60 protein-coding genes (2 of these 60 running past the window's edge) are annotated in these 54776 nt (G+C 75.3%); 39 read left to right on the top strand and 21 right to left on the bottom strand.

Going from position 1 to position 54776, the window contains the following annotated elements:
* Positions 1 to 2234, bottom strand: the 5' end (the start) of a protein-coding gene (gltB, locus tag ACFPBZ_RS12285; protein WP_378036358.1) for a glutamate synthase large subunit. The gene continues 2386 nt to the left of window position 1, outside the view; the window shows 2234 of its 4620 coding nt (coding positions 1-2234); its start codon is at positions 2232 to 2234; its stop codon lies off the left edge, out of view.
* Positions 2235 to 2958: 724 nt separating this feature from the next.
* Between gltB and ACFPBZ_RS12280 the strand changes: the two genes are divergently transcribed.
* From ACFPBZ_RS12280 to ACFPBZ_RS12265, 4 genes are all read left to right on the top strand, one after another.
* On the top strand, positions 2959 to 3342 hold the full coding sequence (locus tag ACFPBZ_RS12280) for a DUF3072 domain-containing protein (RefSeq protein WP_378036330.1): 384 nt from the start codon (positions 2959 to 2961) through the stop codon (positions 3340 to 3342).
* Positions 3339 to 4145: a pyrimidine reductase family protein gene (locus ACFPBZ_RS12275; RefSeq protein WP_378036329.1), complete on the top strand. Its 807-nt coding sequence runs from the start codon at positions 3339 to 3341 to the stop codon at positions 4143 to 4145. Before ACFPBZ_RS12280 ends, ACFPBZ_RS12275 begins: the two co-directional genes overlap by 4 nt.
* 182 nt (positions 4146 to 4327) lie before the next feature.
* Complete coding sequence (locus tag ACFPBZ_RS12270) at positions 4328 to 5038, top strand: helix-turn-helix transcriptional regulator (protein ID WP_378036328.1); 711 nt, start codon at positions 4328 to 4330, stop codon at positions 5036 to 5038.
* Positions 5039 to 5144: 106 nt separating this feature from the next.
* Complete coding sequence (locus ACFPBZ_RS12265) at positions 5145 to 5498, top strand: hypothetical protein (protein ID WP_378036327.1); 354 nt, start codon at positions 5145 to 5147, stop codon at positions 5496 to 5498.
* Between the two features lie 18 nt (positions 5499 to 5516).
* Here the strand turns inward: ACFPBZ_RS12265 and ACFPBZ_RS12260 are convergent, their stop codons facing one another.
* Entirely contained in the window at positions 5517 to 5915 is a 399-nt protein-coding gene (locus tag ACFPBZ_RS12260) for a helix-turn-helix domain-containing protein (RefSeq protein ID WP_378036326.1), read from the bottom strand.
* Between the two features lie 458 nt (positions 5916 to 6373).
* Between ACFPBZ_RS12260 and ACFPBZ_RS12255 the strand changes: the two genes are divergently transcribed.
* Positions 6374 to 6691 (top strand): hypothetical protein, encoded by a 318-nt coding sequence (locus ACFPBZ_RS12255; protein WP_378036325.1) that lies wholly within the window; start codon positions 6374 to 6376, stop codon positions 6689 to 6691.
* 12 nt (positions 6692 to 6703) lie between these two features.
* Here the strand turns inward: ACFPBZ_RS12255 and ACFPBZ_RS12250 are convergent, their stop codons facing one another.
* Positions 6704 to 7210, bottom strand: a complete 507-nt coding sequence (locus ACFPBZ_RS12250; RefSeq protein ID WP_378036324.1) for a helix-turn-helix domain-containing protein — start codon at positions 7208 to 7210, stop codon at positions 6704 to 6706.
* Between the two features lie 289 nt (positions 7211 to 7499).
* On the opposite strand from ACFPBZ_RS12250, the gene ACFPBZ_RS12245 reads away from it, so the two are divergent.
* Complete coding sequence (locus tag ACFPBZ_RS12245; protein ID WP_378036357.1) at positions 7500 to 9590, top strand: DUF6777 domain-containing protein; 2091 nt, start codon at positions 7500 to 7502, stop codon at positions 9588 to 9590.
* A gap of 54 nt (positions 9591 to 9644) precedes the next feature.
* Here ACFPBZ_RS12245 and ACFPBZ_RS12240 read toward each other — a convergent pair whose 3' ends face one another.
* Entirely contained in the window at positions 9645 to 10595 is a 951-nt protein-coding gene (locus ACFPBZ_RS12240) for an HTTM domain-containing protein (RefSeq protein WP_378036323.1), read from the bottom strand.
* Positions 10592 to 11185 carry a hypothetical protein gene (locus ACFPBZ_RS12235; protein ID WP_378036322.1) on the bottom strand — a complete coding sequence of 198 codons (594 nt, stop codon included), beginning with the start codon at positions 11183 to 11185 and terminating at the stop codon, positions 10592 to 10594. The genes ACFPBZ_RS12240 and ACFPBZ_RS12235 overlap by 4 nt, the downstream gene beginning before the upstream one ends.
* 305 nt (positions 11186 to 11490) lie before the next feature.
* On the opposite strand from ACFPBZ_RS12235, the gene ACFPBZ_RS12230 reads away from it, so the two are divergent.
* From ACFPBZ_RS12230 to ACFPBZ_RS12180, 11 genes are all read left to right on the top strand, one after another.
* The gene (locus ACFPBZ_RS12230) at positions 11491 to 11976 is read left to right on the top strand and encodes an Asp23/Gls24 family envelope stress response protein (protein ID WP_378036321.1); all 486 of its coding nucleotides are present in this window, start codon (positions 11491 to 11493) and stop codon (positions 11974 to 11976) included.
* The gene (locus ACFPBZ_RS12225) at positions 11973 to 12329 is read left to right on the top strand and encodes a hypothetical protein (protein ID WP_378036320.1); all 357 of its coding nucleotides are present in this window, start codon (positions 11973 to 11975) and stop codon (positions 12327 to 12329) included. Before ACFPBZ_RS12230 ends, ACFPBZ_RS12225 begins: the two co-directional genes overlap by 4 nt.
* A complete protein-coding gene (locus tag ACFPBZ_RS12220) occupies positions 12326 to 12634 on the top strand; it encodes a hypothetical protein (RefSeq protein WP_378036319.1) in 309 nt (102 codons plus the stop codon). The genes ACFPBZ_RS12225 and ACFPBZ_RS12220 overlap by 4 nt, the downstream gene beginning before the upstream one ends.
* A gap of 25 nt (positions 12635 to 12659) precedes the next feature.
* Positions 12660 to 12839, top strand: coding sequence for a hypothetical protein (locus ACFPBZ_RS12215; protein ID WP_286052920.1), 180 nt, complete (start codon positions 12660 to 12662; stop codon positions 12837 to 12839).
* Positions 12836 to 13264, top strand: a complete 429-nt coding sequence (locus ACFPBZ_RS12210) for an Asp23/Gls24 family envelope stress response protein (RefSeq protein ID WP_378036318.1) — start codon at positions 12836 to 12838, stop codon at positions 13262 to 13264. Before ACFPBZ_RS12215 ends, ACFPBZ_RS12210 begins: the two co-directional genes overlap by 4 nt.
* 7 nt (positions 13265 to 13271) lie before the next feature.
* Positions 13272 to 13805 (top strand): DUF6286 domain-containing protein, encoded by a 534-nt coding sequence (locus ACFPBZ_RS12205; protein WP_378036317.1) that lies wholly within the window; start codon positions 13272 to 13274, stop codon positions 13803 to 13805.
* Positions 13802 to 14404: an Asp23/Gls24 family envelope stress response protein gene (locus ACFPBZ_RS12200; protein ID WP_378036316.1), complete on the top strand. Its 603-nt coding sequence runs from the start codon at positions 13802 to 13804 to the stop codon at positions 14402 to 14404. The genes ACFPBZ_RS12205 and ACFPBZ_RS12200 overlap by 4 nt, the downstream gene beginning before the upstream one ends.
* Before the next feature lie 23 nt (positions 14405 to 14427).
* Entirely contained in the window at positions 14428 to 15492 is a 1065-nt protein-coding gene (locus ACFPBZ_RS12195) for an ATP-dependent DNA ligase (RefSeq protein WP_378036315.1), read from the top strand.
* 107 nt (positions 15493 to 15599) lie between these two features.
* Positions 15600 to 17174: an alpha/beta hydrolase gene (locus tag ACFPBZ_RS12190; protein WP_378036314.1), complete on the top strand. Its 1575-nt coding sequence runs from the start codon at positions 15600 to 15602 to the stop codon at positions 17172 to 17174.
* 67 nt (positions 17175 to 17241) lie between these two features.
* Complete coding sequence (locus tag ACFPBZ_RS12185; RefSeq protein ID WP_378036313.1) at positions 17242 to 18237, top strand: SDR family NAD(P)-dependent oxidoreductase; 996 nt, start codon at positions 17242 to 17244, stop codon at positions 18235 to 18237.
* A 117-nt stretch (positions 18238 to 18354) separates the two neighbouring features.
* Positions 18355 to 18915 (top strand): hypothetical protein, encoded by a 561-nt coding sequence (locus tag ACFPBZ_RS12180; RefSeq protein WP_378036312.1) that lies wholly within the window; start codon positions 18355 to 18357, stop codon positions 18913 to 18915.
* 10 nt (positions 18916 to 18925) lie between these two features.
* Here the strand turns inward: ACFPBZ_RS12180 and ACFPBZ_RS12175 are convergent, their stop codons facing one another.
* Positions 18926 to 19861, bottom strand: a complete 936-nt coding sequence (locus ACFPBZ_RS12175) for a quinone oxidoreductase family protein (protein WP_378036311.1) — start codon at positions 19859 to 19861, stop codon at positions 18926 to 18928.
* 162 nt (positions 19862 to 20023) lie between these two features.
* Here ACFPBZ_RS12175 and ACFPBZ_RS12170 point away from each other — a divergent pair, with 162 nt between their 5' ends.
* On the top strand, positions 20024 to 20221 hold the full coding sequence (locus tag ACFPBZ_RS12170) for a hypothetical protein (RefSeq protein WP_378036310.1): 198 nt from the start codon (positions 20024 to 20026) through the stop codon (positions 20219 to 20221).
* A 44-nt stretch (positions 20222 to 20265) separates the two neighbouring features.
* Positions 20266 to 20985, top strand: a complete 720-nt coding sequence (locus ACFPBZ_RS12165; RefSeq protein WP_378036309.1) for a TetR family transcriptional regulator — start codon at positions 20266 to 20268, stop codon at positions 20983 to 20985.
* Here the strand turns inward: ACFPBZ_RS12165 and ACFPBZ_RS12160 are convergent.
* Positions 20961 to 21845, bottom strand: a complete 885-nt coding sequence (locus tag ACFPBZ_RS12160; RefSeq protein ID WP_378036308.1) for a DUF2127 domain-containing protein — start codon at positions 21843 to 21845, stop codon at positions 20961 to 20963. The genes ACFPBZ_RS12165 and ACFPBZ_RS12160 overlap by 25 nt on opposite strands.
* A 122-nt stretch (positions 21846 to 21967) precedes the next feature.
* On the opposite strand from ACFPBZ_RS12160, the gene ACFPBZ_RS12155 reads away from it, so the two are divergent.
* Entirely contained in the window at positions 21968 to 23323 is a 1356-nt protein-coding gene (locus tag ACFPBZ_RS12155; protein ID WP_378036307.1) for a PQQ-dependent sugar dehydrogenase, read from the top strand.
* On the opposite strand, the gene ACFPBZ_RS12150 is transcribed toward ACFPBZ_RS12155, so the two are convergent.
* The gene (locus tag ACFPBZ_RS12150) at positions 23299 to 24414 is read right to left on the bottom strand and encodes a glycerate kinase (RefSeq protein WP_378036306.1); all 1116 of its coding nucleotides are present in this window, start codon (positions 24412 to 24414) and stop codon (positions 23299 to 23301) included. The genes ACFPBZ_RS12155 and ACFPBZ_RS12150 overlap by 25 nt on opposite strands.
* Positions 24415 to 24692: 278 nt before the next feature.
* Positions 24693 to 27080, bottom strand: coding sequence for a CDP-alcohol phosphatidyltransferase family protein (locus ACFPBZ_RS12145; RefSeq protein ID WP_378036305.1), 2388 nt, complete (start codon positions 27078 to 27080; stop codon positions 24693 to 24695).
* Between the two features lie 48 nt (positions 27081 to 27128).
* On the opposite strand from ACFPBZ_RS12145, the gene ACFPBZ_RS12140 reads away from it, so the two are divergent.
* Entirely contained in the window at positions 27129 to 28097 is a 969-nt protein-coding gene (locus ACFPBZ_RS12140) for a zinc-dependent alcohol dehydrogenase (RefSeq protein ID WP_378036356.1), read from the top strand.
* A 2-nt stretch (positions 28098 to 28099) separates the two neighbouring features.
* Complete coding sequence (locus ACFPBZ_RS12135) at positions 28100 to 28501, top strand: 6-pyruvoyl trahydropterin synthase family protein (RefSeq protein ID WP_378036355.1); 402 nt, start codon at positions 28100 to 28102, stop codon at positions 28499 to 28501.
* Here the strand turns inward: ACFPBZ_RS12135 and ACFPBZ_RS12130 are convergent.
* Together ACFPBZ_RS12130 and ACFPBZ_RS12125 are read right to left on the bottom strand one after the other, a co-directional pair.
* Positions 28494 to 29180 (bottom strand): Asp23/Gls24 family envelope stress response protein, encoded by a 687-nt coding sequence (locus ACFPBZ_RS12130; RefSeq protein WP_378036304.1) that lies wholly within the window; start codon positions 29178 to 29180, stop codon positions 28494 to 28496. The two genes, ACFPBZ_RS12135 and ACFPBZ_RS12130, sit on opposite strands and share 8 nt — an antisense overlap.
* The gene (locus ACFPBZ_RS12125) at positions 29177 to 29821 is read right to left on the bottom strand and encodes an RNA polymerase sigma factor (protein ID WP_378036303.1); all 645 of its coding nucleotides are present in this window, start codon (positions 29819 to 29821) and stop codon (positions 29177 to 29179) included. Before ACFPBZ_RS12125 ends, ACFPBZ_RS12130 begins: the two co-directional genes overlap by 4 nt.
* Positions 29822 to 30072: 251 nt before the next feature.
* Between ACFPBZ_RS12125 and ACFPBZ_RS12120 the strand changes: the two genes are divergently transcribed.
* Complete coding sequence (locus tag ACFPBZ_RS12120) at positions 30073 to 30333, top strand: hypothetical protein (protein WP_378036302.1); 261 nt, start codon at positions 30073 to 30075, stop codon at positions 30331 to 30333.
* 46 nt (positions 30334 to 30379) lie between these two features.
* Here ACFPBZ_RS12120 and ACFPBZ_RS12115 read toward each other — a convergent pair whose 3' ends face one another.
* Both ACFPBZ_RS12115 and ACFPBZ_RS12110 read right to left on the bottom strand, forming a co-directional pair.
* Entirely contained in the window at positions 30380 to 30538 is a 159-nt protein-coding gene (locus ACFPBZ_RS12115; protein ID WP_378036301.1) for a DUF6131 family protein, read from the bottom strand.
* Between the two features lie 201 nt (positions 30539 to 30739).
* A complete protein-coding gene (locus ACFPBZ_RS12110) occupies positions 30740 to 31651 on the bottom strand; it encodes a LysR family transcriptional regulator (protein WP_378036300.1) in 912 nt (303 codons plus the stop codon).
* A 71-nt stretch (positions 31652 to 31722) separates the two neighbouring features.
* On the opposite strand from ACFPBZ_RS12110, the gene ACFPBZ_RS12105 reads away from it, so the two are divergent.
* The 6 genes from ACFPBZ_RS12105 to nhaA all read left to right on the top strand — a co-directional run bounded on the left by ACFPBZ_RS12105 (position 31723) and on the right by nhaA (position 38440).
* Positions 31723 to 32811 carry an alcohol dehydrogenase catalytic domain-containing protein gene (locus tag ACFPBZ_RS12105; RefSeq protein ID WP_378036299.1) on the top strand — a complete coding sequence of 363 codons (1089 nt, stop codon included), beginning with the start codon at positions 31723 to 31725 and terminating at the stop codon, positions 32809 to 32811.
* Between the two features lie 327 nt (positions 32812 to 33138).
* Positions 33139 to 34206 carry a glycosyltransferase family 4 protein gene (locus tag ACFPBZ_RS12100; RefSeq protein WP_465251514.1) on the top strand — a complete coding sequence of 356 codons (1068 nt, stop codon included), beginning with the start codon at positions 33139 to 33141 and terminating at the stop codon, positions 34204 to 34206.
* A 17-nt stretch (positions 34207 to 34223) separates the two neighbouring features.
* The gene (locus ACFPBZ_RS12095) at positions 34224 to 34958 is read left to right on the top strand and encodes a class I SAM-dependent methyltransferase (RefSeq protein ID WP_378036297.1); all 735 of its coding nucleotides are present in this window, start codon (positions 34224 to 34226) and stop codon (positions 34956 to 34958) included.
* Complete coding sequence (locus tag ACFPBZ_RS12090; RefSeq protein WP_378036296.1) at positions 34955 to 35890, top strand: lysylphosphatidylglycerol synthase domain-containing protein; 936 nt, start codon at positions 34955 to 34957, stop codon at positions 35888 to 35890. Before ACFPBZ_RS12095 ends, ACFPBZ_RS12090 begins: the two co-directional genes overlap by 4 nt.
* 6 nt (positions 35891 to 35896) lie before the next feature.
* Entirely contained in the window at positions 35897 to 36481 is a 585-nt protein-coding gene (locus ACFPBZ_RS12085; RefSeq protein WP_378036295.1) for a histidine phosphatase family protein, read from the top strand.
* Positions 36482 to 36565: 84 nt separating this feature from the next.
* Complete coding sequence (nhaA, locus tag ACFPBZ_RS12080) at positions 36566 to 38440, top strand: Na+/H+ antiporter NhaA (RefSeq protein WP_378036294.1); 1875 nt, start codon at positions 36566 to 36568, stop codon at positions 38438 to 38440.
* Positions 38441 to 38464: 24 nt separating this feature from the next.
* On the opposite strand, the gene ACFPBZ_RS12075 is transcribed toward nhaA, so the two are convergent.
* On the bottom strand, positions 38465 to 39439 hold the full coding sequence (locus ACFPBZ_RS12075) for a PDR/VanB family oxidoreductase (protein ID WP_378036293.1): 975 nt from the start codon (positions 39437 to 39439) through the stop codon (positions 38465 to 38467).
* Complete coding sequence (locus ACFPBZ_RS12070; protein WP_378036292.1) at positions 39436 to 40638, bottom strand: aromatic ring-hydroxylating dioxygenase subunit alpha; 1203 nt, start codon at positions 40636 to 40638, stop codon at positions 39436 to 39438. Before ACFPBZ_RS12070 ends, ACFPBZ_RS12075 begins: the two co-directional genes overlap by 4 nt.
* Before the next feature lie 122 nt (positions 40639 to 40760).
* Between ACFPBZ_RS12070 and ACFPBZ_RS12065 the strand changes: the two genes are divergently transcribed.
* The 3 genes from ACFPBZ_RS12065 (at position 40761) to ACFPBZ_RS12055 (ending at position 44192) form a co-directional block, all read left to right on the top strand.
* Positions 40761 to 41939: a cytochrome P450 gene (locus ACFPBZ_RS12065; protein WP_378036291.1), complete on the top strand. Its 1179-nt coding sequence runs from the start codon at positions 40761 to 40763 to the stop codon at positions 41937 to 41939.
* Between the two features lie 97 nt (positions 41940 to 42036).
* On the top strand, positions 42037 to 42867 hold the full coding sequence (locus ACFPBZ_RS12060) for an IclR family transcriptional regulator (RefSeq protein WP_378036290.1): 831 nt from the start codon (positions 42037 to 42039) through the stop codon (positions 42865 to 42867).
* 11 nt (positions 42868 to 42878) lie between these two features.
* Entirely contained in the window at positions 42879 to 44192 is a 1314-nt protein-coding gene (locus ACFPBZ_RS12055; protein WP_378036289.1) for an MFS transporter, read from the top strand.
* A 121-nt stretch (positions 44193 to 44313) separates the two neighbouring features.
* On the opposite strand, the gene serA is transcribed toward ACFPBZ_RS12055, so the two are convergent.
* On the bottom strand, positions 44314 to 45519 hold the full coding sequence (gene serA, locus ACFPBZ_RS12050) for a phosphoglycerate dehydrogenase (protein ID WP_465251513.1): 1206 nt from the start codon (positions 45517 to 45519) through the stop codon (positions 44314 to 44316).
* Between the two features lie 164 nt (positions 45520 to 45683).
* Between serA and ACFPBZ_RS12045 the strand changes: the two genes are divergently transcribed.
* The 3 genes from ACFPBZ_RS12045 (at position 45684) to ACFPBZ_RS12035 (ending at position 47742) form a co-directional block, all read left to right on the top strand.
* Positions 45684 to 46481 (top strand): PfkB family carbohydrate kinase, encoded by a 798-nt coding sequence (locus ACFPBZ_RS12045; RefSeq protein WP_378036287.1) that lies wholly within the window; start codon positions 45684 to 45686, stop codon positions 46479 to 46481.
* A gap of 167 nt (positions 46482 to 46648) precedes the next feature.
* Positions 46649 to 47578: an NAD(P)H-binding protein gene (locus ACFPBZ_RS12040; protein ID WP_378036286.1), complete on the top strand. Its 930-nt coding sequence runs from the start codon at positions 46649 to 46651 to the stop codon at positions 47576 to 47578.
* Positions 47575 to 47742 (top strand): RGCVC family protein, encoded by a 168-nt coding sequence (locus ACFPBZ_RS12035; protein WP_378036285.1) that lies wholly within the window; start codon positions 47575 to 47577, stop codon positions 47740 to 47742. The genes ACFPBZ_RS12040 and ACFPBZ_RS12035 overlap by 4 nt, the downstream gene beginning before the upstream one ends.
* 16 nt (positions 47743 to 47758) lie before the next feature.
* On the opposite strand, the gene ACFPBZ_RS12030 is transcribed toward ACFPBZ_RS12035, so the two are convergent.
* Positions 47759 to 47953, bottom strand: coding sequence for a hypothetical protein (locus tag ACFPBZ_RS12030; protein WP_378036284.1), 195 nt, complete (start codon positions 47951 to 47953; stop codon positions 47759 to 47761).
* Positions 47954 to 48293: 340 nt separating this feature from the next.
* On the opposite strand from ACFPBZ_RS12030, the gene ACFPBZ_RS12025 reads away from it, so the two are divergent.
* Entirely contained in the window at positions 48294 to 48608 is a 315-nt protein-coding gene (locus tag ACFPBZ_RS12025) for a DMT family transporter (RefSeq protein ID WP_378036283.1), read from the top strand.
* Positions 48609 to 48615: 7 nt separating this feature from the next.
* Here ACFPBZ_RS12025 and ACFPBZ_RS12020 read toward each other — a convergent pair whose 3' ends face one another.
* Positions 48616 to 49215 (bottom strand): dihydrofolate reductase family protein, encoded by a 600-nt coding sequence (locus ACFPBZ_RS12020; protein ID WP_378036282.1) that lies wholly within the window; start codon positions 49213 to 49215, stop codon positions 48616 to 48618.
* Positions 49216 to 49317: 102 nt separating this feature from the next.
* Here ACFPBZ_RS12020 and ACFPBZ_RS12015 point away from each other — a divergent pair, with 102 nt between their 5' ends.
* Positions 49318 to 51069, top strand: coding sequence for an ABC transporter ATP-binding protein (locus ACFPBZ_RS12015; protein WP_378036281.1), 1752 nt, complete (start codon positions 49318 to 49320; stop codon positions 51067 to 51069).
* A gap of 4 nt (positions 51070 to 51073) precedes the next feature.
* Here the strand turns inward: ACFPBZ_RS12015 and ligD are convergent, their stop codons facing one another.
* A complete protein-coding gene (gene ligD / locus ACFPBZ_RS12010) occupies positions 51074 to 52132 on the bottom strand; it encodes a non-homologous end-joining DNA ligase (RefSeq protein ID WP_378036280.1) in 1059 nt (352 codons plus the stop codon).
* Between the two features lie 27 nt (positions 52133 to 52159).
* Here ligD and ACFPBZ_RS12005 point away from each other — a divergent pair, with 27 nt between their 5' ends.
* Positions 52160 to 52459, top strand: a complete 300-nt coding sequence (locus tag ACFPBZ_RS12005; RefSeq protein ID WP_378036279.1) for a hypothetical protein — start codon at positions 52160 to 52162, stop codon at positions 52457 to 52459.
* Between the two features lie 22 nt (positions 52460 to 52481).
* On the top strand, positions 52482 to 52901 hold the full coding sequence (gene msrB / locus ACFPBZ_RS12000; RefSeq protein WP_378036278.1) for a peptide-methionine (R)-S-oxide reductase MsrB: 420 nt from the start codon (positions 52482 to 52484) through the stop codon (positions 52899 to 52901).
* A 4-nt stretch (positions 52902 to 52905) separates the two neighbouring features.
* Here the strand turns inward: msrB and ACFPBZ_RS11995 are convergent, their stop codons facing one another.
* A complete protein-coding gene (locus ACFPBZ_RS11995) occupies positions 52906 to 54258 on the bottom strand; it encodes a DUF2252 domain-containing protein (protein ID WP_378036277.1) in 1353 nt (450 codons plus the stop codon).
* Between the two features lie 65 nt (positions 54259 to 54323).
* Positions 54324 to 54776 carry the 3' portion of a hydrogen peroxide-dependent heme synthase gene (hemQ, locus tag ACFPBZ_RS11990; protein ID WP_378036276.1) on the bottom strand. 237 nt of this gene lie beyond the right edge of the window, so only the last 453 of its 690 coding nucleotides appear in the window; its start codon lies off the right edge, out of view; the stop codon is at positions 54324 to 54326.

Raw genomic sequence — 54776 nt, 5'->3', positions numbered from 1 at the left:
ACCTTGCGCACGCCCTTGGCCAGCGCCTCGACGACGTTGCGGGTGGCGGTGGGCACGCCGACGCCGGTGATGACGCCGCGGTCGATGAGGTCGGCGACGCTGTCGAGCGCCAGGTAGGGGTTGACCGCCGAGGCGCCGTAGCCGAGCAGCAGCGACACGTGGTGGGTCTCGCGCACGTCGCCGGCCTCGACGACGAGGTCGACCTGGGTGCGGGTCTTCTGCCGGACGAGGTGCTGGTGCACCGCCCCGGTGAGCAGCAGCGACGGGATCGGCGCGAACCGGGCGTCGGAGTTGCGGTCGGACAGGACGATCACACGCGCGCCGTCCTCGATCGCAGCCGTGACCTCCTCGCGGATCTCGCCCAGCCGGTCGCGGAGGGCGTCTCCCCCGCCGCCGATCTCGAACAGACCGGAGACCACGTGCGGCGCGAACCCGGGCAGGTTGCCGTCGTCGTTGATCCCGATGATCTGGGCGAGCTCGTCGTCGTCGATGACGGGCAGCGGCAGCACCACGCGGCGGCAGGAGGCCGGGGAGACCTCGAGCAGGTTGGTCTCCGAGCCGAGCTGGACCTGCAGCGAGGTGACGAGCTCCTCGCGGTAGGCGTCCAGCGGCGGGTTGGTGACCTGCGCGAAGAGCTGGATGAAGTAGTCGAACAGCGACCGGCTGCGCGAGGAGAACGCGGCCAGCGGCGCGTCGTTGCCCATCGAGCCGGTGGCCTCGGCGCCGCCGGTGGCCATCGGGCGCAGGAGCAGCGTGAGCTCCTCGCCGGTGTAGCCGAAGGTCTGCTGGCGCCGCACGAGGACGTCGCGGTCGAACGGCACGCGGTGGCGCGCGGGGAGGTCGGCCAGGTCGATCATCCCGGCGTGCAGCCACTCGTCGTACGGGTGCTCGGCGGCCAGCTCGCCCTTGATCTCGTCGTCGTCGACGATGCGCCGCCCGACGGTGTCGACCAGGAACATGCGGCCGGGCTCGAGGCGGCCCTTGCGCACGATCGAGGAGGGCTCGAGGTCGAGCACCCCGACCTCGGAGCCGAGCACGACGAGGCCGTCCTCGGTGACCCAGTAGCGGGCGGGGCGCAGGCCGTTGCGGTCGAGGACGGCACCGATGACCGAGCCGTCGGTGAACGCCGCGAGCGCGGGGCCGTCCCAGGCCTCCATCAGCGTCGAGTGGTAGCGGTAGAAGGCGCGCCGGGCCGGGTCCATCTCGGCGTGGTTCTCCCACGCCTCGGGGATCATCATCAGCACCGAGTGCGGCAGGGTCCGCCCGCCCAGGTGCAGCAGCTCGAGCACCTCGTCGAAGCTCGCGGAGTCGCTCGCGCCGGGCGTGACGACCGGGAAGAGCCGGTCCATGTCGTAGTGCGAGAAGGCCCCGGTCTGGAGCATCGACTCGCGGGCCCGCATCCAGTTGCGGTTGCCGCGCAGCGTGTTGATCTCGCCGTTGTGGGCGAGGTAGCGGTACGGGTGCGCGAGGCTCCAGGCCGGGAACGTGTTCGTCGAGAACCGGCTGTGGACCAGGGCCAGCGAGCTCGTGGTCCGCTCGTCGGTCAGGTCGGGGTAGAACGGCCCGAGCTGCTCCTCGCCGAGCATCCCCTTGTAGACGATCGTGCGGCTGGACAGGCTCGGGAAGTAGGCCTCGCAGCCCGCCTCGCGGGTCTCGTGCTCCACCCGCTTGCGCAGCGCGTAGGCGCGGCGCTCCATCGTCAGCTCGATGCCGGCCTCGTCGTCGCCCGCGTTCGGGGTGTCGACGACGGCGTCGACCTCGTCGGGCAGGGCCAGGAACAGCTGGGCGAAGTGCGGCATGACCTCGCGGGCCGTGGGGCCGATCCCCGCGCCGTCGGGGTCGACCGGCAGCTCGCGCCAGGCGAGGACGTGGACGCCCTCCTCCACCGCGATCCGCTCGACGATCTCCACGGCCTGCGCGCGCCGCGCCTCGTCGGCGGGCAGGAACGCGGTGCCGGCGGCGTAGCGCCCGACCTCGGGCAGCGTGACGCCCTGCTCGGCGAGCACCGGGCGGAACAGGCCGTCGGGCAGCTGGATGAGGATGCCCGCGCCGTCGCCGGTCGCGTGCTCCGCACCCCGCGCCCCGCGGTGCTCGAGGTTGATCAGCGCCGTCAGGCCCTTCGCGACGATGCCGTGGTCGCGGCGGCCCGCGATGTCGGCGACGAAGGACACGCCGCAGGCGTCGTGCTCGTTCGCCGGGTCGTAGAGCCCCTGCGCGCGGGGAAGGCCGGTCATCGCGGGCCCGGAGGGGTTCGCGGTGGCAGGGGTCGCGGTGGCGGCGGTCTCGTCGGCGCCTGGCCCGAGAATGCTGGTCACGGCCTCGTGCCCTCCCGTCGTCGGTGTGGTGGTGGAACCCGGCTCGTGGTCCGGGGGCGGAGGATCGGTGCCCGGGGCGGGCTGGTCGGCGGGCGGGCAGGCATGCTGCACCGCCCGGGCGGGCGAGGGTGGGACGGGCCTGCAGCGCTCGCCGGTCGGGGGAACCCGTTGGTCCCGGCGTGTGGTGGCCCAAGCAACCTGACGTTAACGGCGGTGATCGCGCCGCGCACGCCTCCGAGGGCGCCCGGAATGGTGCTGATCGCCACGTCCCGGCAACCTTCCGGTCCCCGGCCGGCCCTGCGCCACTCTCCCGCGTGACGACGCTGTCACGGTTCGTGGTGCTCGCGGGCCCCGTCCGCCGCCCCGTCCCCCCGCAGCCCGATCTGCGGGAACGGTCGGGTATCGGGAGCCCGGTGTCGGGGTATGCCGCTACCGTCTCGAACGGGTGTTCGATCGGCCGGGTCTGTGTCGACCCGCGGTCCGATCGTCCCCGCCACGGGCACGATCACGACACACGACGGCCGATACCTCGGGAGCCATCATGAGCGAGACCGACACGCGCGACAGTCTGCCGGGCGACACGCCGTCCGGCCAAGACCCTGACCGTCACACGGATGCAACGCAGGCGCCCGACCCCCACCAGGTGAAGGCGCCGGGTGGCGATTCCTCCGCCGAGAAGGACTCCTCGCAGTGGGTCACCGGCGACGAGCCGATGACCGGGCCGCAGGCCAGCTACCTCGAGACGCTGGCCCACCAGGCCGGCGAGGAGCCGCCGACGGAGCTGACGAAGGCCCAGGCGCACGACGAGATCGAGCGCCTGCAGGGCTCCGACGCGAACCCCGCGGGCGACCCCTCGAAGCAGGAGCGGCCCACCACCGAGTGGGTCACCGGCGAGGAGCCGATGACGGGGCCGCAGGCGAGCTACCTCGAGACCCTCGCGCAGAAGGCGGGCGAGGAGCCGCCGAAGGACCTCACCAAGTCCCAGGCCTCCCGCGCGATCGACGACCTGCAGACCCGGGCCCAGTGAGGCACGTCTGGCCGCCCGGCGGACCGCCGGGCGAGCTGGACCGTGCCGCCCTGGCCGGGGTCTACGCGTACCCGGCCGAGCTCCCCCGCCCGTTCGTGCGGGTGAACTTCGTCGCGAGCGCCGACGGGGCCGTCCACGTGGACGGCCTCTCGGCGGGGCTCGACGCCCCGGGCGACCGGCCGGTGTTCGGACTGCTGCGCGAGCTCGCCGACGTGGTCCTCGCCGGGGCGGGGACGGTGCGCGCCGAGGGCTATCGCGGCGCCCGCACCTCCCCCGAGCTCCGGGCCCGCCGCCGCGGACGAGGACAGGCCGAGGTCCCGCCGGTCGCCGTGGTCACCGCCTCGGCCGACCTCGACCCCGACGCGGCCCTGTTCACCGACACCGCGGTGCCCCCGATGGTCCTCACCACCGCCGCGTCGGCCGGGCCGGCGCGCTCGCGGCTCGGCGACCTGGCCGAGGTCGTCGCGGTCGGCGACACGGACGTGACGCCGGCGGCCGTGCTGGCCGCGCTCGCGGAGCGGGGCCTGCACCGGGTGCTGTGCGAGGGCGGACCCGCACTGTTCGGCTCCTTCGCCGCGGCGGGCCTCGTCGACGAGCTGTGCCTGAGCCTCGCACCCCAGCTCGCGGGCGCCGGGCCCGGACGCATCCTCGAGGGGCCCGCGGCCGGGGCGGGCGGGGTCGCCCGGATGCGGCTGGCCTCCGTGCTCGCCCACGACGACGGCCTGCTGCTCCGGTACCGGACGCCGCGCGGGGACGCGGCCGCTCCCCCGCCGGGGGTCGACCCGTTGAGCGGAACGACGTGACGATCACCGGACCGACGGCGGCACGACCGCACGGAGCGTAGCGCTCAACACCGTCCTGCGACCTTGAGACCACCCGACGGGCGGCTTGTTCGCGCTCGATAGTGCAAGGCACAGTTGCGCTCAGCGCCCAGGCCCCCGGTGCTACCGGCCAGTGAGGTGGACCGTCCTACGGGGAGTCAGCGGTGAGTGTCTGTGTGATCTACGACGACCGCCGCCACGCGCGCGAGCGGCTCGCGGGCATGTTCGCCCCCGTGCCCGGGGTGGAGCGGCTGATCGGCGTGACGAGCGCGGACGAGCTGGTCGACCGCCTCGCGGTGCCCGGGCGGTTCGGGGTCGTCGGCACCCAGCGCGCCGTCCGGGCCGGCGTCACCGCCGTCGAACGGCTCCTCGCCCACCGTCCCGGGGCCGCCGTGATCGCCGTGGGCGCGGCCGACGACTGCGGCACCGCGAGCGCGGCGGTCGCCGCGGGCGCCCGGGGGTTCGTGCGGTGGGACGCCGAGCCGGTCGTCGTCCGGAGCCTCGTCCACGCCCTCGCGGTGACGGCCGGCCCGGAGCCGTCGCGGGCCCGGCGGGGTCCCGACGCGTCCGCCGACCCCGACGACGTCTTCGTCCACCCGACGGTGCAGAACCGGTTGGGCATCTCCCGACGCGAACTGCAGGTCCTCGCCGGGATCAGCCAGGGATTGAGCAACGCGGCCATCGGGCGGGAGCTCTACCTCTCCGACAACACGGTCAAGTCCCACGCGCGACGCCTCTTCGGCAAGCTCGGCGTCCACGAGCGCGCCCACGCCGTCGCCCTGGCCTACCGCTGCGGGCTGTTCGCCTCCTCGACCGAGGTGCCGACCCCGTGGACGGGCCACCCGGACCCCTCACCCGTCCGACCCACCCGGTAACACCACGGGCCGCTCCTGCGACTACCAGAAGAGTACGCAGAGTAACGCCCTCGTCACGGTGAGGTCGGCGAACACGAGCGGCACCACCGGGGGACGAGGGACACCGATGCGAGAGATCTCCGGGTCGTACGACGGGGGCGCCGTGGGGGCCGCGCGCCCCGTGGACCACGAGACCGACGACCGGACGCATCCGCCGTGGTGCGAGTTCCATGCGGCCGGGCCCGTCGGCGGCGTCGAGCACTACTCACGCCTCCTGCACTGGCGTCCCACCTACATGTCCGACGTCGTCGTGACCGGGTGGCTGCGCCGGATCCGGTACGCGGACGGCAGCGAGGAGACCCCCACCGTGGTCCTGGAGGTCGACAACGCCGAGCACCCGGGCGAGATCGCCCTGAGCGGAGAGGACCTGGGGTCTCTCGCCGAGCACCTGCTGACCCTGCGCGGCACCCTGCGCGGGTGACGACGACGGCGGGGGCCGTCAGCTCTCCGACGCGCTGTCGGTGGTCGTGCGCCCGCCGTCGGGAGGGTCCACGGCCCGCTGCCGGCCCTCGTTGGCGATCCGGAACTGCTTCGCCAGCTCGACCAGGGCCCGCCACTGGTCGTCGGTGAGGTGGTGGAAGTCCTCGGGCACCGACCGCGCCCGGTACGCCGGGCGGCTGAGCTCGGCGAGGACGGCATTGAAATCCAGGTCCAGCGCCGCACACAACGGGCGGATCGTGTCGTAGCGCGAGTGGGAGACCCGACTCTTGAGCACGTTGTGGACGGTGCCCTCGGAGACCGGGTCGCCCAGGTCGGCGGTGAGCCGCGCGAGCTGCTTGATGTTCAGGCCGCGTCGGAGCATCGCCTCGCGGACGATCTCGCCCAGACTCCGCTCCATGGCCCCCGACCGTACTGTGCGCGACCGAGTGGAGGTCCACCCAGTGTCACGACGGATCTCCTTGCGATCCGCCGAAACCACCCGATAGGTCATCGTCCTGGTCCGAGAACGACTCTCCGTCGGCAACGATACTGTCGCGCCTCCCGCGGGCACATGACCCGCGGCCGCCCGGAGACCACCACGTCGCGCCCTCTCCACCCGCGCAGCGGCCGCCCGACCGTGCTCCGTCTGGCCCGACCCGGGGCCGTCCGTTAGGCTCAACTTCGAGTTGCACTATTGCGCTCCTGCTCGACCCTCCGGGCTGCACCCCTCGTGGGCCTCCGCGCCGACGTCGTGGCCCGACCGTCCGCCGGGACCACGGCGGTCAGCGGGCCGGCCGAGACAGGAGACCCCGTGAGTTCCAGGATCGACCCGTCGTGAGGCCGCCCGCGGCCCTCCGCGGTGCTCGGCCGAAGGCCGTGACGGTCCCGGACCGGAACCGTCCGGGCACGCCGTCCTCGTCGTGCGACTCCCGCGCGTGCCCGCACTGCTCGGCGTCGGCGCGGGCCCTGGTCGAGGAACTGCGCTCGGTGCTCGCCGTGTCCTACGTCCCTCTCGCGGGCCTCGTCGCGGTGCTGGACACGACGTCCCGGGCCTGGGTCCTGAGCCTCGACACGGACAGTCCGGCCGGTGACCACTGCTGGGCCCTGCTCGAGGTCCTCGAGGTCCTGGCGTACGGCGTCGACGCCGCGGGAGCATCGAGGACCGTGCCGGCGCCGCGGGTGGCCCCGGACTGAGCCACTGCGCCGTCAGGTTCCCGGCGAATCCGGGCGTCCCCGCTCCGACCCCGACGGCGAGTCGCTCTTGGGCCACTCCAGGCGCAGTCCGCTCAGGGCGTCGGACGGGCCGGGATCGCCCGCGTCCTCCGTCCGCGCGTCGGCGACGGCCGCCCGGACCAGGGTCAGGATCGCGTCGCGCATCCGCCCCGACAAGCGCTCGGTCAGGGCGGGGAGCAGATGCGCCAGGTCCGTGCCGCGAGTACGGACGTCCAGGCCCACACTGCGTGCGGCGGCGAGGACGACCGTCGTGATGTCGACCTCGAGCACCTCGGAGATGACCGAGAGCGACGACGGGTCGGGGAACTTGCGCTGCACCACCCCGGAACCCAACTGCTGCCACCGAGCACGAGTCAGGGCGCGGCCGGACGCCCGCTCTAGGTCGCTGTAGGTCCAGCCGCGTTCCTTCATGGCGGCGCGGATGAGAGCGTCGAGCGGCCGTGCGGAATGGTTCTCCACGGGTGGTTCGTCCTCGGACACTGCGCTTCTCACCCACCTCGCCCGGAGTGGCACCGGCCCGTCCCGCCCGGAGATGCCCGGCGCGCATTATGCATCCGGAGTCCCCGCCGACCCGACGTCGTCGGCAACCCTCGTCCACTCACGTTTGCCACAAGTGATGCCTCGGCTTGACGGACAGAGGTGCAAGCCGCACTGTCGAGATTGTCAAGCGCCGAGATTCTCTTCCTGACGACGCGCTGACATCGATCGGCGATGAGGGAACCCCAACGTGATGTATCGACCGATTCTCGCCACGCTTGCCGTGACCGGGATGATCCTGGGCGGCGTCGTCGGCGTCGCCTCGGCGACCGAGACCCCCGCCTCGAGCCTCGCCCCACCCGGCGAGGTCCGGGCCGAACCGGCGGCCGCTCCCGGACTCGACCCCTTCGCTCCCCCGGCGCGAGGCGGCCCCGGAGCCGTCCTCGCCACCCGGTCCAGCGGCGTCGTCCCCGGCAACACCCCCGGCCTCTTCGGCGGCACGACGGAGAACGTCTGCGACAGCGGCTCGATGGTCGCCTTCCTCACGCAGAACCCCGACCGCGGCCAGGCGTTCGCCGCGGCCGAGGGCATCGCTCCCACGGCGGTCGGCGACTACATCGCCGGACTCACCCCCGTCACCCTGCGCTCCGACACCGCCGTGACGAACAACGGGTTCGCCGACGGCTCCGCGGTGCCGTTCCAGGCCGTGCTCCAGGCCGGCAGCGCCGTCCTGGTCGATCAGTTCGGTGTGCCCCGGGCCCGGTGCGCCTGCGGCAACCCCCTCGCCGGCCCCTCGGACACCGGGGAGCCGGGCACCTTCACGGGCGACACGTGGGAGGGCCTCTCCTCCGACGCGGTCAGTGAGATCAGCCCGTCCTCGACGCCCATCGACGAGTTCGAGCTCGTCACCCCGGACAACGGGACGGTCGGCCGCCCGACCGCGACCCACGGCGACCACGACACCCCCGGCCGCCCGGGGAGTCCGTCGGGCACCACCGGGTCCACCGGAACGACCGGCGGGACCACCTCGGGCACCACCGGAACGACGAGTGGGACGACCGGGACCACGACGGGCACGACCGGAACGACCTCGGGCACGACGGGGACCACGTCCGGCACCACCGGAACCACCAGCGGGACCACCGGCACGACGTCCGGCACGACGGGTTCCACCGGAACCACCTCGGGCACCACCGGGACGACGGGGACCACGAGCGGCACCACCTCGGGCACCACCGGCACCACGTCCGGCACGACCTCGGGCACGACCGGCACCACGTCCGGCACGACCTCTGGCACCACCGGCACCACGTCCGGCACCACTGGCACGACCTCCGGAACCACTAGTGGGACCACCGGCACCACGGCGGGCACCACCAGCGGCACGACCGGAACCACCTCGGGCACGACCGGGACCACCGGCACCACGGCGGGCACCACCGGAACCACGGCGGGCACCACCGGGACCACGGACGGAACCACGTCCGGCACCACCTCGGGCACGACGGACGGCACCACCGGAACCACCGATGGCACCACCACCGGGACCACCGGGACCACCGGGACCACCGGGACCACCGGCGGGGCCAGCACGGACTGTGTGGTCAGCGTCGGGGTCACCCAGACCGCGACGACGGTGACCGGGACGTCCGCCGACGACACCATCGACTGCACCAACGCCACCTTCGGCAAGACGATCACCAGCGGTGACGGCAACGACACCATCACCGGGACCGTCTACGACGACGTCGTGATCAGCGGCAACGGCAACAACACCATCACCGGTGGACCGGGCAACGACACGATCACCGCGGGAGGCGGCAACAACACGCTGACCGGGAGCGCCGGCTTCGACGTCATCACCGCGGGCACGGGCCAGAACACCATCAGTCTGGGCGACCAGACCCCGAGTGTGGGGACCGACCAGGTCGGCACCCTTCCCCTGGACGGGCCACTGACCGACTCGGCGATCGTGCCCTCCGAGCGGAGGGCGCCGGCGACCCCGCCGGAGGAGACCACGGTCTCCCCGGAGGCACCGACGACGACGCCCGACGTGACGGAGTCCGAGACCCCCGCTCCGCAGGAGACCGAGGCCCCTGCCACGACGGAGTCCGAGGCACCCGCTCCGGAGGACGCCGAGAACCCCGAGTCCGAGGCACCCGCTCCGGAGGACACCGAGACTCCCGCCTCGACGGAGTCAGAGGCGCCCGCTCCCGAGGACGCCGGAGAATCCTCCGGCGACGAGGAGGCCCCGGAGACGACGACCCCGGAGGTCCCGACCACGGACGAGTCGGAGGCTCCGAGCACGGAGGAGTCGACAGGACCGAGCCTGCGCGAACTGCTCGCTCCGGCCGTGATCGTCTGGGAGACCCTCCTGCCGTAGGGCAGTAGCTGGACCAGGGCGGCCCCGTCCTCTCCTCGGAGAGGTCGGGGCCGTTCAGCGCCGTCCACCTCCGGCCGGGGAGCGCGACCGCCTCCGCGTCCTCCGTCCGTGCCACCTCCGACGGGCGGACAGGACGAGGTCCCGGGCCGTCTCCGGGGGCACGAAGGTCAGGTAGGTGGTGAGCATCAGCATGGTGAAGAAGCCGACCATGATCGAGAACCCGATCGACAGGTGCAGCAGCACCCCGCCGCCGAGCACCCAGGGCCGCAGACCCCGGTTCCAGACGAGGACGGCGAGGCCCATCTCGAGCAGCAGGGTGCCGAAGGTCAGCAGCTCGGTGAGGACCACGGAGCCGGTCACGAACTCGGGCGTCGGGAACCGGTGGATGTCGTGGACGCGCAGCGCGTAGGACACCGCCGAGCCGTCCCGCCACAGGTCGCCCTGCAACTTCTCCCACAGGGTCGTGAAGTAGACGACGCTGAGCTGGATCTGCATGAGGCGCAGGGCCCAGGGGGCGGCGAGCGGGAACTCCCAGAACCGGTCGCGCGCCCGTCGCCGGCGGTCGACCGACAGGGCCTCGCCCGCGGGGGCGAAGAGCAGGTAGAAGGCGAGGTTGCGCAGCAGGACGTCGCCGGCGTTGAGGATCTCGGGGTTGCGGCGTTCGAACGACACGACCCCGACGAGGAGCAGGATCGTCGCGAGCCGGGTCCTGAACCCGACCATGACGCCGACGGCCCCGAGCAGGGTCGCCGCCCAGAGGGCGATCAGGACCGGGGCGCGGTCGGAGACCGCCAGGACCGACCAGCTGCCGGTCCCCAGCGGCGGCGCGGTCGCGAGGACGCCCGTCGGCCCATAGAACGCCAGGAGGTCCGGGGCCTGGGACAGCGTCCAGAGCGTCGCGACGGCCCCGAACACGATCCGGACGACGGCGATGGTGGAGGTGGGCTCGGGCCGGAACCAGAACGTGTTCCACCGGTCCCGCACCCGGCCGGCGGCGCCCCTCACCGGGCCACCGGCGCCGTGTAGAGCTCCTGGTCGACGAACGGGAGGGCGTCGGGCTGCCGACCGGGCGGCAGGTTGTCCGACGCCCGCCGCACCAGGGTCACCCGGACCGGGTCCCCGCCCTCGAGCCGGTCCTGGTCGACCACCCACGCGGCGTAGGGCCTCCAGAGCCTGCGGCCCCCGGTGGGATCGGACAGGGACTCCCCGTACTTCTGCCACCGGTAGTTCCGGTACGCCGAGAGCCCCGTGCCGCCCGGTATCGGCCGGACGGCCACCGAGCCGTCGGACCGCTCCAGCCGGGCGAGGACGTAGACGGTCTGCTGCCGCGGGTCCGGGGAGAAGATCGACCAGCCCTGGTCGAGCCCGGTCAGGTTCAGGTACGGCCGGGCCGGGACCATCAGGCCGCTCTTGATCACCGAAGCGGGCATCGTCTGAACGAACACCGCCGCGAGGGTCACCAGGAGGAAGACCGTGACCAGGACGCGGCGCCGACCGCAGCCGGCCGGGGACGCGGCCCCGTCCCGCTCGTCACCACGCCGCCGGTCCGCGGACCCGGACGGGCTCCCGTCCCGGACCGTCGTCTCCTCCGACACCACGTGCACCATCCCCAGCCCAGGTCGGGGTCCGCGTGCGGATCCACGTCGAGACGGGTGCCGGGGTCTCGGGCACCGCCACCGGACGTCGTCCTGGTGGCGCAACATCACAATGCCGGGTTGAGCGTACGGCCTCCAGGCCGGCCGGTCGCCCGGCTCGCGCGGGCCGCGTGGTCCGTTCGGGTGAGAAAGCGTGACGGTCCGGCGCCGGGCGACGTCCCAGGGGTAGTCGGCCGCCCACGGCGGACACCCGTGTCGCGACCGACGAACCTCCACGGCAGATCAGCGCAGAGGAGCGCCCTCACATGACGACCCCTTCCGACTCCGGCACGACCACCCCGGCCGCGCCCCGCACCGGCGGCCCGACCCCCGCCCGGCTCGCGGACGACTCGGGCCAGGGCAAGACGACCATCGCCTCGGGCGTCGTCCAGAAGATCGCCGGCATCGCCGCGCGCGACGTCTCGGGCGTGTACTCGATGGGCGGCGGCGTCTCCCGCGCCTTCGGCGCGATCCGCGAGCGCATCCCCGGCGGCTCCGGCACCTCGCAGTCCGCGGGCGTGCAGGTCGAGGTCGGCGAGAAGCAGGCCGCCATCGACCTGGACATCGTCGTCGAGTACGGCGCCGGGATCGTGGAGCTCGCCCGGGCCGTGCGCCGCAACGTCATCGGCGCGGTCGAGCAGATGACCGGCCTCGAGGTGATCGAGGTCAACATCGCGGTCAACGACATCCACATGCCCGGCGACGAGTCCGACCCCGCCCCCGCGCCCACGTCCACCTCGCGGGTCGAGTGAGCGCGCCCGGCGGGATCCCGGCGTCCGCCCCGGGTCTCCGCGCGACCTCTCCCGGCGGTGCCGAGGCGCCCGGGCGCGGGTCGCTGCCCGAGCGGGTCGCCGGCGCCCTGCTCGCCCACCCCGACGTCGTCCGCCTCTCCGGCGGGACCTTCGGGGCCGTCGCGACCTACCTGCCCGGCCGCCGCCTCCTCGGGGTCGCGCTCGGCGAGGGCGACGAACCGGCCCGCATCAGCGTGGTCCTGCGGCTCGGCGCCCGGGTCCGCCCCACGGCCCAGGCCCTGCGGATGCTCGTCGCGGCCGAGACCGGGGCGCGGCGTGTCGACGTCGTCGTCACCGACGTCGAGGCCCCGTGACCACGCCCTACACGGCCGCGAGCTCGCGACTGTCCGAGTTCCGGGCGTTCGTCCGACGTCACCACCCCGACGTCGGCGGCGACCCGGAGGTCTTCCGTCGCGGGCTCGAGGCGTTCCGGGCGGGACGCTCGCCCCTCGAGGCGACGGCCACGCCCGGCCGCCCGCTGATCGCCGACGACGACCCGCGGCTCGACGCCCCGATCGTCGCGGTCTCCGGCCACGTCCTGCCCCGCACCCTGCGGGCCGGGCGGCGCTGGCTCGACCGCGCGCCCCTCAACCCGGTGCGCACGCGCCGGGTCGTCTAGCCCCACTCCCAGGAGGGTCTCTCCCATGAGCGCCACCACGGCCGGCCTGTTCGTCGGCCTCCTGCTCGGCGTCGCCGCCGCCGCCGGCGGCCTCGTCGGCTTCTTCATCGCCCTCGTGCTCGGCATCCTCGGCCTCGTCGTCGGCCGGGTCCTCGACGGCGAGCTCGACCTCACGCAGTTCACCGGCCGCGGCCGCGACCGATGAGCACCCCCGCCACCGACGCGACCACGCCGGTGCCGGTGGTCGCGTCGGGACAGGCCACGGCTCCCGACGAGGCCGGCGACCGGGGCAGCCTGCACGTCGCCCTGGGTGTGGTCCGCCGGATCGCCGAGCACGCCGCCGACTCCACCGAGGGGACGGTCCGCACCGAGCGCCGCGTCGTCGGGGTCGGGCTCGGCGAGGCGGGCGCCACCGCCAAGGTGTCCGGCTACGGCGACCAGGTCGACCTGCGCCTCGAGGTCCCGCTCGCCTACCCGGCCCCGATCGCCCTCACCGTCGAGGCCGTCCGCGGCAACGTCCGCGAGCGCGTGCAGACCCTCACCGGGTACGCCGTGCGCTCGCTCGACGTCACCGTCTCGGCCCTCACCGTCCCGGCCGGTCCCCCGGCCCCGACCACTCGGGTGGAGTGAACCTCCGGTGCGCTTCCTGTTGCGGCTGGTCTCGCCGCTGCTGGGCCTGCTGATCGCGGCCGTCGGGGCGGTGACCGCCGTCGAGGTGGTCACGGCCTGGCTGGTCCCCACCTCCTCGCCGCTGCTCGTGCCGTGGCCGACCTGGCAGGCTGCCGTGGCCGGGCTGGCGTGGTCCTCGGGCGTCACCCGGGGCGTCGCGATCGGCATCGCGGTGGTCGGCCTGCTCGTGATGCTCGTCGGGCTCGTCGCCCGCCGCCACGACGTGGTCCTCACCGAGCCGGTCCCCGAGGTCACGGTGACCACGTCCCCGCGCTCGGTGGCCCGCGCCGTGGGCCACGAGGTGCGCTCGCACGCCGACGTCGTGTCGGCGTCGGTGGTCGCCTCGCAGAAGAAGATCGTCGTCAAGGCCGGCACCCTCGACCCGCCCGACGAGGTGCGCACCGCGGTCCGGGAGCGGGTCGACGCGGCCCTCACCCGCCTCCCGCTCGCCCGCCGCCCTCGGGTCTCCGTCTCCGTCGCCGCCACCAAGGGGGTCAAGTGAGCCGCCGCTCCCGCGCCGCCGTCGCCCGCTCCGCCGCCGGCGACCGCACGCTCGTCGTCCTGTCCGGGCTCGTCCTGCTCGCCCTGGGCGTGCTCGTCGTCCTCCTCGGCGCCGGCGTGTTCGGCAGCAACCGGGCCGACCGACCGCTCATCGACCCCCTGATCAGCGACTGGGTGTCGGGGCACGCCGACCTCACGCGGTGGATCGCGATCGCCGCCGGCATCGTGCTGCTCGTGATCGGGCTGATCTGGGCCGTCCGGTCGCTGCGTCCCGAACCGCGCCCCGACGTGCTGCTCTCCGACGCCCCCGGGCAGCGCCTCACCGTGGAGCACTCGGCCATCGCCGACGCCATCCGCGGCGACGCCGAGGCGATCGACGGGGTGAGCCGGGCGCGGGTCCGGCTCGTGGGCACCGAGCGGAAGCCGGCCCTGCGGATGTCGCTGTGGCTCGTGGAGGGCACCGACGTCCGCGACGTGTGGGCCGACCTCGACGGCCGGGTGCTCGCCCGGGCCCGGCAGGCGTTCGCGGTCGACGCGTTGCCGACCGCGGTCCGGCTCGAGCTCGACGCGGCCGCCGCCCACTCCCCTCGGGTGCGCTAGCACCGCTCGGGCAGACTGACGCGGTGGACCTGCCCGTGATGCCGCCGGTACTGCCGATGCTGGCGAAGCCGGTCAAGGACGTGCCCGCCGGCCAGTGCTACGAGCCCAAGTGGGACGGCTTCCGGGCCATCGTGTTCCGCGACGGCGACGAGGTGGAGATCGGCAGCCGCAACACCAAGCCGATGACGCGGTACTTCCCGGAGGTCGTGGAGGCGCTCAAGGAGCACCTCCCGCCCCGGTGCGTCCTCGACGGCGAGATCATCGTCGCGAGCGCCGACGGGCACGGCCTCGACTTCGAGGCGCTCCAGCAGCGCATCCACCCCGCGGTCTCGCGGGTGACGATGCTCGCCGAGCAGACGCCCGCGAGCGTGGTGGCGTTCGACCTGCTCGCCCTCGGCGACGACGACCTCACCCGCCGCCCCTTCGCCGAGCGGCGGGCGGCGCTCGAGGGGGCCCTGGCGAACACGGCCCCGATCCACGTCACGCCGATGACCACCGACCACGACGAGGCCCGCGACTGGTTCGTGCGCTTCGAGGGCGCCGGGCTCGACGGGCTGATCGCGAAGAAGCCCGACCTGCTCTACCAGCCCGACAAGCGGGTGATGAGCAAGATCAAGCACGAGCGCACCGCCGACTGCGTGGTCGCCGGCTACCGCGTCCACAAGTCCGGGCCGGACGCCCTCGGGTCGCTGCTGCTGGGGCTCTACGACGCCGGGGGCACGCTCGCCTCGGTCGGCGTGGTCGGGGCGTTCACCATGGCGCGGCGCCGGGAGCTGATGGCCGAGCTGCAGCCGCTGGTGACGACGTTCGACGAGCACCCGTGGAACTGGGCGGCCCACGAGCAGGGCGAGCGGACGCCGCGCAAGAACGAGACGAGCCGCTGGAACGCCGGCAAGGACCTCTCGTTCGTCCCGCTGCGGCCCGAGCGGGTCGTCGAGGTCCGCTACGACTACCTCGAGGGCGAGCGGTTCCGGCACACCACCCAGTTCGTGCGCTGGCGCCCCGACCGCGACCCGTCGTCGTGCACCTACGACCAGCTCGAGCGGCCGGTCAGCTTCGACCTCGCCCAGATCCTCCCTCCGGGCTGACGCGCCCGGGCCTCACCGGGGGGCGACGACCCGGCGGGGCATCATCGGTCCCGACACACGCCGACGATCACGAAGAGGTTCCCGCCATCCGCTCCGCCCTGTGCGTCGTGGTCGTGCTCGTCGCGGCACTGCTCGCGGGATGTGCCGTCGGCCCGAGCCAGCGGCCCCCGGTGGCCACCGTGAACAGCGACGAGCCCGCCGCGGCGCCCCCGTCGTCGGGCGCCGCTCCCCCGCCGCCCCCGGTGCTGCCGCCGCTGGTCCCGAGCAGTCCGAAGGTCGACTTCGTCGACTGCACCGCCGCGCTGCTGTCCCGGCTCGGCGGCGCCGCGGCCCTGGGCGGGCGCGACCTGCGCCTGGGCTGCGCGTCGGTGCCGGTGGGCGGGGCCGGCAGCGGCGGGTCGTCCACGTCGGCCTCCGAGGTCGACGTCACCCGGGTGACCCTGGGCCCCGCCCCCGTGGGGCCCGTCGTGCCGATCGCCGTGCTCGGCGACCCGGGCCGCCGGACGGGCACGCAGGAGGCCCTCCGGCTCGCCGCGCGGGGACCGGCCGAGCTGCTCGAGGGCCGCGCCCTCTACGGCGTCGACGTCCGGGGCGCGACCGGCGCGGCGGTCGACTGCATCACCCCCACCACGCGCGCCGCGATCGACGACGCCGACCCGGCCGCGGCCGACCCCGTCGCGCTCGCCCCGCTCGCCGCGGCCGCGGGCACCGCCGCGCGGACCTGCTCGCAGCTGCTCGAGGACTCCCTCACCGAGTTCGACACCGCCACCGACGCCGACGACCTCGACGAGGTCCGCCGGGCACTCGGGGCCGCCCGGCTGCACGCCGTGGGGCTCGGCGCCGGCGCGGCGACCCTCGCGCGCTGGGCCCAGGCCCACCCCGACCAGCAGGGACGGCTCGTCCTCGACGGCCTGCCCGACCCCACCGCGCCCGACGGCGTGCACGCCGACCAGCGCGCCGACGCGGCCCGCCGGGCGCTCGACGCCTTCGCCACGGCGTGCGCCGGGACCGGCGGCTGCGGGCTGGGGACCGACCCGAAGGGCGCGGTCACCGACCTCGTCGCCTCCCTGCGCCGCTCCCCGCTGCCGGCGAGCCCGGCGGCCACCGGGTTCGTCCCGGGCCGGGAGGTCACGGCCGGCACCGCCGTGTCGGTCCTGGTCGACGGCCTCGCCGACCCCGATTCGTGGCCCGCCCTGGGCGCCGCCCTCGCGGCCGCCCGCCGCGGCGACCCGGCCCCGGTCCTGGCCCGGGCCGACGCCCGGGAGAACGAGGACGGCGGGTTCGACCTGCAGGTGGTCGCCGACTGCAACGACCGCGCCGAGCGCCCGACCGTCGACCAGGTCGCGGCCGCGTCGGCCCGGGCGGCGGGTACCGACCCCGTGTTCGGCGGCTGGTTCGCGCAGCGGTCGCTGGTCTGCTCCTCGTGGCCGGTGCCCACCGAGGCCCCCGCCCCGTTCTCCGGGACGGCGCTGCCCACCCTGCTGCTCGGGACCGACGCCGACCCCGTGGTCCCCCTCGTCGAGTCCCAGCGCGTGGCGGCCGGGATGCAGGGCGCGGTCCTGGTGTCGTGGCTGGGAGCCGGCCACGGCGCCTACCCGGCGACCCCGTGCATCTCCACGGTGGTGGGCGACTTCCTGCTGCGCGAGAACGTGCCGCGGGAGGAGACGGTCTGCCCACCCTGAGGCGGCCGACCCGGGAGGAAGATCGACTCCCATGATCGTCGGGCACCGGCTCCCGTAACCTGGGCGGGTGCCCCTGCCGCGACTCCCGCGACTCGTCGACGCCGCGCTCGACCGCCTCGTCGTCCCCGGCTACTCCAGGCTCGGCTACCTCGCCCGGTCGGCGGGATGGGCCGCGACGCCCCCGGGGGCGCTGGCGGGCCGGACCATCGCGGTGACGGGAGCGAGCTCGGGCCTCGGCACCGCGACCGCGATCGGACTGGCCGGGCTGGGCGCCGCGGTGGAGCTCGTGGTGCGCGACCGCGGGCGCGGCGAGACCGCCCGGGCCGAGATCCTCGTGCGCCACCCCGGGGCGCAGGTGACGGTGGCGCGCTGCGACCTCTCCAGCCTCGCCGACGTGCGGCGCTACGCCCTCGACGCCCGCGACCGGCTGCTCGCGCTGCACGGCCTGGTGCACAACGCCGGGGTGCTGCCCGCCGGGCGCACCGAGACCGACGAGGGCCACGAACTCTGCCTCGCCACCCACGTGCTCGGCCCGTTCCTGCTGACCCGCGAGCTGCTCCCGCTGCTGCGGGCCGGCTCGCCGCCCGACCGGCCCGGCGAGCCGGCCCGCGTGGTGTTCGTGTCCTCCGGCGGCATGTACACCGCCGCGCTGCGCACCGACGACCCCGAGTTCACCGGCGGCCGCTACTCCGGCGGTGCGGCCTACGCCCGCACCAAGCGGATGCAGGTGGTGCTCGCCGAGCTGCTCGCCGACGACCTGGCGGCCGCCGGCGTCGTCGTGCACAGCATGCACCCGGGCTGGGCCGACACCCCCGGGGTCGCCGACTCCCTGCCCGGCTTCCGCCGCCTCACCGCGCCCCTGCTGCGCACCGCCGCCCAGGGCGCCGACACCGCGGTGTGGCTGCAGACCGACCGCGAGCCCGGCCGCTGCAGCGGGGTGTTCTGGCACGACCGCGCACCCCGCCCGACGCACTACCTGCCCGGCGGGGAGGAGCCCGCGGCCGCGCGCGCGGCCCTGTGGACGCTCTGCGTCGACGCGACCGGGAGCGCCCGCCCCGTCTGACACCCACTCGTCCGTGCATCGTTACGCGGCGGTGGTTAACGCCGCCGCGTCGCGCAGCGATTCGCCCGACGAGAGCCCTGCGACGACGCGGGGGCCAGTCGCCTCGGGGGCACACGGATGAGCCAGGACACCGACACCGGCGGGACCGGACAGCAGGACCGGGCGGGCCACGGGCCCGCCACCGGTCCGTACGCCACGGGACCCCGACCCCTGCCGCAGCCCGCCCCGTTCCCCGGCGCCCGGTACCCCACCGGTCCGTACGCCACGGGCCCCTACGGCGGCCCCGTCCCCTCCGGCCGGTTCCCCGCCGGGCAGTTCACCGGCGGCCCCTACCCGGCCGCCCCCCGGCCCGGCATCCCCGCGCAGGGCGGGCCGGGCCATCCGGGCACGGGCTGGGTCCCGCTCGACGACCAGGACGACCCGGAGCCGACCGGCAATCCCGCCGCGGCGGCGTCGGTCGTCCTCGGGGTCCTCGCCCTGCTGGTCAGCCTGCGGCCCCTGGCGTTCGGCACCATGTCGCTGTCGTGGGACACCTACGTGGCGCTCGGCGTCGGGGTCCTGGCCCTGGTCGTCGGGATCGCCGGGGCGCGCGGCCCGGTCCGTCGCGGGGTCGCGGCGGCCGGGATGCTGATCGGGCTCGCGGCGCTGCTCGTGGTCGCGGTCCTGCCGACCTTCTAGCCGGCGCCGGTCAGAAGGTGATGACCAGGCGCCCGCGCACGCCGCCTGCCTCGAGCCGCCGGTGCGCCTCGGCCGCCTGCTCGGCCGGGATCTCCGCCGCGACCCGCGGCGTCACCTCGCCCTTCTCGGCCTGCTCCCGCAGCCGGTCGAGCGCGGCCCGGTTCTCGGCGTAGTCCCGGACCCACACCGGGTGCCACGTGATCCCGCGCCCGCTGCCGCCCTCGGGCCCGCCGTAGCCGCGGACCGTCGCGATGCGACCTCCGTCGGCGAGGGCCCCCACCAGCTCGTCCCCCTGCACCGACCCGTCCGCGATCGCGGCGACGCCCTCACCGACCGCCTCGCGGATCCGGTCGGCGACACCCTCCCCGCGGGCGACGACGACGTCGGCGCCCAGGGAGGAGACGAGCTCGGAGTCGGCCGGGGCCGCGTCGGCCACCACCCGCAGGCCGTCGGCCTTCGCGAGCTGCACCACGTAGCCGCCGAAGGCGCCCGCCGCGCCCGTGACCGCCAGGGTCGCGCCGGCCGGCAGGTCGAGCACGTCGAGCACCAGCCGCGCGGTGAGGCCGTTCATCGGCAGCGTGGCTGCCTCGGCGTCGCTCACGCCCCGCGGGGCCGGGACCACCGAGCCGACGGGCAGCGCGATCCGGGAGGAGTAGCCGCCGTGCGACCCGGTGGGCACGACGATGCCCATGACCCGGTCGCCGACCGCGAGCCCGCTGTCGTCGGTGCCCTCCCCGAGCGCGGCGACCGTGCCCGCGACGTCCATCCCCGGCACGTAGGGCGGCGGGTCCTTGCGCAGCGCCTCCGCCCGGGCCCCGTTGCGGATGAAGGTGTCGGTGGGGCTCACCGCGGCCGCGGCCACCTCGACGAGCACCTGGCCCGGACCCGCCTGCGGATCGGGCAGGTCGACGATCTCGAGGGCCTCGGGCCCTCCGAACTCCGTCACTCCGACTGCGCGCATGCCGGGCCAACGCCCCGCTCGCGAGACGGTGTTCCGACGGGGTCGGCCGTGTGAGTCTCCCGACCGGGCGAATCCCGGCCGACCGATCCGGTGACGCCGCCGGGTCCGGCCCGGCGGCGTCGGACCGGGCTGGCAGCCTCGCGCGCCATGTCGTCGTACCGCGAGTCCGCCACCCCGATCTTCGACGAGGTGGACCGGCGGTGGCGCAAGGTCGACGACACCGACGAGACCGACGCGGGCGACCCGGAGGGCACCCCGTCGATGCTCTCGTTCTCCGGCGCCCACCGCGCCCCCGCCGCCCCGCCGCGGCGGGAGACCGGGCCCCGGCACGCCCTGCGCCGGTGACGGGCCTGGCGACCCGGATCGTCCGGATCCGTACGATGCCCGTCGTGACGCCGCCGCCACCGACGACGCCGGACATCACGATCCCCGTGTCCCGCTGGACCGACGACGCGGTCGGCGACCGGACGCGCCGCACCCGGCGCCGCCTCCTGCTCGCCGCGGCCGCCCAGTTCGACACCCACGGGTACCGGGGCGCCGCGCTCTCGGACATCCTCGAGGCCGCCGGACTGACCAAGGGCGCGCTCTACTTCCACTTCCGCAGCAAACTGGCCCTCGCCGAGGCCCTCCTGGACGAGGTGGAGCGGTCCTGCTCGGCGCTCTTCGCCGAGATCGGCGGTCGCGGCCTCGATCCCCTGTGGCAGCTGCTCGTGGAGACCGACGCCTACGTCGGCCGCTGGATGTACGACCCCCTGGTGCGCGGCATCAGCAGCGCGCTGCAGGAGCCCGAGCTGCGTGAGATGCAGACGAACTGGCTCGCGGCCTGGGAGAGCAACACCGTCACGCTGCTGCGGGAGGCCCACGCCGCCGGTCTGCTCATCGCGCACGTGGACCCCCTCCGGGCGGGGCGTGCGGTAGTGGCCATGGCGTCGGGGCACTTCGGCCTCGCCCAGGGGCCCGACGACCTCTGGGTCCGGATGAGCGAGTCCTGGGAGGGGCTGCTGCCGATCGTGACGACCCCCGACTGGTGCGGGAGGTGGGAGGGCTCGGACTGGCGCACCCGGCCCCGACCGGTGGCCGAGGACTACCGGCGCGCCCGCGAACCCTGATCCGGGGCCGTCCGCTCCAGGACCTCCCAGCCCTGGTCGGCGGCCCGGGCGGCGTGCTCGGCGGCCGCTCCTCCGCGCAGCCCGAAGAGCCGCTTGGCCACCAGCAGGTAGACCACGACGGCCACGTTGACCACGAACGCGACGACCTTGGTGGGCGTCACCCGGCCCGTGAGCTCGTAGATCTCGGGGACCATCAGCAGCGAGGTCGCGACGAGGGTGAGGTACTCCGCCCACCGCCGCCCGCGCCACAGCCCGATCGCCTCGACGCCCTCGAGCAGCGCGTACGCGGCGAGCACCACCCCCACGAGCACGACGACCGTCGACGACGCCGTGAAGGCGGAGGTGACCTCCCGCACGACGCCGTCGTGCAGCCCGTCGCCGAGGCCGACGGTCCGGCGCAGGGACTCGAGCACGGCGAAGAACGGGCCGGCCAGCGCCTGCCGGTCGGCGAGGAAGACGAAGACCGCCACGGCGGCGAGGGCCAGCCCGAGGAAGTGCAGGAGGCGGTCGACCGCGATCAGGCGCAGGACGAACCGGTCCCGCAGGGCCCGTCCCCGCAGCGGCAGGTCGACCTCGGCGCGGGTGGGCAGCCGCGGGCGCGACGGGGCGGCGGGCGCGGGCAGCGGCACCCAGGAGTCGCAGCGCAGGCACCGGTGCCACCGCTCCCCCGGCCCGTCCTCGCGCACGACGACCGCCGGGTCGAAGCCCTCGTCGTCGGAGGTGAGCGACGCCGCGTCGGTGCCGAGCAGCTCGTGCCCGCGCAGCCCGCAGGTGAGGAGCTCGTAGTGCAACCGCGGGCGGAACCTCGCCGGGGGCACGGTGCCGGGCGGTCGGTGCCCCGAGGGCTCCAGGGTCGTCACGGCCGGATCGTAGGCCGGTCGGCGCCGCGCCCGGGACCCTCGGACGTTCCCCCGAGTGGTGGGTACCGCGACGAGGGTCCAGGGTGGTGGACGCGATGAGACGACCCACTGCACTGCACCCGATGGGCCTCCGGGGCCTCCTGGCCGCCCTCGTCCTGGTGGGGGCCACGGCCTGCTCCACCGCCGCCGAGCCGGCTCCCCCGGCCGCCGCCCCCGCGGGCGCCCCGGCCGCCGCGCCGGTCGCGGCCACCACCGCCGGGCTGGTCGAGACCGGCGTGACCGTCCCGGCCGGGATGGGCGCGGCGCCCTTCGACGTGCCGCGCGCGGTCCTCGCGCCGGCGGGCTGGACCGCGACGGTGTGGGCCCGCGTCCCGAAGGCGCGCCTGGAGATCTGGGCGCCCGACGGCTCGATGCTGGTCTCGCTGCCGGGCTCGGGCGAGGTCGCCCGCCTCGTCCCCGGGGCGAACGGCGCACCGCCGCAGCAGACGACGCTGGTGGGTGGGCTGACCCAGCCGCACGGGATGGCCTTCGACGGCACCACGCTCTACGTGGCGGAGAGCGACCAGGTCACCGCGTTCACCTACGCGAACGGGACGGTCTCCGACCAGCGCGTCGTCGTCCCGGGCCTGCCCGACGACAAGAGCCCCGACCTGCGCGGGGCCTACGCGCACGCGCTGAAGAGCGTCGTCGTGGGGCCCGACAGGGCGCTCTACGTCTCCGTGGGGTCGACCGCCAACGTCTCGCCCCAGGACCGCGACGCCACCCCGCAGCGGGCCGCGATCCTGCGCGTCCCGCCGGGCTCGAGCACCCCCGAGGTGTTCGCCCGCGGCGTCCGCAACGGCACCGGGCTCGCCGTCGCCCCCGACGGCCGGGTCTGGACCGCGGTGAACAACCGCGACAACATCCCCTACCCGTTCCACCAGCCCTACGGTGGGGACGGCGACGCGTTCGGGCAGGTCATCCCGGGCTACGTCAACGACCACCCGCCGGAGGAGCTCGCCGCCCTGAGCCCGGGCCGCGACCTCGGCTGGCCGTACTGCAACCCCCAGCCCGACGAGCAGCCGGGCGTCCCCGGCAGCCCGCTGCGCCAGGGCGACCTCCCGTTCGTCCGCGACGCCGAGACCAACCCCGACGGCTCGAGGCTCGACTGCGGCACCCTCGCCCCCCTCGAGCAGACGTTCGGGGCGCACTCGGCGCCGCTCGGCCTCAGCTTCACCTCGCTGCCCGGGCTCGGCGCCGGCGCCGTGGTCGGCGTGCACGGGTCGTGGAACCGCACGTCGCCGCGGGCGCCCGAGGTGTCGTTCTTCCCGTGGTCGGGCGGTCGCATGGGCGACCAGCAGACGATCCTCGGCGGTTTCCAGGCGCCCGACGGGTCGCGGTGGGGACGTCCGGTGGGCGCCGTGACCGGCCCCGACGGCGCGCTCTACGTCTCCGACGACCAGGCCGGCGCGATCTACCGGGTCGTGCCCAAGGCCTGACCGGCCAGCAGCTGCTCGACGCACCGGGTGACGAGCTCGGCCGCGTGCGCCTGCGCGCGGCCGAGGTCGGGCTCGAGGTCGAGCAGCGCCGCGGTCCCGACGATGCCCGCGCCGGCCAGCTCGTCGGCGTCCAGGTCGACGCGCCCGGCCACCGCGACGACCGGGATCCCGGCGGCCCGGGCCCGCGTCGCGACCCCGGCCGGGCCCTTGCCCCGCAGCGTCTGGGCGTCGAGGCGCCCCTCCCCGGTGATGACGAGATCGGCCCGCGCGAGGCGCTCGTCGAACCCGAGCAGCTCGGCGACCAGGTCGAAGCCGGGGCGCAGGCGGGCCCCGAGCAGGGCCATGAGCCCGAAGCCCGCTCCGCCGGCGGCGCCGGCCCCGGGCTCGTCGGCGACCCCGCCCGGGTCGACCACGCGGGCCCAGGACGCCAGGGCGGCGTCGAGGGTCTCCACCAGCTCGGCGGTGTCGGCGCCCTTCTGCGGCCCGTAGACCGCCGCCGCTCCGTGCGGGCCGAGCAGCGGGTTGTCGACGTCGCAGGCCACCTCGATCGTCGTGCCCGGGGGCAGCACCGGCGGCTCCACGGCGACGACCTCGGTGAGCCGCCCCCCGCCGAGCCCGCGGGGCAGCTCGGAGCCGGACGCGTCGAGCAGGCGGGCGCCGAGGGCCTGGGCGAGCCCGGCGCCGCCGTCGGTGGAGGCGCTGCCGCCGAGCCCGAGCACCACGCGGCGGGCGCCGTCGGCCAGGGCCGCGGCGACCACCTCGCCGAGCCCGACGGTGGTGGCCTCGGTGGGGCGCAGCACCCCGCCGGGCAGCCGGACCAGGCCGCAGACGTCGGCGAGCTCCACCACGGCGTCGTCGCCGGAGCGGGCGAAGGAGCTGGACACGGGCTCGCCGGTGGGGCCGGAGGCGGTGACCGCGTGGCGGGTGAACCCGGCGGCGACCGCGACGTCCACCGTGCCGTCGCCCCCGTCCGCGACGGGGCAGAGGTCGGCGGTGTGCCCGTGGGCGGTGACGGCGCGGGCGATGGCCGCGGCGACGTCGGCGGCGCTTAGGGAGCCCTTGAACTTGTCCGGCGAGATCAGCACGTGCACGGGGGTGAGCCTGCCCCGGTACGGGGTACGTCGTCGATGTCGGGCTGTGCCCGAGAGCGGACGGGCCGTCACCCGGACGCGTTACGCTGAGTAGGTGGGGCGCCGGGTCCGGCCGCCGTCGGGGGACGGCCGGATGCGGGGCCCCCGCACGTCGGTGCGCCGTCGGGCCCGGACGTGGAAGAACCCGGGCCGTCAGGTCGGGGGTCTGACGGCACCGGGTTCACCCACGATGTCGTCCCGGCCCGGTCGGACGTTATCCGGGTCTGCTGTGACCGCGGTCACAAGCCTTGGAACGCCGCGAGGAAGCGGTCGCGGAAGGACTCCATCGGCTGTGTGGGGGCGTCGGGGGCCGGTCGCAGGCCGGGCGTGCCCCAGTCGCGGACCCGGTCGAGCACCGCCGGGTCGCGGCTCACCACCGAGACCGGGACGTCGCGCCCGGCTCCGGGTCCGGTGACCAGCGGCGCCGGCTGGTGGTCCCCCACCACGACGAGCACCAGGTCCGGATCCGCGGAGCGCTGCACCCACGAGGTCAGGGCGTCGAGGGTGTAGGCGACCGACCCGGCATAGTCGGCGCGCACCTCTTCCGGGGAGCGGGTGGCGGCGTCGGTCGCCGCGCGGTCGTCGGGAACCTGTCCGTCGAACACCGAGCCGTCGCCGAGGGCGTCCCAGTCGACCATCCGCGGCCGCGGGGTCCAGGGTGCGTGGCTGGAGACGAGGTCGACCTCGGCCATGACCGGCCCCCGGTCGGGCCGGGAGAGCTCGAGCCGGTCGAGGCGGTCGAGCACCACCTGGTCGGGCATCGACGCCCAGCCGAACGACGGGCCGCGGTACCCGAGGGCGTGCACGTCGTAGGCCCGGTCGTAGCCGTAGAAGCGGCCCTCCGGCCAGGCCCGGGTGGTCCCGGGCTGCACGGCCACTGTCTCCCAGCCCGACCGCGCGAAGGCCGCGGACAGGGTGAACCGGTCGGACGAGGTCAGGCTGCGGTAGCGCTGCTGGTTGTCCACCCGCAGCCCCGAGAGCAGCGTGGCGTGGGCGAGCCAGCTGCCCGACCCGACCACGCTCGACGTCAGGAACCCGCTCCGCGCCCCGTAGCCGGCGCCCGCGAGCCGGGCCTGGCCCGCGTCCAGGGCGGGGCCGACGGTGGCCGCGAGGCCGGGGTCGGTGACGGCGGCGCGGCCGTAGCTCTCCACGATCGCGACCACCACGTCCTTGCCCCGCAGGGCACCGAGGAGGTCGGGACGTCCGGCCCACGCGTCGTCGGCCGAGGCCGCGGCGAACGCGTCGGCGTCGCGCAGGGCCACCTGCAGGCGGTCGGCCCGCTCGAGGGTCCCCGCGGCCGTCGTCGCACTCGCGAGCGGGACCCCGGGCGCGACGGTGAGCCCGCCGACCGCCCCCACCAGCCACACCGCCCCGAGCACCGCGCAGCTCCGCAGCGCCGCGCGGTGGTTCGCGGCGGCGACCACGACCACCCGCCGGGCCGCCAGCGCCGCACCCCCGACGAGCAGGACCCCCACGAGCACCGCCGCGACCACGGCGCCGACCTGCGCGGCGCCGCCGTAGGTGGTGGCCACGAAACCCAGCCCGTCGCCGAGCAGGGGGCCGTCGAGCACCGGGTCGAAGGGGCGGGCGAGGACCGAGACGAACCCGACGTCGAAGGCCGTCAGCACCGCGGACACCCCGACGAGCGCCCCGGCGACGAGGGCGAGCGGTCGTCGGGCCCGCCCGGGCAGGAGCAGCAGCAGGGCGAGCCCCGCGACGCCCTCGAGCGGCACCCGCAGGTACGCCGAGGGCTCCAGCGCGGTCGGGTCGCGCGGGGCCACGAGCGCGGCGGTCAGCAGGAGGGCCGCCGTGGCCGTCAGGGCGATCCCGACGAGGCCCCGCCGCCGCTCCGGCGACCGGCGCGGCGCGGGGATCGGCGCGGGCATCGTCGTGCGGAGCCGCGCGAGCCAGGTCACCGAGCACCCGAACGACCACAGGAGCGCCGCCAGCGCGGCCGCGACGAGCACGAGGTCGACCACCCGGGGCAGCACCCCGGCGCTCGCGACCACCAGCGCGACCCCCTGCAGCGCCGCCACGACCTTCGCCGAGCGCCGGACCGGCAGCGACCCCTGCAGCCACGGCCACACCCATCCCGCGGCGACGAACAGGTAGCGCATCGCGCCCACCAGCAGCACCCACGGGCCGAGGGCCGCCGCGACGTGTACCGAGAGCAGGAGCAGGAGGTAGGCGTCGACCTCCATGTCGAACCGCGCCCCGAGCTCGGTCGCGGTCCGCGTCCGCCGGGCCACCCACCCGTCGACCGCGTCGAGCGCCAGGGCGACCACCGTCAGCCCGACGAGCGCCGGGGTCGCCACGGGGGCACCGGCGAGCTGCGTGACGACCAGTCCCGCGACCCCCGCGACCAGCACGGTCCGAGCCAGGGTGACGCTGCCGGCGGGCCCGAGGGTCGCGGCGCCCGAGCGCGCGAGCAGTCCCCCGGCCACCGCGAGGGTGAGCAGGCCGCCGAGCCAGCCGACGCCGCCCACCCCACCCGATCCCGAGAGCGCGACGAGCACCCCGACCCCGACGACGCCCGCGGCGCCCAGCTGCCGGCCGAGGCGGGGCCCGGCTAGGGTCCCGGTCCCCGGGGCGCGGGGCGGCGCGGGAGTGGTCGTGGGAGCGGCCATGGACCCCGATCCTCCCCGGCGCCGTGACCCGATCGTGATGGAGGAACCCTGTACTCCGCCCGCGCGTTCCAGGTCCTCCGTCCTGGGGAGTCCGCCGTCGTGCCGGTCGAGCTGCCCGAGCCGGGACCCACGGACGTCGTCGTGCGGACCACGCAAACGGCGATCAGCCGCGGCACCGAGCTGCTCGTGTATCGCGGGCGCGTCCCGGAGAGCCAGGCCGCGGTGATGCGGGCGCCGTTCCAGGTCGGCGACTTCCCGGGGCCCGTCACGTACGGCTACCTGGCCGTCGGCGTCGTCGAGAGCGGGCCCGAGGGCCTCGTCGGGAAGGCCGTGTTCTGCCTGCACCCGCACCAGACGCGGTTCGTGGTGCCGGCGGCGGCCGTGTCGGTGGTGCCCGACGACGTGCCGCCGGGCCGGGCGGTCCTCGCCGGCACCGTGGAGACGGCGGTGAACGCCCTGTGGGACGGGGCGCCGCGGGTCGGCGACCGCATCGCCGTCGTCGGCGGCGGGATGGTGGGCTGCGCGGTCGCGGCGCTGCTCGCGGGCGTGCCCGGGACGCGGGTGCAGCTGGTGGACGTCGTCGACCGCACCGACGTCGCCCGCGCGCTGGGGGTCGGGTTCGCCGGTCCCGACGAGGCCCTCGGCGACTGCGACCTCGTCTTCCACGCCAGCGCGACCTCGGCCGGCCTCACCCGCTCGCTCGAGCTGCTCGGCACCGAGGGCGAGGTGATCGAGCTGTCCTGGTACGGCGACCGCCCGGTGACGGTGCCCCTGGGCGAGGGCTTCCACCCCGGGCGGCTGGCGGTGCGCGCGAGCCAGGTCGGGCGGGTGTCGCCCGCGCGGCAGGCCCGGTGGACGTTCGCCGACCGGATGGCGCTCGCGCTGCGCCTGCTCGCCGACGACCGCTTCGAGGCGCTGGTCACGGAGACGGTCGCGTTCGAGGACCTGCCCACGACGATGGCCCGGCTCGACCACGGCGCACCGGGGCTCGCGGTGCGCGTCGACTACGGAGGTTGATGGTGTTCTCGGTGACGGTGCGCGACCACGTGATGGTGGCCCACAGCTTCCGCGGCGAGGTGTTCGGTCCGGCGCAGGCGCTGCACGGCGCGACCTTCGTCGTCGACGCCACCTTCCGGCGCCCCGACCTCGATGCGGACAACATCGTCGTGGACATCGGTCTGGCGACCACCGCGCTCGGCGAGGTCCTCGCCGACCTGCGCTACCGCAACCTCGACGAGGTCCCGGAGTTCGCCGGGGTCAACACCACCACGGAGTTCCTCGCCCGCACGATCGCCGACCGCCTGGCCGCCCGCATCCACGCGGGCGACCTCGGCGAGGGCGCCCGGCAGATCGCGACGATCGCCGTGGAGCTGCACGAGTCCCACGTCGCGCGGGCGGGGTACGAGCGCAGCGTCAGCTGAGGCCCGCGGGCGGCAGGACGTCGTCGACGACCACGCTGACCGCGACCGGCTCCAGCCCGGTGTCGGTGCGGATCCCCGCGCTGACCGCCGCCCGGACCCGCTCGCCGAGCAGGGCGAGGTCGACGCCGTAGTCGGCGGCGAGCACCACCTCGACGGCGGTCGAGGCCCCCGCCACCCCGACGCTGACCTGCGGCCGGCGCGGCATGTCGTCGACCCGGGCGGCGTGGATCGACGACTCGGGGAAGTCCTCCGCGCGGTCGAGGTCGCGGCGGCCCGCCGCGGCGAGCTTGCCGAGCGCGACCCGCACGCCGGGGACCTGTGCGGCGTGGTGGCGGGCGATGGCCGCGACCACGCGTCCGGAGATGCGGGTGTGGCCGAACCCGTTCTCCACGCGCCCGAACTCGGTGTCCTCGCTGACCCCGCGGATGCTCGACAGCACCGCGTCGAGCAGGCCGGGGGGCGCGCCCGGGCGCTGCGCCGCGACCGCGCGCATCGGGTTCCAGAGCCGGTCGAACTCCGCGAGGGCGGCGAGGCAGTGCGGGCACGACGCCTGGTGCCCGTCGGCCGCCGCGCTCCCCCGGTCGACGACCTGCTCGAGCAGCTGTTGCGGGTCGCGCCCGCAGCGCAGCGAGGCCTCGGTGTCGAGGAGGTCCACCGCCGATCCCTGCCGGTCGCTCATTCCCAGCTCCTCATCTGCTTCACGAGCTGCGCCCGGGCGCGGGCGAGCCGCCCCCGCACCGTCGCCTCCGAGGTGTTCAGCGCCCCGGCCGCCTCGGCGTAGGACAACCCCTCCAGCTGCACGAGGACCACCACCATCCTCTGCTCCTCGGGCAGGCCGGACAGCGCCGCCATCCCCGCCTCGAGCTCCTGGCCCGCCAGCACGCGCCGCTCCGGGCCGGGGTCCACCGGGTGGTGCGCCTCGGTCAGGGCCTCCTCGGGCCGCGTCCCCCGACGGTGGTTCAGGCAGCGGTTGACCACCACCCGGTAGAGCCAGGTGGTGAACGCCGCCCGCCCGCCGAAGCTCGAGAGCGCCGTCCACAGCTGGATGGCGACCTCCTGGGCGACGTCGTCCGCGTCCGCGGCGTTGCCGAGCACGCGCAGGGCGATCCGGTAGATGCGGTCGCGGTGGCGGCGGAGCAGTTCCGCGTAGGCGTCCACGTCCCCGGCCACCACCCGCGCCGCGAGCCACCGGTCGACCTCGGGGTCGGTCGCGGGGACGCCCGACGACGGCCGGCCCGGCCGGTCGTCGTCCCGGGACTCCCGGCGCGCTCCGCCGGGGGACCCCCCGGCGTCCAGCGTCGATGCTGCCACCCAGGCCACGGCACTCCTTCGTGCTTCGCGTGAGCCCCCGCCCAGGTCGCCGGTCGCGACCAACTAGATAGTGCCCTATTCAATTACTTCCAGTCGTTCCGGTGGGCGCTCTCACACGGGGCGGCCCGTGAGGGTCCGCGGCCCGCCGACGTCCCACGACCGACGACATCCGATCCGGCCGGCCCGCGTGCGGGCAGAGCCTCCGACCCTGCCCGACCGCAGTACGACGACCGGCCGCCACCTCACGGAGGTGAGCCGCTGTGACCATCGACGTGTCCGCGCTCCGCCTGCTCGCCCTCGACGTGCCCGGCGTGGCGCGCCTGGCCGACCACCACGGGAGCGGCCTGCCGACGTCCCGCTGCGCGCTGCGCGTGTTCGACGACCGCGTGGAGATCGACATCGTCCTCGCGATCCCGCACTCGGTGACCGGGACCGGGGACCGGCTGCGGGCCACGCTGGGCGGTCTCCTCGCCGGCCGGCCCCTGCACATCACGGTCGAGGACGTCGAGCGCGGCGAGTGACGCCGCGCCGGCACCCCGGACGCTCCGAGGTGCCGGCGAGGAAGGCCTAGAAGTACGTCTTGCGCCCGCCGACCCCGCGGCCGACGGCGCCGAGGATCGTCAGGATCAGGCCGACGACCAGGAGGATCCAGCCGATGGTGACGATGATCGAGGGAACGGGGAGCAGGTAGCCCACCAGGATCAGGATGATGCCGAGAACGATCACGAAATGCCTCCGGGGTGCGGGGAGCTGCGGGTCCGCCGGACGGGGCACTGCACCCCGACCCGGCGGCCGCCCAACGACTCCGGGAACGACGACGATTCGCACGATCGGCGGATTCAGCCGGAATTGCGACACCTGCTCCTGAGCGCACCCGGCACCCGGTCGAACACCGCGTCCTTTCACTCGGGCGGTCCGGCGTGTGGCCTACGGCCCCGTCGCGCTGGCGGGATCGTCGAGGACCTCGACGAACGCCTCGACGAGCCCGGGATGGAGGTCGGCGTCGGGGAGGCGGACGGCGACCGAGCGCCGGACCTCCGCGGGCCCGTCGAGCACCGGCAGCGCCCGGACCCCCGCCGGCAGCGCGGGCACGATCAGCGGGGTCACGGTCGTCAGGCCCGCGCCGGCGGCGACGAGGGCGAGCTTCGTCGCCCAGTCGGCCGCCGTGTGCAGCACCCGCGGACGGCCCGGGAGGCTCGGCCACACGCCCAGCTGCGGCTCGTCGCTGCGCGACGGCGTCGCGATCCAGGGGTGGCCCGCGAGGTCGTCGACGGTGAGCGCGTTCCGCTCCCCGAGGGGTCCGTCGAGGGCCACCGCCACGAGGAGCCCCGACTCGCCCAGGGTCTCGACGACCAGCGCCGGGCTCTCCGGGTCGAGCGGGCGGTGGGGCGGTCGGGACGTGACCACGGCCAGGTCGAGCGTCCCGGCCCGGACCGCGCGCACGAGCGCGGGCGTCGTCGCGACGCGGCTCGACACCTCCAGCTCCGGCGTCGTCCGGGCCAGGACGGCGAGGACCCGCGGCAGCAGGGCGATCCCGGCGCTCGGGACCACCCCGATCCGCGCCCGCCGCGACCCCTGCCGGTCGTCGATCTCCCGGGCGGCGAGGTCGAGCTCGTCGAGCGCCGTCCGGGCGCGCCGCAGCAGCACCCGGCCCGCGCGGGTGAGGCGCAGGCCGTCGGGCCGCCGCTCGAACACCGGAGTCCCCACCGCACGCTCGAGGGCCGCCACCTGCCGGGACACCGCGGACTGCGTGTAGCCCAGCGCCTGCGCCCCGGCGGTGAAGGTCCCGCGCTCGGCCGTCTCCCGCAGCACGCGCAGCCCGACGAGGGTGAGCTCCATGCGCGCTGAGCATAGGGGGGCTTCCCGATCGTCGTTCGTGGAATGGCGCGCCGGCTCCTAGCGTCGGGTCCATGAGAGCTGCCGTCCTCGAGCGCTTCGGCGCCCCCCTGACCCTCCTCGACCGCGCCGCCCCGGAGCTCGGGCTCGGCGAGGTGCTCGTCGACGTCGTCGCCACGGGGGTGCTCCCCTACGCCGACGAGGTGTTCTCGGGCGAGCGCCGCTACGCCCTGACCCTCCCCGTGGTGCCCGGACTCGGCGCCGTCGGCCGGGTCCGCGCGACCGGGCCGGACGCGACCCACCTCGCCGTCGGGGACGCCGTCCTCGTCGACCCGACCATCCGGTCCCGCGACGGCGGGCCGACCCCCGACATCACGCTGCAGGGCTGGAGCGGTCGCGGCCCCGGCGGGCTGGCCCTGCAGCGGCGCTGGGGCGACGGGTCCTTCGCCGAGCAGCTCCGGGCGCCGACGGAGAACGCGATCCCGCTCGGGCTCCTCGCCGACGACGAGCTGGACCTCTGGTGCGCCCTCGTCGTGTGTCTCGTCCCCTACGGCGGCCTGCGCGCCGGCGCCCTGCAGCCCGGCGAGACCGTGCTGGTCAGCGGCGCGACCGGCAACTACGGCAGCGGGGCCGTGGCCGTCGCGCTCGCCATGGGGGCCCGCACCGTCGTCTGCCCGGGCCGGAACACGGCCGTGCTCGACGACCTCGTGCGCCGCTTCGGCGACCGGGTGCGGCCCGTCGTCCTGACCGGCGAGGAGGACGTCGACCGGGCCGCGATGCAGGCCGCCGCCCCGGGGCCGGTCGACCTCGTCCTCGACCTCCTCCCGCCCGAGGCCCCGGCCACGGTGGCCCGCGCGGCCGCGATGACGGTGCGCGAGTACGGGCGGGTGGTGCTCATGGGCGGGGTCGGGATGCTCGGCGGGGACGACCTCGCCCTGCCCTACCCCTGGATCATGCGCAACAGCGTGACCGTCCGCGGGCAGTGGATGTACCTCCCCGACGAAGCCCGCCGCCTCGTCGAGCTCGTCCACGCGGGGCTGCTCGACCTGTCGCAGTGGGCCGTCACCGGGTTCCCCCTCGAGCAGGTCAACGACGCCGTCGCCCACGCCGCCGCGGACGGCGGGCGGTTCTCGCTCACCGTGGTGCGGCCGTCGGCGTCGTGATCAACGGACCCTCACGTGCCTCGGAGGGGGCAGGTGAGCCACGTGAGGGGCTGCTGATCATGGAAGCCCGCCCCGGCCGTGCGTCGGGCGGACGGCCCGTCGCCGAACCGGGTCACGACGACTCGGTTCCAGCGCCCTCCTAGCGCACCGAGAGTTCCTGGCCGGGAGCGATGAGGTCGGGATCGTCCCGTCCGCGAGGGTGCGACCGTCGCGTCGCCGGGCACCATCGACGGGAGCAACCCGATCCCCGGAGGCCCGGCCCGTGTCTCTCATGACCATCGCCTTCGTGTTCCTCGTCGTGGTCCTGGTCCCGTTCCGAGCGCTGATGTGGGCCGAGCCCTCGTGAGCACTTCAGGGGGTTATAGCCCCGCAAAGTGCTCACGAGGGCTCCGCCCACATGCCGTGGTGCCCGACGACCTCGACGACGTCCCCAGCGGCGGCAACGTCTACGACCGACGGGTCCTCGCCCTCCTCGCCGCCACCGTCCACCGCGTCCCGGTCGGGGACCCGGCCGCGCTCGCCCGCGTCCTCGAGGGCCTTCCCGACGAGGCCGCGGTGCTGCTGGACGGGCTCGTCGCCTCCCGCTTCCCGACGATCCTCGCGCCGCACGCGACCCGGCTCCGGCTCGTCGTGCTCGTCCACCTGCCCCTGGCCGACGAACTCGGTCTCGCCGAGGGCCGTCGTCGGGAACTCCGGGACCTCGAGACCGCCGCCCTCGCGCACGCGGCGGCGATCGTGACGACGAGCCGCTGGACCGCGGAGCGACTGACCACCGGGTACGGCGTCGACCCCGCCCGGATCCACGTCGCCTCCCCCGGCGTCGACCCGGCGCCGATCGCGCCGGGTTCGACGGTCACGGGGGTCCCGCCGCGCCTGCTGTGCCTGGGGGCGCTCACCCCGACCAAGGGCCAGGACCTCCTCGTCGCCGCGCTCGCCGGGAACCGCGACCGGCCGTGGACCGCCCGGCTGGTGGGGCCGCTCACGAGGGACCCGGGGTTCGTCGTCGGGGTGCGCACGCAGATCGCCGCGCACGGGCTGGCCGGCCGCTTCGCGATCACGGGCCCGCGGACCGGCGCGGCCCTGGAGGCGGAGTGGGCCGCGACCGACCTGCTCGTGCTGCCCTCGCGTGCGGAGACGTTCGGGATGGTGGTGAGCGAGGCGCGGGCGCGGGGCATCCCGGTGGTGGCCGCCGACGTGGGCGGGGTCCGGGAGGCCGGGCCCGCCACCTGGGTACCTGCTGAGAACGTTGGTGCGCTCGCGGGAGTGCTCCGCCGCTGGCTGGAGGACCCGGTGCTGCGTTCCGGGTGGAGGATCTCAGCGTGGGCGGCCCGGGGCACGCTGCCCTCGTGGACCACGACCTCGCACCGGCTCGCCCGGGCCCTCGAGCCCGGCTGAGCGAACCCGGCTCCCCGGTGTGCACCCCCGACTGGCTCGCGCTGCGCGAACCGGCCGACCACGCGGCCCGCTCGATCGAGCTCGCGGAGCGGGCGTCCAGGTGGCTGGGAGATCGGAAGATCGTGGTCCGCGACCTCGGCTGCGGCACCGGCTCGATGGGCCGCTGGCTCGCGCCGCGGCTGCCGCAGCGCCAGCGCTGGTTCGTCCACGACCGCGACGGCGGCCTCGCCCGCCGGGCCGCCGCGTCGCTGCCCGTCCCGGCCACGGCGGTCGTCGGTGACGCCCTCGGCACCGACCTCGCCGGCGCCGACCTCGTCGTCTGCTCGGCCCTGCTCGACCTCCTCACCGCCCCCGAGGTGCACGCGCTCGCCGCGGTGTGCGGCGCGGCCGGGTGCGCGGTGCTCCTGACGCTCTCGGTCACCGGCGAGGTCGCCCTCGACCCCGCCCTGCCCGACGATGCCGGGATCGCCACGGCCTTCGACGCCCACCAGCGCCGCGACGGCCTCCTCGGCCCCGACGCCCCCGACGTCGCGGCCGCCGCCTTCGAGCGCGCGGGCTACGTGGTGCACCGCCGGCCGTCCCCCTGGCGCCTCGGGCCGGGCGCGCTGGCCGAGGAGTGGCTGCGCGGCCGGCTCGACGCGGCCGCCGAGCAGGACCCCTCCCTCGACGCCGACGCCCACCTCGCGCGCCGGCTGGCCACGCCGTTCTCGGCGGTCGTCGGGCACGCGGATCTCCTGGCGGTGCCCCGGTGAGGCTGCTGAAGCTGGCGCTGGGCGCGGGGATCGTCGTGGCGGTCGTCGTGCACGTGGGCACGGGTGCGGTGGCCGACGGGCTGCGGGCGGTGTCGGGCGGGGCGGTGGCCGCGGCGCTCGGGATCGGGTTCCTGACGACGGCCGCGGCGGCGGCCCGGTGGGTGGTCGTCGCGCGGGGGGTCGGTCTGCGGCTCGGGTTCCGCGGGGCGCTCGCCGACTGCTACCGCGCCCAGTTCCTCAACTCCGTGCTGCCCGCGGGGGTGCTCGGCGACGTGCACCGCGCCTACGACCACGGGCGGCGCTCCGGCGACGTGGCCCGCGGCGTGCGGGCGGTGGTGATCGAGCGGGTGGCCGGGCAGGTCGTCGTGGTGCTGGTCTGCGCCGCGATCCTCCTGGCCTCGCCCGGGCCCGCCCGGGAGCTGCTCGACCCGAGGACCGCGCTGTGGGCGGTCGCGGTGGTCGCCGCGGTGGCCCTCGGGCTCGCGCCGGTGCCCCGCGTCCGGACGGCGCTGTCGGCCCTGCGAGCCGACGCCCGCGCGGGGCTCGGCGGCCGGGGCGGACCGGCCGTCGTCGGGCTGTCGGTGCTCGCGACCGCGGGCCACCTCACCCTGCTCGTCGTCGCGGCGGGGCCCGTCGCCCCCCTCGGGGTGCTGCTGCCCCTGCTGGCGCTCGCCCTGCTCGCGATGGGGCTGCCGGTGAACGTGGGCGGCTGGGGCCCGCGCGAGGCGACGAGCGCCGTGGCGTTCGCGGCGGCGGGCCTCGGCGCGCCGGCCGGACTGGCCACCGCGGTCACCTACGGGGTGCTCGCGTTCGTCTCCTGCCTGCCCGGAACGGTCGTCCTCGTGTTCGGCCGGTCGGTCGAGCAGCCCGCGGCCACCCCGGCGAACCCGACCGGGACCGGGGTCCGGGCACCCCGTCCCTCGCTAGCCTGACCGCCGATGCTCATCCTCGTGCGCCACGGACAGACCGAGGCCAACCGCCACGGCCTGCTGCTCGGCCGCGCCGACCCGCCGCTGTGCGGGGCGGGCCGTGACCAGGCGGAGGCGCTCGCCCGGGCCCTCCCCCGCCCGACGAGGCTGGTGTCCAGTCCGCTGACCCGCGCGGTGGAGACCGCCCGCGCCGTCGGTGCGGAGATCGAGATCGACGAGCGCTGGATCGAGATGGACTACGGCGACCTCGACGGCCGCCCCGCCTCCGCGCTGGACGCCGACGGGTGGCGGGCCTGGCGCGACGACCCGACGCACGTCCCCGCGGGCGGCGAGTCGGTGGCCGAGGTCGGCGCCCGGGTGCGCTCGGCCTGCCACGACCTCGCCGACCTCGCCGCGGACGCCGACGTCGTCGTGGTCAGCCACGTCTCCCCCATCAAGGCCGCGATCGCGTGGGCGCTCGGGGTCGGCGACGAGGTGGCGTGGCGGATGTGGGTGGAGGACGCCGCCGTGTGCCGCATCGACACGTCGGGGTCGGCGCCGCGCCTGCGCGCCTTCAACGACGTCTCCGCCCACGCGCTCCCGTCCCTGCGGTAGGGGCGGACGAGCGTCCCGACTCCGACGACCGTCACGTCCCGGGGTGCTGGCGCGGTGCCCGGATCGTCCGGAATCCTGCTCGTCATGGTCGACACCACGGAGCGCAGGCCCCGGATGCAGGGGGTGCTCGAGCGGATCGCCGAGGCCCGCCGCGGCGACTCCTCCGAGTCGCTCGCCGCCGCGTTCCTGCTCGTCGCCACGCTGCTGGCCCTGGGCTGGGCGAACTCGCCGTGGGGCTGGACGTACGACGCGTTCTGGCACGGCCGCATCGCGATCACGATCGGCGGGACGGGGATCGACCTCGACCTGCAGCACTGGGTCAACGACGGCCTGATGGCGCTGTTCTTCTTCGTCATCGGCCTCGAGGTCAAGCGCGAGCTGGCGATCGGCGAGCTCCGCGACCGGTCGCAGGCCGCGGTCCCGCTCGCCGCCGCGATCGCCGGGCTGGCGATCCCCGCGGTGCTGTTCCTGCTGCTCAACCCCAGCGGCGAGGAGGCCGCGGCGTGGGGCGTGGTGATCTCCACCGACACCGCCTTCCTGCTCGGCGCCCTCGCGGTGATCGGCCCGGGCCGCGCGGAGCGGCTGCGGATCTTCCTGCTGACCCTCGCCGTCGCCGACGACGTCGGGGCGCTCGCGATCATCGCGCTCGTCTACACCGACGAGCTGCACCCGATCCCGCTCGTCGTCGCGATCGTGGGCCTCGCCATGGTCTGGCAGCTGCGCCGCCTGCAGGTCTGGCGTGGCGGCGCGTACCTCGTGGTCTCGCTCGTGACGTGGGTGGCGCTGCACGAGTCGGGGGTGCACGCGACGCTCGCCGGGGTGCTGATCGCCCTGCTCCTGCCCGTCTACCCGCCGAAGCGCCGCGAGGTGGAGCAGGCGGCGGAGCTGACCCGGCGGTTCCGGCAGTCGCCCAACCCGGAGTACGCGCGGGAGGCCCGGCTGGGGCTCGACCGGGCCGTCAGCGTCAACGAGCGCCTGATGCGGCTCTACCAGCCCTACACCGCGTTCATCATCGTGCCGCTGTTCGCCCTCGCCAACGCCGGCGTCGCCCTCGACGGCCCCACCCTCGCGGCCGCGGCGAGGTCGCCGCTGACCTGGGGGATCGTGCTCGGCCTCGTCGTCGGGAAGTTCGTGGGCATCACGGGGGCGACCGCGATCGCGGTCCGGCTGCGCCCCGGCGGCCTCGCGCCCGGCCTGACGATGCCGCAGGTGGCCGGCGGCGCCGCGCTCTCGGGGATCGGGTTCACCATCTCGCTGTTCATCGTCGACCTCGCGCTGGCCGGCTCCCCCGCCCTCGCCGACGAGGCCCGGGTCGGGGTGCTCGTGGCCTCCGCGCTCGCGCTGGTGTTCGGCGCGGTCGTCTTCCGGGTGGGGGCGCGGCTCTCGCCGCAGCCCGAGGGGCCCTCGCGCGACCTGCTGCGTCCGGTCGACCCGCGCCGCGACCACATCCGCGGGCCGGTCGACGCGCCGCTGACGATCGTCGAGTACGCCGACTTCGAGTGCCCCTTCTGCGGCAAGGCGACCGGCGGCATCCGGCAGGTCCGCGAGCACTTCGGCGACCAGCTGCGCTACGTGTTCCGCCACTTCCCGCTCGACGACTACCACCCCGACGCCCGGCAGGCGGCCGAGTTCGCCGAGGCGGCCGCCGGGCAGGGCCGGTTCTGGGACGCCCACGACCGGCTGTTCGCCCACGCCGACGAGCTGGACGTCGACTCGCTGCGCCGCCACGCCGAGGCGCTCGGGCTCGACGCCGACCGGCTGGAGGAGGACCTGCGCGACGGGGACGAGGCGAACCGGGTGGTCGACGACGAGATCGACGCCCGCACCAGCGAGCTGCCCGGCACGCCGACCTTCTACCTCGGCGTGGCCGGGCAGCCCCCGCGCCGGCTCGAGGGCCCGCACGACGCGGCCACGCTGATCGCGGAGCTGGAGCGCCTGCGGGCCTCGGAGTCGGTGTAGGGGCGTCGGTCCAGGGGCGTCGGTCTAGGCCCGGTAGCCGGTGTCGACGACGAGGCGTCCGCCCACGGCGCGGGACACGCAGGCGCACAGGCGGGCCGACTCCTGCTGCTCGTCGGCGTCGAGGAAGACGTCCCGGTGGTCGACGACGGTGTCGCCCCCGAGCACGCTCACCGTGCAGAGCCCGCACTCGCCGCGCAGGCAGTCCCACACCATCTCCACGCCGGCGTCGTGCAGCGCGGCGAGCAGCGTGCGATCGCGCGGGACGTGCACGGTCAGGCCGTGGTCGCGGACCTCGACGTCGAACGGCTCGGTGGGGTGGCGCCCGCCGGTCCCGAACGTCTCGGTGCGCAGCCGCCGCGCGGGACGGCCCTGCTCGGCCCAGCACGCCCGGACCGCGTCGGTCAGGCGCGGCGGCCCGCAGACGTAGACCTCGCCGTCGGGGTGCAGGGCAGCGACCTCGGCGGCGAGGTCGAGACGCTCGCCGTCCTCGCCGGCCGCGGTGACCACGGCGTCGTCGCCGAGCAGGCCGCGCAGGTGCTCGACGAACGGCATCGCCGCGCGCCGCCGCCCCGCGTAGGCCAGGCGCACCGGGGCCTCGCGGCGGGCCAGCACCTCGGCCATCCCCACCAGCGGCGTGATCCCGATGCCGCCGGCCACCAGCAGGTAGCCCGGGCGTCGCGGGTCGAGCTCGAAGTGGCTGGTGGGGTGGCGCAGCTCGAGGCGGTCACCGGCCGCGAGCCCGTGCACCCGGCGGGACCCGCCCCGGCTGTCGGGCAGGAGCTTCACCGCGATCCGGTAGGCGCCGTCCTCGGGCGCGGCCCCGACCACCGAGTACGAGCGGACGACCGGCAGCCCGTCGATCTCCAGCGCGAGGTCGAGGTGGCTGCCGGGCGGGTAGGCGCGGGCCCCGTCGTCGGGCACAAGCTCCACCTGGCGCACCTCGTCGGCCACGGCCCGCACCGCGCGGACCCTCGCCCCGACGAAGGTGGAGGTGCTCATCGCCCGGCCCGCGCGCGCTCGGCCTCCGCCCGGGCCCGCGCGACCTCGCGCTCGGCGCCGTCGCCCGGGTCGCTCCGGTCGTGCTCGGCGATCTCCCGCTCGGCGCGGGCGCCGGCCGCAGCGTAGGAGTCGTCCTCCGCGGCCAGCATCAGGTCGATCAGGCGGCGGGCCCACATCGCGCCGCCGTCGATGTTGAGGTTGTAGAAGTCCTTCTCCGGGTGGGCGTCGATGGCCCGCTGCTGGGCCGCGAGCACCTCCTCGTCCTCGCCGAACACGCCGCTGACGCCCTCGCGCAGCAGCGTCGTGATCCGCTGGTCGGTCAGCGCGTAGTTGCGGGCGAAGGCCCAGAAGTAGTGCGTGGAGGTGGCCGACTCCGGGGTCATCGTGTTGAGCACGAACCCGTTGACGCCCTGCGACCGGTCGCCCTCGGGGGCGCCGGTGCCGGTGGGGGCCACGCCGACGTCGATCGCGATCGTCCCGGGCGGGGTGAAGTGGATGATCTGCCAGCGGTCGACGGTGCCCGCCGGCGCCCCGCGCCACTCGAGCTGCCGCGCCCAGAACGGCGGTGCCTCGACGTCGATCATCCAGCGGGTGACGGTGACGGTGCCCTTGCCGTGGGTGACCTCGAACGGCGACTCGGCCACCGAGCGGTGCCCGATGCTGCCGCCGTGCACGAACGTCTCGTGCGTGAGGTCCATGAGGTTGTCGACGATGAGCTTGTAGTTGCAGTCGACGTGGATGAGGCGCCCGTCGCCGGCCCACGCCGGGTCGTCGTTCCAGTGCAGGTCGGGGACGGTGGCCGGGTCGGCATCGGCGGGGTCGCCGGTCCACACCCAGACGAAGCGATGGCGCTCGACCACGGGGTAGGAGCGCACGCGGGCCGAGGGGTTCACCGTCTTCTGGGAGGGCATGAACGTGCAGCGGCCGTCGGCGTCGTAGCGCAGGCCGTGGTAGCCGCACATCACCTCGTCGCCCAGGAGCTTCCCCTCCGAGAGCGGCAGCAGCCGGTGCCAGCACGCGTTCTCCAGCGCGTGGGCCTCGCCCGACGGCGTGCGGAACAGGACCAGCGAGGCGCCGGCGACGGTGCGCGGGAGCAGGTGCGTGCCCACCTCGACGTCGTAGGCGGCGGCGTACCAGGCGGCGCGGGGCCACTCGCGGCGGGCGAAGGTCTCGGGCGCGGCGCGCAGGGGGGCGGTCATGGCGGCTCCTCGTGGTGGCGGTCGTCCCACGGTGCGGACGGGGCCGGGTGGAGCGCCACGACCGCTTCCGGCATGCGGGAGATCGATGTCTCCCGCGGCGTCGTCGGTGGTGTCATGTGCGCGTGGTGGAGCTCGACGTGGACCCGTTCGCCCTCGACGTGCTCGCCGACCCGCTGCCGGTCGACGCGGCGATCCGGGAGACCGCGCCGCTGGTGTGGCTGCCCGCCCACGGCCTGTGGGCCACCGGGCGCCACGACGAGGTGAGTGCGGCGTTCCGCGACTCGGCGACGTGGTCCTCGGCCGCGGGCACCGGGCTCGCCGACATCCGCCGCGGCGGGACCTGGCGCCCGCCCAGCCTCCTGCTCGACACCGACCCGCCCGAGCACACCCGCGCCCGGCGCGTGATGAACCGGGTGCTGCAGCCCCGTGCGCTTGCCGGGCTGGCCGAGCGCTTCGCCGTCGCGGCCGGGCAGATCGTGGACGACGCCCTGGCCGCGGGCGAGGTCGACGCCGCGGCCGACGTCGCCGAGCGGTTCCCGATGACGGTGCTGCCCGACGCGGTCGGCATGGCGCCGGAGGGCCGCGAGCACCTGCTGCCCTACGCCGACCTCAACTTCCAGTCCATGGGCCCGCCCGGCGTGCTGCGCGACGAGGCCGAGCGACGGGCCGGCGGGGCCCGGGAGTACGTCGCGTGGCAGGTCCGGCGCGAGGCGCTGGCGCCGGACGGCATCGGCGCGGCGATCCACGCCTACGCCGACTCCGGCGACATCACCCCCGACGAGGCGGGGCTGCTGGTGCGCTCGTTCCTCTCCGCCGGGATCGACACCACCGTCCTCGCGTTCGCGTCGGTGGTCCACGAGCTCGCGCGCCGCCCGGAGCAGTGGGCGGCACTGCACGCCGACCCCGGCCTCGCGCGGGCGGCGTTCGAGGAGGGCCTGCGGTTCCACACGCCGAGCCCGGTGATCGGCCGGACGGCCACCCGGGAGGTCGCGGTCGGGGACGCCGTCGTCGCCCCGGACCAGAAGATCCTGCTCATGCTCGGGGCGGCCAACCGCGACCCGCGGCGCTGGGAGGAGGCCGACTCGTTCGACCTGCACCGCCGGGCCGCCGGGCACACCGCGTTCGGGGCCGGCGTGCACAACTGCGTCGGCCAGGTGATCGCGCGGATGGAGGCCGAGGCCCTGCTCGGGACCCTCGCCCGGCGGGTCGCGCGGATCGAGCCCGCCGGGGAGTCGACGCCCCGGCTGTCGAACTGGCTGCGCGGGTTCGCCACCGTGCCCGTCCGGTTCCTGCCCGCCTGAGCCCGATTCGCCCTTCCGGCATGCGGAAAGCGGCGTTGGGTGGATCACACGTCCTCGCCCATACTCCGACGCGCCCTCGAGCACACCCGGAGCTGACATGGACGTCACCCACCCGGACCCACCCACTCCCCTGGCCGTCCCCCTGGCCGGCCGCGGCACCGCCACCGGCCCGGTCGTCGCCCGGGCCCTGCGCCTGCTCGCCGCCTTCTCCGACGAGCGCCCGACGATGACGCTCTCCGAGCTGGCCCGGCGGGCCGAGGTGCCGCTGTCGACGGCCCACCGGCTCGTCGCCGACCTGGAGGCGTGGGGCGCGCTGGAACGCGACGGCGCCGGGCGCTACCAGATCGGGCTGCGCCTCTTCGAGGTCGGCGCACTCGCCCCGCGGGGCCCCGGCCTGCGCGAACGCGCCCTGCCCTACCTCGAGGACCTCTGCCAGGTCACCCGCGAGAACGTCCAGCTCGCGGTGCGGGAGGACGAGGAGGTGGTCTACGTCGAGCGCCTCGCCGGCACCCGCGCCGTCCGGGTGCTCACCCGCGTCGGTGGCCGCTTCGCCCTGACCGCGACCGGCGTCGGGCTGGTGCTGCTCGCGTACGCCCCCGCCGACGTCGTCGAACGGGTGCTCACCGGACCCTTCCCGCGCCACACCCCGTGGACGCTGGCCGACCCGGCGCGGATCCGGGAGTGCCTCTCCGCGGTCCGCTCCCGCGGCTACGCCGTCAGCGACCGCCAGGTCACCGAGGACGCCCTCTCGGTGGCCGCCCCGGTCCGCGACGCCTCCGGCGAGGTCGTCGCCGCCCTGTCCGTCGTCGCCCACCGCGGCACCCCGCCCGTCTCGGTGCTCGCGCCGCTGGTGCGCACCAGCGCGAGCGGCGTCTCGCACGCCCTCGCGGCCCGCCCCGGGCGCCGACCCGTCCGTCCGTCCGCCTGAGGAGGCCGCCCATGACCGCCACACCCGACGCCGCCCCGCCCTCGGCGCGCGAGGTCCGCAAGGTCGCGCTCGCGAGCCTCGTGGGCACGTCCATCGAGTGGTACGACTTCTACATCTATGGCCTGGCCGCCGTGACGGTGTTCGCGCCGCAGTTCTTCCCCAACGTCTCGTCGCTGACCGGCACGCTCGCCGCCTTCGCCACGTTCGCCGTCGGGTTCATCGCCCGGCCCATCGGCGGCGTCGTCTTCGGCCACCTCGGCGACCGCATCGGCCGGAAGAACACGCTGGTCACGACGCTGGTGACGATGGGCGTGGCGACCACGCTCATCGGCGTGCTGCCCACCTACGCCACCATCGGAGCGCTCGCCCCGGTCCTGCTCGTGGTCCTGCGCCTGGTGCAGGGCTTCGCGGTCGGCGGCGAGTGGGGCGGCGCGGTGCTCATCTCGGTGGAGCACGCCCCGGAGAACAAGCGGGGCTTCTACGGCAGCTTCCCCCAGCTCGGCGTCCCGCTCGGTCTCGTCGCCTCCAACGCCCTGTTCCTCGTGCTGGCCGCCGCGCTGCCCTCGGGCGCCTTCGGCGACTGGGGCTGGCGCATCCCGTTCCTGCTCAGCGCGCTGCTCGTCGTCGTCGGGCTCTACGTCCGGCTGCAGATCGAGGAGAGCTCCGAGTTCGTCGCGGTGAAGCGCACCGGGTCGATGGCCCTGCCCATCGCGTCGGTGCTGCGCCACCACTTCCCGCAGGTGCTCGCGGGCGTCGCCATGTTCACCGGGATCACCGGCATCGGCTACATGGCCGCGACGTACTCCATCCAGTACGGCACCAGCTCGCTCGGCCTGCCCCGCGCGGCCCTCATCGCGATCGTCCTGGTGGTCGCCGTGCTCGAGGTCCCGATCATCCTGTGGTTCTCCGCGAAGTCGGACCGCTGGGGGCACAGCCGGACGATCGTCGCGGGATCGGTGGCCACGGCGGTCGTCGCCGCGCTGTTCCTCCCCGCGCTGGCCAGCGGGTCGCTGGTGCTCATCGCCCTCGCGGTGGCCGGTGCCCGCTGGGCCTCGGCGCCGATGTGGGGCCCGTCCGGGGCCCTCGCCGCCGAGTGCTACCCGACGGAGGTCCGCTACAGCGGCGCGTCGGTGGGCTACCAGTTCGGCTCGATCGTCGGCGGCGCGCTCGCCCCGATCATCACGACCCTGCTGCTGGCCTCGCCCGTGGGGATGGCGGGCGCGTCGGTCTACCTGGTGGCCATCACCGTGCTGACCGGTCTGGGCGCCGTCTTCGCCGCCCGCATCACCCGGCGGACCGCGGCGACGGCGGGCGCGACCGTCTAGGGGCGTCCGCTAGGCGCGTCGCCCGTGATCGCCACGACGACGAGGATCCGGACGCCGGGCGTCCGGATCCTCCTCGTCCCGATGATCTTGCGCCCCCGACACCGCACAGGAGCCGTCCGACTCAGACCGAGGGCTCCCAGAACCGCAGCCACACGGTCTGCGGGGCCCGGTTCAGCTCGGTGAGCACGCCGTCGGGGATCGGCCGGTCGGTGTCGGTGACGACGTAGCCGCGCTCGCCCCGGGTGGACAGGGCCTGCCCGATGACGTTCGCCCCGGCGTCGGCCAGCATCCGGTTGAGGTTGGCCAGGACGCCCGGCTCGCTCGAGTGCAGGTAGCCCATGCGGTACGCGCCCGGCGGCACCGGCGGCGCCACCTCCGGCAGGTTCACCGAGAGCGCCGTCCCGCCACCGAGGACGAAGCCCAGGAGCTTGGTCGACACGAAGTGGCCGATCTCCTCCTGCGCCTCGAGGGTCGACCCGCCGACGTGCGGGGTGAGGATGACGTTGTCGAGCCCGCGCAGCGGGGACTCGAACGTGTCGCCCTGCGCCTTCGGCTCCACCGGGAACACGTCGATCGCGGCGCCCGCGATCCGGCCCGAGAGCACGTTCTCGCGCAGCACGTCGTAGTCGACGACCATCCCGCGCGAGGCGTTGATGAAGATCGCCCGGTCCTTCATGGCGGCGAACTGCTCGGCGCCGAACAGGCCCGCGTTCCCGGGGCGCCCGTCCACGTGCAGGCTCACGACGTCGGCCTCCGCCAGCAGCTCGGCCAGGGAGCCGACCCGGCGGGCGTTGCCGTGGGCCAGGCGGTCGGCGGTGTCGTAGAAGATGACCCGCAGCCCGACGGCCTCGGCCATGTTGGACAGCTGGGTACCGATGTTGCCGTACCCGACGATGCCGAGCGTGCGGCCCCGAATCTCGTGGCTGCCCTTGGCCGACTTGTCCCAGATGCCCTCGTGCATCCGCCCGGTCTTCTCGGTGAGCCGGCGGGCCAGCGCGATGATCTCGCCGAGCACCAGCTCGACGACGCTGCGGGTGTTGGAGAAGGGCGCGTTGAACACGGCGATGCCGCGCTCGGCGGCCGCGACGAGGTCGACCTGGTTGGTCCCGATGCAGAAGCACCCGACGGCGAGGAGGTCCTTGCCGGCGTCGAGGGTCTCGGCGGAGATGTTCGTGTTCGAGCGGATCCCGAGCAGCGACACCCCCTCGAGCGCCTCGATCAGTTCGGACCCGGCGAGGGACCCCGATCGGGTGTCGACCTCGAGGCCGGCCCGGCGGAACGCCTCGGCCGCCACGGGGTGGATGTTTTCCAGCAGGAGCACCTTCACCCGCAGCACCCTAGGCCCGCCCGCCCGCCGTGTCGGCCCCCCTGCGGAGGGCATCACGCTCCTGACCGGGCCGAACCCGTCCCGGACAGCGACACAGGTCACGCCGCGGACGCCCCCGGGCGCACAATGATCCGGCCCCGCCCGCCCTCCCCGAGGAGCCGACCGTGACCGACGCCGAGCCGGTGTCCCCCCTCGTCGCCGTGGTGGGCGCGGTGCCCGGGGCGGGTGCCGACGCCGCGGTGGCGGCCGCCCGGACGGGCGCGGAGGTCCACCTGGTCGGCGCCGCCGGGGCGGGGGACGACGACGTCGCCGCGCTGGCGGCGGAGGGCGTGGACGTCGGCGGCGTGCTGCTCGTCGAACCCGACGGCCTGGCCCCGGCCGACCACCTCGGTGCCGACCACGTGCGGGCCGCGCTCGCCGCCCTCCCCGCGACGGCGGCCGTCCTCGTCGGCACGACGATCCCCGCGGCGGCGGTCGCGGCGGCGGTCGGCACCGCCGCCGGGCGGGGGATGCGCTGCGTCCTCGACCCCGACCCCGTGGTCCCCACCGTGATCGGCCTGCTCGACCTCGGCGCGGTGCTCACCCCCGACGCCGAGGAGCTCGGCGAGCTGGTGCGCCGGGAGGCCGGCCCCGAGGCCGACACCTCCCCCGCCGCGGCCGCCGCGACGCTGCACTCGTGGAGCGGCGCCCCCGTCGTCGTGACCCTCGGCGGTGAGGGCGTGCTGCTGGCCGTCGACGGGCGGGTCCGCCGGCTCCCCGCGCACCCGGTCGAGGTCCGCGACACCGCCGGCGCGAAGGCGACGTTCGTCGGGGTCCTCGCGACGCTGCTCGCCGCGGGCGAGGACGTCGCCGACGCGCTGCCGGTCGCCACGGTGGCCGCCGGGCTCGCGACGACGGCCGCGGGCGCCCGGGCGGGGATGCCCACGGCCGACGTCCTCTGGGCGGCGTTCGACGACGCCTGAGCGACCGCGAAGCCCGGTGGGTTTGCGCCGGGGTCCTCCGGGTGCACCCGGTGACCAGCGCGCCCACCGGACCCCCGGACGCCGCCCGTCGACGGCCGGCAGCCCTCGAACCGTCACCACTTCGGCGAGGAGCGTCCGGCCATGGCATGCGATCACGAGGCCCGCTCATGAGGGTGCTCGTCGCCGGGTCGTCCGGTTTCGTCGGGTCCCGGCTGGGCCCGGCCCTCGAGGCGGACGGACACACCGTCGTCGCCATGACGCGCGACCCCGCGGGCTACGACGGCGCGGGTGAGGCCGTGTACGGCGACGTCCACGGTCCGGAGACGCTGCGGGCCGCGCTCGACGGCTGCGACGCGGCCTTCTACCTCGTGCACTCCCTCGGCAGTGCCGACTTCGAACAGCGCGACGCCGACGGCGCGCGGGCCTTCGGCCGGGCCGCGGCCGACGCGGGCGTCGGGCGGATCGTCTACCTGGGCGGCCTCGGGGAGCGCGACGACGACCTGTCGGCGCACCTGCGCAGCCGTCACGAGGTGGAGGGGCTGCTGGCCGAGGCCGGCGTCCCGGTCACCGTGCTGCGGGCGGGCATCGTCGTCGGGCACGGCGGCATCTCCTGGGAGATGACCCGCCAGCTCGTCGAGCACCTCCCCGCGATGGTGTGCCCGCGCTGGGTGCGCACCCGGACCCAGCCGATCGCGGTCGCCGACGTCGTCCGCTACCTCGTCGGGACCCTCGCGGTCCCGGAGACCACCGGGCGCAGCTTCGACATCGGGGGACCCGAGGTCCTCGAGTACCTGACGATGATGCGGCGGGTGGCGGTCATCCAGGGCCGCCGGATGCTGGTGGTGCCGGTGCCGCTGCTGACCCCGTCGTTGTCGTCGCGGTGGCTCTCCCTGGTCACCGACGTCGACGTCGCCACCGGGCGCTCCCTCATCGACTCCATGAGCAACGAGGTCGTCGTGCGCGACGACTCCATCCGGGCACTCATCCCGTTCACGCCGATGGACTACGACGACGCCGTACTCGTCGCTCTCGGCGAACGTGCCCGCGCGGCCCGGGCGACGCCCCGGCCGACCCACCACGCGAAGGACCCCTCATGACCGAGCCCGAGACCGTTGCCGGCACACGCCCCGTGGGCGCCTGCTCGGTGTGCCCCCACATGTGGGCCGAGCACGACGCCCTCGGCGTGCGCTTCTGCACCGCCACGATGGAGACGGCGAAGGACCGGGGCTGTATCTGCCGGTCCTCGGCCGCCCCCGTCTAGACCTCGGGGCCGGTGGTCAGCGCCGCACGGGCGACTCGGCCACCGGCAGGCCCGCCGACCCGCTCAGCCCGAGCATCCCCAGCAGCTCCCGGCAGTCCTCGACGTCGGTCGACCGCGACGCGACGACGCGCGTGGCCATCTGCTGGGCGTGGGCGTGGGCAGCGAGCTCCAGCGTGTGGGACTCGCTGGTGCGCAGGGACTTCGCGGGCATGATGGCTCCTCGCCGGCCGCCCGCCTCGGCCCACGGGGCCGGGGAGACGGCTGAGATCACGGTGTCCGACGGGACGTCGCTCCCGGGAGGTCGGTCCCCTCACTGGTTTCCCGCGGCGATCTCCGGAGCCGTGCTCCGGGCCGGACCTACCCGATCTTACAGGGCGCACACGTCCGTTCGGGTGCTAGCCCACACGGCGCAGTGTCGCTGGGGAGGCCCAGCGGGCCGGGCACGCTCCGCGTGGGACGATCGCCCAGGAGTCCCGATCCCCCGGGACGCCTCCGGACGAGAGTGACGCCGTACCCGGAACCCCGACAGGACGGCGCTCGTAGGAGCCGTCGTGGCGTGGATCGTGCTGGTCATCTCCGGTCTGTTCGAGGCGGTGTGGGCCACCGCGCTCGGGAAGTCCGAGGGCTTCACCCGCGGCGGACCCATCGCCGTGTTCGTCGTCGGGATCGTGCTGAGCATGGCCGGCCTGGCGTACGCGATGCGCGACCTGCCCGTGGGCACCGCCTACGCGGTGTGGGTCGGCATCGGCGCGGTGGGCACCGTCGCGTACGCCATGACGACCGGCGAGGAGGCGGCGTCGGTCGCCAGGATCCTGCTGCTCGCGGGCATCGTCGTGTGCGTGGTGGGGCTGAAGCTCCTCCCCTGACCGGCCGTCAGCCCCGCGGGACGTGCAGGGTCGGCCGGTAGACGAGCTCCTGGATGTCCCCGTCGAGCGTCCGGTGCTCCAGCAGCTCGAGGTCGAAGTCGTCGGCGCCGCCGAGGATCGGGTCGGTGCCGCTCCGGCCCGTGACGACGGGGAAGACCGTCACCTGCAGCCGGTCGACCAGACCCGCGGCCATGAGCGCCCAGTTCAGCGACAGGCTGCCGTGCGAGCGCAGCGGCACGTCGGACTCGTCCTTGAGCCGGCGCACGATGTCCACGGCGTCGCCGCGGGCGACGGACGCGTCCGGCCAGTCGAGGGGTCCCTCGAGGGTCGACGAGACGACCGTGGTCGGCATGGTCCGCATGCGGTTCACCCAGGGGTCGCGCACCTCGGAGTCCTCGGTGCTCCCGGCGAGCATCGCCACGAACTGGCGGAAGGTGGTGGCGCCGAAGACCATCCGGTGCGCGGTGCCGAACGAGGCGAGCCGGTGGTCGAGCAGCTCGGGGCCCTGCTTGCCCCAGTAGCCGCCCCAGTCGGCGCCGGTGGAGACGTCGTAGGAGCCGTAGCCGTCGAGGCTGGAGAAGACGTCGAACGTGTAGGTGGCGGTCATGGCGGCCTCCGTGGGTGCTCGACCGGCCCGGTGCCGGTCCCTCACCCTCCCTACGAACGGGTCGGCCCTCCTTCGACACCCGGGCGCGCCTAGTTTCGAGGCGTGCTGCGTCGTCGCGTCCCCCCGCCCACCGACGTGGGCTTCCGTCGGCTGTGGCCCTACCTGCGCGCGCACCGCGGGGCCCTCGTCGTCGTCGCCCTGCTCTCCGCCGCCACGGCCGCCACCTCCCTGGCCCAGCCGCTGCTGGTGGGGCGGGTGGTCACCGCCGTGCAGGAGTCGGCCCCGGTGCTGCCCGTCGCCGCCCTCCTCGTCGCGATCCTCGTGGGCGGGGCGCTCGTGGGTGCGCTGCAGTCCTTCCTGCTGCAACGCACCGCCGAGGGCCTCGTGCTCTCGACCCGCCGGACGCTGGCCGAGCGGATGCTGACGCTGCCGGTGGCCCAGTACGACGCCCGCCGCACCGGCGACCTCATGTCGCGGATCGGCGCCGACACCACGCTGCTGCGCGCCGTCGTCACCTCCGGGCTGTTCGAGATCGTCAGCTCGATCGTGATCGTGGTGGGCGCGGCCGTCGCCATGGCGCTGGTCGACGTGGTGCTGCTCGGGGTCACGCTCCTGGCCGTCGCGATCGGCGCGGCGGTGATCGCGGTGGCGTCGAAGCGGATCCGGGCGCTGTCGACGCTGGCGCAGGTGCGGGTCGGGGAGATGACCGCCGCCGTGGAGCGCGCGCTGTCGGCGGTGCGCACCATCCGGGCGAGCGGGGCCACCGAGCGCGAGGTCGAAGGCGTGTCCACCGCGGCCGGCGCCGCCTACGCGGTGGGGGTGCGCACCGCGAGGTTGCAGGCCGTCGTCTCCCCCGCCGTCACGATCGCGACCCAGGGCTCCTTCATCGCGGTGCTCGGGATCGGCGGGTCCCGCGTCGCGGCCGGCGTCCTCACGGTCGGCGAGCTGGTGTCGTTCGTCCTGTACCTCTTCCTGCTCGTGCTCCCGCTCGCCCGCCTCGCGCAGACCTGGACCCAGCTGCAGACCGGTCTCGGGGCACTGGCCCGCATCGAGGAGGTGGCGGTCCTGCCCGCGGAGTCCGCGGGCGACGCCCGGACCGTCCCGACGATGTCAGCGGCGGCCGCCCCGGCGCTGGAGCTGCGCGACGTCGACTTCACCCACGCGGACGGCACCGCCGTGCTGCACGGAGTCGGCTTCGTCGTGCCGCGGGGCACCCGGACCGCGCTCGTCGGGCCCTCCGGCGCCGGCAAGTCGACGGTCTTCTCGCTGATCGAGCGGTTCTACGACGTCACGGCCGGCGCGGTGCTGGTCGACGGCGTCGACGTGCGCGTCCGGCCCCGCGACGAGCTGCGCGCGCGGCTCGGCTACGTCGAGCAGGACTCCCCCGCGCTGGCCGGCACGCTCCGGGAGAACCTCGTGCTCGCGGCGCCCGACGTGCCCGAGGCCGACCAGCTCGCGGTCCTCGCCGCGGTCAACCTCGAGGGCCTCGTCGCGCGGTCCCCGCTCGGGCTCGACACCCCGGTCGGCGAGGGCGGGGTCCTGCTCTCCGGCGGGGAGCGCCAGCGCCTCGCGATCGCCCGGACCCTGCTCGCCGAGCCGTCCCTGATGCTGCTCGACGAGCCCACCGCCAGCCTCGACGCCCGCAACGAGCAGGCCCTCAAGGACGCGATCGACGTCGCGGCCGCGGCGGACCGGACGCTGCTGATCGTCGCGCACCGGCTCTCGACGGTGGTCGACTGCGACCAGATCGTCGTGCTCGAGGACGGCCGGGTCGCCGCGACCGGGACCCACTCCGAGCTGCTCGTCACGAGCCCGCTCTACGCCGAGCTCGCCCGCTCCCAGCTGCTGGTGTGAGGCGTCAGGCTTCCTTGCCGGTCGTGTCCGCCCGCGCCTTGGACGGCTGCACCCGCTTGGGCTCGCCCGGCATCTTGGGGTACTCGGGCGGGTAGGGCATGTCGCCCAGCCCGTGGTCGCGCTGGTCGCGCTCGACCCACTCCAGCACGGTCTCGAGCCCGGCCGGGGCGTCGTGCAGGCCGGCGAAGGCGTCGCCGCGCTCGGCGAGCAGGCCGGGGGCGGACAGGACGTCGAAGTCGTCGGGCTCGGCGTCGGGCAGCGTCTCCCAGGTCAGCGGGAAGGACACGGTGGCCCGCGGGGTGCCGCGCACCGACCAGGCGGAGGCGATCGTCCGGTCGCGGGCGGCCTGGTTGTAGTCGAGGAACACGCGCTCGCCGCGCTCCTCCTTCCACCAGTCCACGGTGGCGGCGGAGGGCATCCGCCGGCACACCTCGCGCCCGATCGCGATGACGCAGCGGCGCACCGCGACGAAGTCCCACTCCGGGCGGATCGGGACCATCACGTGGATGCCGCGCCCGCCGGAGGTCTTCGGCCACCCGACGAGGCCGGCCTCGGTGAGGACCTCCCGGAGCGTGGCCGCCACCCGGGCGGCGTCGGCGAAGTCGGTCCCGGGCTGCGGGTCGAGGTCGATGCGCAGCTCGTCGGGCGCGTCGACGTCGGGGCGGCGGACCGGCCAGGGGTGGAAGTCGAAGGTCCCGAGGTTCGCCGCCCACGCGATCACGGCGGGCTCGGTGGGACAGAGGACGTCGGCGGCGCGACCGCTGGGGAAGCGGACCTGGACGGTCTCGACGTAGTCGGGCGCGCCCTTGGCCAGGCGCTTCTGGTAGAACCACTCGCCCGTCACGCCGTCGACGAAGCGCTTGAGGTGGGTCGGCCGGTCGCGCAGGACGCCGAGCAGCGGGTCGGCCACCGCGAGGTAGTACTCCACGACCTGGCGCTTGGTGATCCCCCGCTCGGGGAAATAGACCTTGTCGGGGTTCGTCACGCGCACCGCGCGCTCCCCGACCTCGAGCTCCACTGCCGGGGACCGGGCCACGGCTGCGGAGGCTACCGTGCAGGTCATGACGCCGGGGCGAGCGGAGCGACGGGGATGACGACGGCAGGACGGCCCGACCCGGCACGCCGGTTCCACGACGACCTCGTCGGGCTCGACCCCGACGACCCCGAGGCCCGCGCGTTCGCCGAGCACCTCGACCGCATGGAGCGGGTGCGCCCGATGTTCACGGTCGAGGGCGAGCTGAACGGGGTGCGCGACTTCGCCGAGTCGGCCAACCGCGCCGGCGGCCTGCAGCGGTGGGCCGCGTGGCTGCTCGTCGTGCTCGTCCTGGTGGGCGCCGGGTACGTGATCTACGGCGTCCTGGAGTTCGTCCTGACGACCTACGTGGACTGAATCCGCGTATTAGCCTGGACGCATGAGCAGTGCTATCGGCAGGCCGAAGGTGGAGAAGTCCGAGGCGGAGTGGCGCGAGCAGCTCTCGCCCGAGGAGTACCAGGTCCTGCGCCAGGCAGGCACCGAGCGCCCCTTCACCGGGGAGTACGACGAGGTCTTCACCGAGGGCGTGTACCACTGCCGCGCGTGCGACGCGGAGCTCTTCCGCTCGGACACGAAGTTCGCGAGCCACTGCGGGTGGCCGTCGTTCTACGCCCCGTCGGCGGACGACAACGTGATCCTGCGCGAGGACACGGCGATGGGCATGCGGCGGGTCGAGGTGCTCTGCGGCACCTGCCACTCGCACCTCGGCCACGTGTTCCACGGCGAGGGCTACGGCACCCCCACCGACGACCGCTACTGCATGAACAGCGTCTCGCTGCGCCTGGAGCCGAAGGCCTGACGGCTCAGGCCGTCCCGCTGACGCCGGGGATGCGGTCGGAGCGGAACGCCTCGACGAAGCGGCGGTGGTCCTCGCGGACCGTCCGCGCGTAGGCGTGGGCGAAGCCGACGAGGTCGGCGACGAATTCGTCCTCGCGCCCCGACACCACCTCGAGGACGGCGTCCTCCACCTGGAACCCGACCAGGTCGGCGTCCTCGGCGTCGCGGTCGGCGACGCAGTGGGCCCGCGCGGTGGCGTTGCCGAGGTAGGCGAGCACCCCGGCGACGTCGTCGGGCTCGGTGACGTCGTCCCACTCCAGGTCGGCCTCGTACGGCGAGAGCTCGGAGACCACGTAGCCGACGCCGCGCAGCTCGGTCCACCCGAGCAGCCGGTCGGCGTGGGCCTGCAGCGCCCGCTGGGACAGCGCGGTCCGCTGCCCGTGGTGGACGAAGGCCGATGCGATGCGCTCGTCGGTCACCACGCGGCTCGGCGCCGCGACCACGGCCTGCTTCATGCTGATGACGACGTCGTTGTCGAGGGCCTCGTTGAACCCCTCGACGAGCACGTTGTAGGCGGGCAGGCCCGCGCTGCCGATCCCGAAGCCGCTGCGCCCCACCACGTCGACCACCTCGTAGGCGACGTCGGACAGGCGCTTGTCCGCGGGGATCGTGTCGAGGTAACGGCGGAACGCCTCGACGACCTCCGCGCGCTCGCCGTCGTCGAGCCGCCGGACGCCGGACCCGGGCCGGAAGACGCGGTCGTCGCCCTCGATCTCGGTGACCCTCGCCAGCAGGGCTTCGCGGCTCGACTCCCGGGAGCGCTGCAGCGCGGCCCGCACCGCCCCGTCGGTGCCCGAGCGGCGCAGGGCGTGCGAGAGCTCCCCGGCGTTGCCGCGGAACGAGCGCAGCGCGGCGAGGTAGGCCCGCAGGTAGGTGGTGACGAGCTCGGAGACGGTCTCGTCGGAGAACGCCTTGGACCAGCCGAGCAGCGCGACGCTCGCCACCAGCCGGCGCAGGTCCCACGTGAAGGCGCCGAGGTAGGCCTCGTCGAAGTCGTTGAGCGCGAAGACGAGCGCGCCGTCGCTGTCCATGTAGGTCCCGAAGTTCTCCGCGTGCAGGTCGCCCTGGATCCAGATGCGCGACGTCCGCTCGTCGGCCCACGGGTCGGGAAGCCGGACGACGTCGGCGTAGAACAGGCAGGCCGAGCCCCGGTAGAAGGCGAACGGGTCGCCCGCCATCTTGCGGAACTTGCTGCGGAAGGCGGCCGGGCTGGCCGCCATGAGGTCGGAGAACGCCTCGACGAGGGTGTCGACGAGGAACCTGGTGCGGGCGTCGTCGTCGTCCGCACCGAGGGCCGAGAGATCGGCGGCAGGGGTCACGCCGACATCCTGGCGGGCCCGGCCCTCGTCGGGAACGCTCCCCCGTCGTCAGGGGAGGGCCGTGCTCAGGAGAAGGCGAGCAGGGCGCCGGGCTCCACGCGCGGGCCGGTGAAGAACGGGATCTCCTCGCGGACGTGCCGGCGGGCCTCGGTGGCCCGCAGGTCGCGCATCAGGTCGACGATCCGGTCGAGCTGGTCGGCCTCGAACGCGAGGATCCACTCGTAGTCGCCGAGGGCGAACGAGGGCACCGTGTTGGCCCGGACGTCGGCGTAGCCGCGGGCGGCCTTGCCGTGGTCGGCGAGCATCTGGCGCCGCTCCGGGTCGGGCAGCAGGTACCAGTCGAGGGAGCGGACGAACGGGTAGAGGCACAGGTAGCCCTTGGGCTCCTCGCCGGCGATGAACGCGGGCACGTGGCTCTTGTTGAACTCCGCGGGGCGGTGCAGCGCGGTGTTCGACCACACCGGCGTCGAGGCGCGCCCCAGCGCCGTGCGGCGCAGGGCGGTGTAGGTGGCCTGCAG

The sequence above is a fragment of the Actinomycetospora atypica genome (assembly GCF_042653685.1).
In the GTDB taxonomy this organism is placed as follows: Bacteria; Actinomycetota; Actinomycetes; order Mycobacteriales; family Pseudonocardiaceae; genus Actinomycetospora; species Actinomycetospora atypica.
The sequence above is the reverse complement of the archived record's forward strand: the minus strand, read 5'-3'. Positions and strand labels throughout refer to the sequence as shown.

Coding starts and splice junctions, on each gene's coding strand:
- ACFPBZ_RS12020 (WP_378036282.1), bottom strand. CDS start 49,215: ATGACCGCCACCTACACGTTCGACGTCTTCTCCAGCCTCGACGGCTAC.
- nhaA (WP_378036294.1), top strand. CDS start 36,566: ATGGTCGACACCACGGAGCGCAGGCCCCGGATGCAGGGGGTGCTCGAG.
- ACFPBZ_RS12245 (WP_378036357.1), top strand. CDS start 7,500: ATGATCCTGGGCGGCGTCGTCGGCGTCGCCTCGGCGACCGAGACCCCC.
- ACFPBZ_RS12155 (WP_378036307.1), top strand. CDS start 21,968: ATGGGCCTCCGGGGCCTCCTGGCCGCCCTCGTCCTGGTGGGGGCCACG.
- ACFPBZ_RS12040 (WP_378036286.1), top strand. CDS start 46,649: ATGAGGGTGCTCGTCGCCGGGTCGTCCGGTTTCGTCGGGTCCCGGCTG.
- ACFPBZ_RS12230 (WP_378036321.1), top strand. CDS start 11,491: ATGACGACCCCTTCCGACTCCGGCACGACCACCCCGGCCGCGCCCCGC.
- ACFPBZ_RS12215 (WP_286052920.1), top strand. CDS start 12,660: ATGAGCGCCACCACGGCCGGCCTGTTCGTCGGCCTCCTGCTCGGCGTC.
- ACFPBZ_RS12030 (WP_378036284.1), bottom strand. CDS start 47,953: ATGCCCGCGAAGTCCCTGCGCACCAGCGAGTCCCACACGCTGGAGCTC.
- ACFPBZ_RS12060 (WP_378036290.1), top strand. CDS start 42,037: ATGGACGTCACCCACCCGGACCCACCCACTCCCCTGGCCGTCCCCCTG.
- ACFPBZ_RS12075 (WP_378036293.1), bottom strand. CDS start 39,439: ATGAGCACCTCCACCTTCGTCGGGGCGAGGGTCCGCGCGGTGCGGGCC.
- ACFPBZ_RS12070 (WP_378036292.1), bottom strand. CDS start 40,638: ATGACCGCCCCCCTGCGCGCCGCGCCCGAGACCTTCGCCCGCCGCGAG.
- ACFPBZ_RS12260 (WP_378036326.1), bottom strand. CDS start 5,915: ATGGAGCGGAGTCTGGGCGAGATCGTCCGCGAGGCGATGCTCCGACGC.
- ligD (WP_378036280.1), bottom strand. CDS start 52,132: ATGACCTGCACGGTAGCCTCCGCAGCCGTGGCCCGGTCCCCGGCAGTG.
- ACFPBZ_RS12005 (WP_378036279.1), top strand. CDS start 52,160: ATGACGACGGCAGGACGGCCCGACCCGGCACGCCGGTTCCACGACGAC.
- ACFPBZ_RS12110 (WP_378036300.1), bottom strand. CDS start 31,651: ATGGAGCTCACCCTCGTCGGGCTGCGCGTGCTGCGGGAGACGGCCGAG.
- ACFPBZ_RS12035 (WP_378036285.1), top strand. CDS start 47,575: ATGACCGAGCCCGAGACCGTTGCCGGCACACGCCCCGTGGGCGCCTGC.
- ACFPBZ_RS12180 (WP_378036312.1), top strand. CDS start 18,355: ATGAGCCAGGACACCGACACCGGCGGGACCGGACAGCAGGACCGGGCG.
- ACFPBZ_RS12145 (WP_378036305.1), bottom strand. CDS start 27,080: ATGGCCGCTCCCACGACCACTCCCGCGCCGCCCCGCGCCCCGGGGACC.
- ACFPBZ_RS12170 (WP_378036310.1), top strand. CDS start 20,024: ATGTCGTCGTACCGCGAGTCCGCCACCCCGATCTTCGACGAGGTGGAC.
- ACFPBZ_RS12210 (WP_378036318.1), top strand. CDS start 12,836: ATGAGCACCCCCGCCACCGACGCGACCACGCCGGTGCCGGTGGTCGCG.
- msrB (WP_378036278.1), top strand. CDS start 52,482: ATGAGCAGTGCTATCGGCAGGCCGAAGGTGGAGAAGTCCGAGGCGGAG.
- ACFPBZ_RS12055 (WP_378036289.1), top strand. CDS start 42,879: ATGACCGCCACACCCGACGCCGCCCCGCCCTCGGCGCGCGAGGTCCGC.
- ACFPBZ_RS12265 (WP_378036327.1), top strand. CDS start 5,145: ATGCGAGAGATCTCCGGGTCGTACGACGGGGGCGCCGTGGGGGCCGCG.
- ACFPBZ_RS12130 (WP_378036304.1), bottom strand. CDS start 29,180: ATGAGCGACCGGCAGGGATCGGCGGTGGACCTCCTCGACACCGAGGCC.
- ACFPBZ_RS12105 (WP_378036299.1), top strand. CDS start 31,723: ATGAGAGCTGCCGTCCTCGAGCGCTTCGGCGCCCCCCTGACCCTCCTC.
- ACFPBZ_RS12085 (WP_378036295.1), top strand. CDS start 35,897: ATGCTCATCCTCGTGCGCCACGGACAGACCGAGGCCAACCGCCACGGC.